The sequence below is a fragment of the Lacisediminihabitans changchengi genome, assembly GCF_016634425.1.
Classification (GTDB): domain Bacteria; phylum Actinomycetota; class Actinomycetes; order Actinomycetales; family Microbacteriaceae; genus Lacisediminihabitans; species Lacisediminihabitans changchengi.
Map to the genome: position 1 here is coordinate 519,045 of NZ_JAEPES010000003.1, position 57,671 is coordinate 576,715.

Here is a 57,671-nt window from a genome sequence, read left to right on the forward strand (position 1 = left end):
GTCGTAGTCGATACCGGCATCCTGCAGGGCGGTGCGCGCAGCGACCAGGTCCTGCGGCTCCGTGACGATCTCGAACCCGGCACCGCGGTCGTTGACCTCTTCCGCTCCCGCGTCGAGCACCGCGCCCAGGATGTCATCCTCGTCGGTGCCGTCGGTCTTCGTCACCGAGATGACGCCTTTGCGGCTGAAGTTGTACGCGACGCTGCCCGGGTCGCCCATAGTGCCGCCGTTGCGGGACATGATGGCACGCACGTTGGCGGCGGCACGGTTCTTGTTGTCGGTGAGACATTCGATCAGGAGTGCGACGCCACCGGCGGCGTAGCCCTCGTACATGATGGTCTGATAATCGACGGCCTCACCGAGTTGGCCGGAACCGCGCTTGATGGCATTGTCGATGTTGGAGTTGGGAACAGAGGTCTTCTTCGCCTTCTGAACCGCATCCACGAGGGTGGGGTTACCGGAGAGATCTGCACCGCCCATCTTGGCGGCGACCTCGATGTTCTTGATGAGCTTGGCGAACGACTTGGCACGGCGCGAGTCTTTGATCGCCTTCTGGTGCTTGGTGGTTGCCCATTTGGAGTGGCCTGACATGCTGAACATTCTACCCGGCGAGGGTCGCGACGCCTCCCCCGCAGCCCGGCCCGTCGCGCCCACGGGTCGCGGATGACGTCGGCCCCCCGCATCGACTATCTGCCGGCACCCGGCAGAAGGCGACACTCGATTGGCCTCCGGGGGCGGGCAGCGTCTATCTCTGTCCGAAATGACGGAGAAATTGCTTCCTCATCTAATCCCATCGGGCGAGATGGGTCACCCTGACAGAATCTCCGTCATTTCGGACGCCTCCGCCCCGATCGCGGCTGATCGGAGCCCGCGCGATTCCGTCGTGCAGGCGCCCCGGCAGAACGGCTGCTCTCCACATCGTGAGTCGTCACCAATGGCTCTTCGCGCGCGGACGAAGCGCCATTCATGAAGACTCACCGGGAGGGTGAGGTCATAGGGTGAGAGAAACACGACGGAGGCTCAGCATGGACGCGCAGTCACTGCTTGCGGGACCGCGTGGCCGGCGCCTCCTGTTCGCCATTGGTCACCGGCTGGACCAGCAGGTATGGAATCTCGGCCTTATTGCCGCCTGGGCTCCGGATGATGTCGCCGCTCGCTCCGCCTTCTGCGAGGCGATCGCGACTCTGGTGCCAGCCCCGGCCCGAGTGATCTCGAATGTGGTCGAGAGGTTCGAACTGGCATCCCTCCGAGAATCCGTCGATCGGGCGATGTACTGGCAGGCGCCCGACGACGAAGACGCGCTGCTCGCGAGGCCCGAATGCATCGAGGCTTTACGCACATTGGCAACGGCCGTCAGCGCCGCGCCCGGAGCCCAGTGGTGGGAGTCCCCCTGCGCAGCCGAGTCTCAACGGATCGTCGCCTTCGACAATCCGGGGCGGGATAAGCAAGAGTCGCGCTGGGACTTCTCCGAGCGACTCGCGAACTGGAGCATCCGGACGATCGACGACGAAGCCAGCGCACCTGAATTAGCCGTGCCGGTGACCGAGCGCATCAGCGGACCGTGGTGGTCCATCCCCAATTTCACCGGGCTTGCCGTGACCACCCGCGAGCTGACCCGGGGAGGGCCCATCGGCCTCACCCTTGTCGAGGACGGATTCGGATGGACCGACGCGGAGGCCACTCCCGTGTCGGTGGCACCCTCAGCGCGGGTGCTCGAGATCGAGGGTCCGGAAGCTTGGATTGGGCTGGTCGAACGGTTCCCGCTCGAAGTCACGCGATCCCGCCGGCACAACTGGTGGAGGGCGACCGGGGTCGACGGCCGATGGTTCATTCCGGACTGGCTCGCGGCATCCACTGTCTTTGACGGAGTGCACCTCACCGTCGCTGGATATCTCGCCACGGCCGGACGAGCGCTCCCGGTTGCCGGCGGTCACACCGTACTGGCGAACTTCAACCCCGACGAAACGTACTGGCTGGCTGACATGGTGCGGCCGAATGGTTCGAAAGAGGGCTGGCATCGCGACCGTGAAGAGGAACCGTGGGAGCACGCCGCCAACGTTCCGTAACTCGCCCCCACTGAGTTGCCCGAAAATGCAACGTTTCGGGCGCTCACACCTGCATATTCGGGCAACTCAGTGGTTGCCAGGCGCGCGAACTACTCCCGCGCGCGCACCTTCCGCAGGAAGTACTCATGAAACCGCGTGTCCCCGGTGATCTCCGGGTGGAATGAGGTGCCCAGCAGATTGCCCTGCTCGACGGCGACCACGCGGCCATCCGCCACGGTCGCGAGCGCGGTCGCGGCGGGCCCGGTCTCCTCGACGATGGGCGCGCGGATGAACACCGCGTGCATCGCGGGCTCCCCGAGCTCCGGGATGTCGAGGTCGGTCTCGAAGGAATCCAACTGAGAGCCGAACGCATTGCGCCGTACCGCCACATCCAGACCGCCCAGGCTCTGTTGCCCGGGGATACCGTCGAGGATGCGGTCGGCGAGCATGATGAGGCCCGCGCAGGTGCCGTAGACCGGCATACCCGAACGGATGGCGTCCTTCAGCGGATCCGCGAGCCCAAAAGCCCGCGACAGCTTGTCCATCACGCTCGACTCCCCACCCGGGATGACGAGGCCGCGCACCTCGGCAAGCTCGCTCTCCCGACGGATCGGCCGGGCATCCGCACCCAGCGAGGCGAGAACCGCGAGATGCTCGCGGAAGTCGCCCTGCAGGGCGAGAACCCCGACCGGAACGGCGTCGGAGGTCACCCGAATTACCAGCCGCGCTCGGCGAGACGGTGCGGCGCGGCGAGGTCGGCGACGTTGATGCCGACCATCGCCTCGCCCAGCCCGCGCGAGGTTTCGGCGATAACGGCCGGGTCGTCGAAGAAGGTGGTGGCCTTGACGATCGCGGCTGCACGCTTCGCCGGGTCGCCCGACTTGAAGATGCCGGAGCCGACGAACACGCCGTCAGCACCGAGTTGCATCATGAGTGCGGCGTCGGCCGGCGTGGCGACTCCGCCCGCGGTGAACAGCACGACGGGGAGCTTGCCGGTGCGCGCGATCTCGACGACGAGCTCGTACGGTGCCTGCAGTTCTTTCGCCGCGACGTACAGCTGGTCGTGCGACATCGCGGTCAGCGCGGCGATCTCGCCCTTGATGGTGCGGATGTGCTTAGTCGCCTCGGAGACGTCGCCGGTGCCGGCCTCGCCCTTCGAGCGGATCATGGCCGCGCCCTCGTTGATGCGACGCAGCGCCTCACCGAGGTTGGTCGCGCCACAGACGAACGGAACGGTGAAGGGCCACTTGTCGATGTGGTTGACGTAGTCGGCCGGCGACAGCACCTCGGACTCGTCGATGTAGTCCACCTTGAGGGCCTGCAGCACCTGTGCTTCGACGAAGTGGCCGATGCGCGCCTTGGCCATGACCGGAATCGAGACGGCGGCGATGATGCCGTCGATGAGGTCGGGGTCGCTCATGCGCGCGACGCCACCCTGCGAACGGATGTCTGCGGGCACGCGCTCCAGCGCCATGACGGCGACGGCGCCCGCCTCTTCGGCGATTTTGGCCTGCTCGGCGTTGACGACATCCATGATCACGCCGCCCTTGAGCATCTCGGCGAGCCCGCGCTTCACACGGCTCGAGCCGATTGTCTCGGAATTGTTGGTCTGGGTGTCGTCACTCACGATTGCCTCTCTTGTGCCTCGGTGGGTTTCGAGGCCATTTCATTGTATTGCGGGCGCGGGTGCCCGACGATTCCGGTGGTGCTGCATTACGCGGCCGGCCAGGCTCCCGCCACTTCCGCCCGCACCTCACCGAGCAGGCGCGGTACCGCCTTCGTTCCGGCAATGATGGGGAAGAAGTTCGAGTCGGTCGCCCACCGTGGCACGATGTGCTGGTGCAGGTGCCCGGCGATGCCGGCCCCGGCGATCTTTCCCTGGTTCATGCCGATGTTGAAGCCATCGCAGTGTGAGGTCGCGGTCAGCACCCGCATGGCGATCTGGGTCAGGCTGCCCATCTCGGCGACCTCGTCCGCATTCGCCTCGTCGTAGGTGGCGATGTGGCGGTACGGCACGATGAGCAGATGACCGGAGTTGTAGGGGAACAGATTGAGCAGCACGTAGCAATGCTCTCCCCGCGCCACGATCAACGCCTTCTCGTCGGACATCGATGGTGCGACGCAGAACGGGCACTCCTGTTCGTGCGGGGTGGGCCCTGCCTCGATGTAGACCATCCGGTGTGGGGTCCACAGGCGCTGGAAAGCATCCGGAACCGCGGCGAAGTCGGCGGATGACTCGATGCTCACCTCGCCGAAGCTGGCATCACCGATGACGGGATCGCTCCCGTAGGCGTCCGCCGCGCGGTCCCCCGTCGACTCCATGTCTAGACCTGCGCCTTGGTGGCGATAGCCGACGTGATCCTCTCGATCGCCTCGGCGATGGGGATGCCGTTCTCCTGGTGGCCGTCGCGGAAGCGGAAGCTGACCGCACCGTTCGCGCGGTCCTCTTCGCCTGCGATCAACTGGAACGGGATCTTCTGCAGCGTGTGCGTGCGGATCTTCTTCGGCATCCGGTCGCTGGAGGTGTCGAGCTCTGCGCGCACGCCCAGAACTTTCAGCTGGTCGATGATGCCGGCGAGGTACTCCTGGTACTCCTCCGCCACCGGGATGCCCATGACCTGCACCGGGGACAGCCAGACCGGGAAGGCTCCGGCATAGTGCTCGAGCAGGATGGCGAAGAACCGCTCGATCGAGCCGAGCAGCGCGCGGTGGATCATCACCGGCTGCTGATGACTGCCGTCGGCCGCGGTGTACTCGAGGTCGAAGCGATCCGGCTGGTTGAAGTCGAGCTGCACGGTCGACAGCTGCCAGGTGCGCCCGATGGCGTCCCGTGCCTGCACCGAGATCTTCGGACCGTAGAAGGCCGCTCCGCCCGGGTCGGGAACGAGATCAAGGCCGGATGCGACCGCCACTTCGCGCAGCGTCTCGGTCGCCTGCTCCCACAGTTCGTCAGCCCCGACGGACTTCTCCGGGTTGCGGGTGGAGAGCTCGAGATAGAAGTCGGTGAGACCGTAGCCGCGCAGAGTTTCGAGCACGAACTCGAGCTGGCTCGCAACCTCGTCCTTGACCTGCTCCGGTGTGACGTAGATGTGCGCGTCGTCCTGGGTGAGGCCGCGCACGCGGGTGAGACCCTGCAGGGTTCCGCTCTTCTCGTACCGATACACCGTGCCGAACTCGGCGAGGCGCAGGGGAAGCTCCCGATAGCTGCGTCCGCGCGCCCGGAAGATCAGGTTGTGGAACGGGCAGTTCATCGGCTTGAGGTAGTAGTCCTGGCCCTGCTTGGTGACGTGGCCGTCGGCATCGACCTCTTCGTCCAGGTGCATCGGGGGGAACATCCCCTCCCGGTACCACTGCAGGTGACCACTGGTCTCGAACAGCGCGCCCTTGGTGATGTGGGGCGAGTTGACGAGCTCATAGCCATTGGCGCGAAGCCGCTGGCGCATGTAGTCCTCGATCTCGGCACGGATGATGCCGCCCTTCGGGTGGAACACCGCGAGTCCGGAGCCGATCTCCTCCGGGAACGAGAACAGGTCGAGCTCTGCCCCGAGCTTGCGGTGGTCGCGCTTAGCAGCCTCCTCGAGACGGCTCTGGTAGGCGCGCAGCTCCTCCTTGGTCGGCCAGGCCGTGCCATAGACGCGTTGCAACTGCTTGTTCTTCTCCGAGCCGCGCCAGTAGGCGGCGGCGGAGCGGGTGAGCGCGTATCCGTTGCCGATCATGCGGGTGTTCGGCAGGTGCGGGCCGCGGCAGAGGTCTTTCCAGACCGTCTCCCCCGTCTTCGGGTCGACGTTGTCGTAGATTGTCAGCTCCGCGCCGCCTACCTCGACGGATTCGTTGTCGTCGGTGCTGCCGTCGCCCTCGCCGACATGACCCTTCAGGCCGATCAGCTCGAGCTTGTACGGCTCGTTCGACAGTTCGGCGCGCGCCTCGTCCTCGGTGACCACGCGACGCTGGAAACGCTGACCCTGCTTGATGATCGCCGCCATTGCCTTGTCGATGGCCTTCAGGTCTTCCGGGGTGAATGGGGTGTCGACATCGAAGTCGTAGTAGAAACCGTCGGTGATCGGCGGACCGATACCGAGCTTCGCCTCGGGGTTGATCGACTGCACGGCCTGGGCTGCGACGTGCGCGGCGGAATGGCGCAGGATGCTGAGTCCCGCTGGAGAAGAGATCAACACCGGTTCTGCGGTCTGGCCGGCCTCCACCGTCGCCGCGAGGTCGAGCAGGTCGCCGTTCACGTACATGGCGACGATCTTGCGGTCGGAGAAGAGCCCGAACCCGGTCGTGGTCTCCGTCGCCGTGATCGACTCGACTGCCCCATTCGGTACAGCGGTGGACTCGTTGCCGGCAGGCGATTCAGACACGACGAAGGTGCTCCTTACAGGGTGGAAATGTAGTTCCAACTGTAGCGGCGCGAGAAACACGTAAGGCCCCGGACCGAAGTCCGGGGCCTTACTCGTGTGAGCGATACTGGGATCGAACCAGCGACCTCTTCCGTGTCAGGGAAGCGCGCTACCGCTGCGCCAATCGCTCAAGCTATTTATATCTGTGGAGGTGACGACGGGATTTGAACCCGTGTGGACGGCTTTGCAGGCCGCTGCCTCGCCTCTCGGCCACGCCACCATGATCTGAACTTCAGTACTACCAGTGCTGACAACTACTTCAGCACACTTTATTCAGCTCTGTGTGTATAAGTCGTGAGACTCTTCCTTCGAGCGGATGACGAGATTCGAACTCGCGACCCTCACCTTGGCAAGGTGATGCGCTACCACTGCGCCACATCCGCATTTCGCTTTACATTTCTGCGTGCGGAAATGACTCTAGCCCAGCCGAGCGCAGAGAGCCAATTCGGGCGCGCACGCCGCGCGTGTCACGCGAGTCGCGCCGGTTATCGGCACGGACCACCGCTCGCGATATGGCAAGATTGTCGAGTCAGGGCGATTGGCGCAGTTGGTAGCGCGCTTCCTTCACACGGAAGAGGTCATCGGTTCGAGTCCGGTATCGCCCACCAGAATCACTTCTGAAGCCCCGGTTTTCCGGGGCTTTCGTCGTTTCAGATCGCGTCGATTCAGGATGTTTGCGCATCGAGCTGCGCGTACCCGCGGGCAAAGGCCGACTCGAGCATCCACGCTGGCCAGAGCTCGAGGCCGCCTTCGGCCACCGCGGCAGCCACGGACAATCCGGCGGCATGCCTCGAGCGGATGGCGTGAGCCACGGCTGCGAGCTGGTCAATCTGACGCTCGACAAAATCGCGATCGACCACCGTGCCATGCCCCGGGATGATGGGATCGCTCGACGAGATCGAGTCGAGCAGACGCGCCACGGCGTCCGGCCAGAGCAGCGGAAAGCTGCCAGACCCGAACATCGGCGGACCGGACTGTTCGATCACGTCGCCGAGCGCCCAGACCCGCACATCGGGGACGAAAACGGCGATATCCGTGTCGGTGTGGCCGGGGTCGATCGGGATCAGCTCGACCGCCCTCCCGCCGAGATCGACGGTGCTGGGCTCGGAAATGAGCACCGTCGGCGCCGTCAGCACGACATCCGCCCAACTCTGACCCGGCTCTCGTGCCGGATCGGCCTGCGCCGCGGCGACTCTCGGCGCCTCATAGTCAGCGTGGTGGGCGGCGATGCGGTAGTGCCCGTAGATCGGGATGCCTCGCGCCGCGAAGACCTGGTTGCCGAAGGTGTGGTCGTAGTGGGCGTGGGTGTTGATTACCGCAACGATCGGGAGGCCGAACTCGTGCTCGACATCGGCGATCATCTCCTCGCCCTCCGCCGGATTGTTACGGGTGTCGATGACCGAGACGCCCGAGGTCCCGACGATGGCCACAATCGACACATCCTCCGGGTCGTAACGGCGCTGGGACACGCCGTCGGCGATTTCGGTCCACGCTGAGCTCGACATCCGGCCATCATAGGGAGACCCCGCTACGAAGGAAGAGCATGCAGAGCCTCTCCAGCCGCCTGATGCCGCTCGTGATGACGCTGCGGGGTGCGAAGCGGCGCTATTCGTCGGCCGAGCTCACGCTGAAGCGGGTAGACGAACTGCGCGCACATCCCGCATCGTGGGCTCCCCCGCCCGCACTCGCGAAAAAGGTTCGCGTCGAGCAAACGACGGTGGGCGGCATGCCCGTGTACACGGTCGGCCCGCGTGACGGCACCGTAACCAGGGTTGCTCTCTACCTGCACGGCGGGTCGTACGTGTTCCAGATCCAACGACAGCACTGGACGCTGATTGCCGACCTCGCCGCGACCGCTGGCATCCGTTTCACCGTTCCGATCTTTCCGCTCGCGCCCGAGGCGACCGCGTCGACCATCGTGCCCACGATGACGGAGCTCGCGGCGTCCCTCATCACCGAACACGGCGCGCGCCATTTCGGTCTGTTCGGCGACTCGGCCGGTGGGGGGATGGCGCTGGCCGTCGCCCAGCAGCTGCGCGACCGCGGATTCCCCGCCCCGCGGGCGACCGTGCTTATCTCCCCGTGGCTGGACATCAGCGGCACCGACCCCCGCCTGGCGCAGATCGCGCCCAGCGACCCATGGCTGGCCGTCCCGGGTTCGCACGCCGCCGGGGAGCTCTATCGCGGTGACCTTCCCGAGCTCGATCCGCTGGTGAGTCCGATCTACGGCAACCTGCTGGGCCTCGGACCGATCACGATGTTCAGCGGCACCCGCGACATCCTGAATGCCGACGCTCACCGCCTGGTGGATGCCGCGGCTGTCGCCGGCGTCGACCTCGACTTCCATGAGGCGCCAGGCATGATTCACGTCTACCCGCTGCTGCCTATCGGCGAGGCGAAGGCTGCGCGCGAGGTCATGCGCCGCGCGATGCGCTGACCCCGGCTACCGCCGCGGCCTCAGGGCGAGCCAGAGCAGCGCGGCGACACCGAACCCGGCGATCCCGGCCAGAATGACGGCCAGCACCTGGCCGAACAGCACCTCGGGCTGGCCGGTGTAGATGAAGCTCACGTCTTTCGCGACCAGCCCCAGAAGCAGGATGCCCGAGCCCCCTGCCACGAGGAGCGTCGCGGCGATCCGGCGCGCCGCTCCGCCCTCGGGGAGGAAGGCGACCAGCATCCCCGCGAGTAGCCCGACGACGAGCGCAACCGGGGTGATCAGGTAGGCGGCGGTAGGCGCCGCGGCGGCGAGGCCTCCCAGCGCACCGAAGACCACCCCCGAGATGGTGTTCCGCCGTCGACGTAACCGCTCAACCAGCGCTGCGGTCGCCACGGCAGCGATCGGCATGACCACGGTGTTGATGACGATGAGCCCGGCAACCGGGTCGATGCCGAGCTGCAAACCGAGCAGCCAGGCCAGCCAGGCAAGCCAGATCGCCGCAACGAGTCCGAGCGAGCCCGTCCCGAGCCGCACGGGCTGCGGGCGGGCTCTGTCCACCACTCTGGCCACCACGAGGGTGCCTAGCGTCGCGCAGGCAGCCGCGATCACGATCGGCAGCGCCACCCCGAAGTCGAGGTAGCCGAGCCCCGTTGCGAACGGATCCCACCACAGCGTCAGCACGACGCTCACGATCGGCACGAACACCGCCGCGGTCAGCACCAGCGCGTAGATGAGCTGCCGCCCGAGTGGCGCGCCGGCGATCCCCAGCGTCGCCACGGTCGCGAACAGGGCTCCGAGAGCGATCGCCGGGGCGATGTACGCCGGGGCGATGCCGGTGATTCCGGTCAGCACCGCGATGCCGGTCATCACCGCACCGAGCGTCGCGACGAAAAACATCCGTCGCGCCCGGAGGGACTCCCCCGCCGACCGGGCCCGCAGCAGCGCGAACAGCGGCACCAGGGCCAGGATGCCAGCGGCACTCAATCCACTCAACGCCGCCGTAGCGACGGGCGCAGCATCCATCTCGGTCCTTCGAATCGGTCTGACACTCGCCAGCCAACAGTAAGGGGTGCCGTCCCGAAGGACGGCACCCCACTGGCTGTGTGCCGCTAGTGCCTAGACGGTTTCGAGTGCGTAGCCCTCTTCACCGTGGACGATGGTGTCGACCCCGGCGACCTCATCCTCGTTGGTGATACGGAATCCGATGGTCTTCTGGATGACGGTGCCGATGATCCAGGCGAGTCCGAACGAGTAGACGCCGATTCCGATTCCCGCCAACGCCTGCACACCGAGCTGCTTGAAGCTGCCGGTGTCGATGAGGCCGATGCCGGAGCCGAAGATACCGATGTAGAGCGTGCCGAGCAGGCCACCGACGAGGTGGATGCCGACGACATCGAGCGAGTCATCGAAGCCGAGCTTGAACTTCAGGTCGATAGCGAGGGCGCAGACCGCACCGGCCAGGATGCCCAGCACGATCGCCCACCCCGGGGTCAGGATGTTACAGGCCGGGGTGATCGCGACAAGACCGGCTACGGCGCCCGATGCTGCACCGATCGAGGTGGGCTTGCCGTCTTTGATCCGTTCGACGATCAGCCAGCCGAGGATGGCCGCGGCCGGGGCTGCAAGGGTGTTGATCCAGGCGATGGCGGCGACACCGTCGACAGCGGCCTCGGAGCCGGAGTTGAATCCGAACCAGCCGAACCAGAGCAGCGCCGCGCCGAGGAGCGTCAGCGGCACGTTGTGCGGCTTGGACATGCCCTTGCTGAAGCCGACGCGCTTGCCGAGCACCAGTGCCAGGGCCAGGCCCGCGGCACCGGCGTTGATGTGCACAGCGGTACCACCAGCGAAGTCATTGACCTTGAGCAGAGCCGGGGCCCACCCATCGGTCAGGTTGAAGACCCAGTAGGCGACGGGGAAGTAGACGATGGTGACCCAGATGCCCGCGAAGATCATCCAGGAGCCGAACTTGGCACGGTCGGCGATGGCGCCGGAGATCAGCGCGACGGTGATGATCGCGAACGTAGCCTGGAAACCGGCGAAAGCGAGACCGTTGAGGTCGGCATCCATGGCCCCGTCCTTGCCGATGTTGATCAGGCTGCCGAGACCGAGCGATCCGGCGAACGGGTTACCCAACCAGTGCGGGATGAGCGGCTTGCCGAAGGCGAGTCCGTAGCCGTAGAGAACCCACAGCACACCGACGAGTCCCATTGCGCCGAAGCTCATCATCATCATGCTGATGACGCTCTTGGCGCGGACCATACCGCCGTAGAAGAAGGCAACGCCGGGAGTCATGATGAGCACGAGGGCAGCAGCGACAAGAAGCCACAGCGAGTTCAGGTTTGAAGTAATGCCGTCTGTAGTGGCATTCGTTAAGACCGACAAGTCGACCATGTGGGGGTTGCCTCTCTCTGATTACAAGGGGTTACCCTCCGACTTCGTGCGCGTGGCGGGCAGCCTGCGCAAAAGACGTCGGGTGCACGCAAGTTTGCTGCGTCGATATTTCCGCACGGGTGTAGACGTGTTTCGAGTGGGTTACGCGATCATCGGGCGTGTAAACACTGTGTTTCGCCGGCGTCTGACACCGCCATCACTGCGCGCGGATGTTCACGGAGCCGAGAGCCGACGCTCCGCATCGTGCCGCAGCGCGGCCAATCGCCGGTAGTAGGCGGCCAACCGCGAGACAAGGATGCCCGCGAGCACTATCGAGATCGCCGAGCCGAGCAGCACGGCCAGGGTTCCTTCGTCGGCCACCTCCGGCCGTCGAGCAAAAGCCAACTCGTTCATGAGGAGCGAAACGGTGAACCCGACGCCGCCGAGCGCTCCGGCGGTGACCAGTCCCTGGAAAGTCAGCTGCGGTCGGTTGCCCTTGGCGCCGACGAAGCTGGAGAGCCAACCGCCGAGACCTATCCCGATCAGCTTGCCGACCGGGAGTGCGATCAGGATCCCCCAGAACGGAGCCTTCAGCTCGCCGATGGTTACCTGCGGAATCGCCACCAGCGCAGCAGAGAACGCGAATAGGGGAAGGATGCCGCCGTTCGTTATCGGCTCCAGTGCGTGCCGCACGCGCATGCCCGGCTTTCGCAGCATCGCGAGCCCCAGAGCGACTCCCGCGATGGTCGCATGCACGCCGGACTCGTAGACGAGGAACCAGGTGAGCAGCGCGACCGGCACCATCGCGATGGTTACCGGGACGCGCATCCGGGTGCCGAGCAACCGGCTGAGCAGGGCAAACACCGCGACTCCGACAACGGCGATCGCCAGGAAGAGCAGGTTCGGGTCTTTCGTGAAGAACAGCGCGATGATCAGGATCGCCACGATGTCATCGAGGATCGCCAACGCCAGAATGAAGATGCGCAGCCTCGACGGGATGCCCTTGCCGAAAACGGCGAGAACGCCGAGCGCAAAGGCGATGTCCGTCGCCGTGGGAATGGGCCACCCCCCGGAATAGCCCGAGCCCGCCGTCACCGCGAGGTAGATCAGGGCGGGAACGAGCACTCCCCCGATTGCGGCGATCGCCGGACGCACCGCCTTCGACACCGAGTTGAGTTGCCCGACGGTGAGCTCGTTCTTCAGCTCGATGGCAACGACGAAGAAGAAGACGGCGAGGAGGCCGTCGCTGATCCAGTGCCCGACGGAGAGGTCGACCGGCGTACCGGGAATCGACAGGTGCGCATGCTGAATGGCCATCAGCCCCGCACCGAGGGGACTGTTGGCGGCGATCAATCCCAGTACCGCTGCGATCAGCAGCAGCACGGCCGCCACCCGCTCCGACCTCATGATGCTCATTCGGTGTCCCCACTGCCGCATCGCGGCGCGCGTAATCTCGTGAAGCGATCTCTTCGATCACCTGCCGACCAGACTTCCCGGCGCACCAGGATCCAGCCTAGGCCAGCGGATCAGGACGAGGTCACCGGATCAGGACGAGGTCAGCGCGATCATGCGCGATACGGCACGCAGGTACTTCTTGCGATAGCCCCCGGCGAGCATGTCCTCCGCGAAGACCTGATCGAGCGAGAGGCCGGTGGCGATGATGCGCACCTGAGCGTCGTAGAGCCGGTCGACGAAGGCGACCAGGCGGAGGGCATCCGTCTGATTGTCAAGCAGGTGCACCCCCTCGAACCCGACCGCCTCCAGCCCATCGATGAGCTTCACATACCGGGACGGGTGAACGGATGCCAGGTGCGCGAGCACCCCATCGAACGAGTCGACCGTGACCCCGCCGACCTGGCCCGCGACTGCGGCGGCGAAGGATTCGTCATCCAGTGTCACCGCATGACCCTCGAGATCGCGCCGCCGGTAGTCCGTGCCGTCGATCCGCAGCGTGTCGAATCTGGCCGAGAGGGCGTCGATCTCGCGCAGGAAGTCCTGCGCGGCGAAGCGTCCCTCACCGAGCGCATTCGGCGGGGTATTGGAGGTCGCCGCGATCTTGGACCCGCTGGCGACGAGCTCAGACAGCAGCCGCGACATCAACCGGGTGTCACCGGGATCGTCGAGTTCGAACTCGTCGATGCAGACGAGCGAAGCTCCCTTCAGCAGCGCGACCGCCTGTTGGTAGCCGAGCGCGCCGACCAGCGCGGTGTACTCGATGAACGTGCCGAAGTACTTGCGCTCGGGCGCGAGGTGCCAGAGGGCGGCGAGCAGGTGGGTTTTTCCGACTCCGAAGCCACCGTCGAGATAGATGCCCGGGAGTGTCTGTGCGGCCTTCTTTCGGGTGAACAGCCCACCCTTCTTGCCTCCGTGCCAGCCGGTCGCGAAAGCGCGGATCGCGGCGATCGCAGCGCCCTGCGATGGGTAGTCACGGTCGGGACGATAGGTGTCGAGGGTGGCAGTGAGAAACTGCCGCGGCGGCACCAGATGAGCGGCGATCTCCTCGCCACTGAGCGTGGGCGAGCGGTCGACCAGGCGCTCGGGGGCGCCGGTCTGCTGCGATGTCACGAAAGGCACCTTACGGACGTGGATGGGCTATGTGTCGAAGTCTTGCGGCGACCTTCGGTGAGGCGGCCTCGACGACCGCATTCCCGCGTAGATTTGTTCGGCGGCCTGCTGTCCCAGACTAGCCCGCGCATCCCACACGATCGGTCGCCCACTCGGGCGCCAACTGGAGGTACCCATGGCCGTCGAGGTCGACTCTTCACCACGCTTCGCCGAGTTCGCTCACCCCGAACGTCTGGTCAGCACGCAGTGGCTGGCCGACCACCTCGGCACGCCGGGGCTCGTCGTCGTCGAGTCCGACGAAGACGTGCTGCTCTACGAGACGGGCCACATCCCCGGTGCCGTCAAGATCGATTGGCACACCGACCTCAACGACCCGGTCGAGCGCGACTACATCGACGGTGAGCAGTTCGCCGCGCTCCTGGGCTCCCGCGGCATCGGCCGCGACACGACCATCGTCGTCTACGGCGACAAGAACAACTGGTGGGCCGCGTACGCCCTCTGGGTCTTCACCCTGTTCGGCCACCAGGATGTCCGCATCCTCGACGGCGGCCGGGCCAAGTGGGAGGCCGAAGGCCGCGACTACACGACGGATGCCTCCACTCCCGTCGCCGTCGACTACCCGGTCGTCGAGCGCGACGACGCCGACATCCGTGCGTTCAAAGACGACGTGCTTGCCGCTCTCGGCACGGATCCCCTGATCGACGTCCGCTCACCCGAGGAATACAGCGGAGAGCGCACCACCGCCCCCGCCTACCCCGACGAGGGTGCGCTGCGCGCCGGCCATATCCCCAGCGCGCAGAACGTTCCGTGGGGCAAGGCTGCCGCCGAAGACGGCACCTTCCGCTCCCTCGACGAGTTGAACGCGCTCTACCGCGACCAGGCCGGTCTCCACGACGGCGACAGCGTGATCGCCTACTGCCGCATCGGCGAGCGGTCGAGTCACACCTGGTTTGTGCTCACGCATCTGCTCGGCTTCGACAGCGTGCGCAACTACGACGGCTCATGGACCGAGTGGGGCTCTGCAGTGCGCGTCCCGATCGTGCGCGGCACCGAGCCCGGCGTGGCCGTCGCTCGCTGACCACGGTTCTCGTGACCACGGTGCCGGGACGGGCAACTGCTCGTCCCGGCGCTGGGATACTGGAGAGACCATGACTGACGAGCTCCCCGAACCGCAGCTGCCTGAACAGCTCAGCGAGATCCGCACCGACTTCCTCGACCTTCCCGAGAAAGACAGGCTTCTGCTGTTGTTGGAGTTCGCCAACGAACTCCCCGAGCTGCCGGCGCGCTACTCCGAGCACCCCGATCTGCTCGAGCAGGTCGTCGAATGCCAGTCCCCCGTCTTCATCTTCGTCGAGGTCGATGATGACAACCGCGTGCATGTCTACGCCACCGCGCCCAAGGAGGCGCCGACCACCCGCGGTTTCGCGTCGATCATCGCGCAGGGCCTCGGCGGCCTCACCGTCGAGCAGGCTCTCGCCGTTCCCGACGACTTCCCCAACACCATCGGCCTGACCGCTGCCGTCAGCCCGCTGCGCATCCGGGGCATGACCGCTCTGCTCGCCCGGTCCAAGCGACAGATCCGCGAGAAGAGCGCTCCCTTAACCGAGTCCGGCGCGTGATCGTTCGGCCGGTCTTCCCCGAGGTCGGCCCGCCCATCGACCTGGCGACGGATGACGCCCGCTCGCGCCTCGACGCGCTCTACGCCACCCCGAGCACCGAGTGGCTCCGCATCAACCTGGTTCTGTCGGTCGACGGCAGCGCGGCCGGCAGCGACGGAACCTCCGCATCACTCACGGCGGGTGCCGACCGAAAGGTGCTCGGCGCGATCCGCCGTGCTGCCGATGTCGTTCTCGTCGGCGCAGAGTCGGTGCGCCGTGAAGGCTACGTGCTGCCGAAAACCGCTCCGCTCGCGATCGTCACCGGCAGCGGAGAGCTGAGCGGACATGCTCTCGCCGGCGTCGAGCCTGGTCGGCTGCTCGTGCTGTGCCCGGACTCCGCCCGCGATCGAGTCACCGCCGAACTGCCCGCCGCAACGGTGATCGTGCTGCCCGAGACGGAAGGGCGGATGGCCGCTGGTGAGATCATCGCCGCCCTGCGTGCCCGCGGGTTTGGATCCATCGTCTGCGAGGGTGGCCCAAGTCTCGCGGGCACCCTGGTCGACGCGGGACTGGTCGATGAGCTGTGTCTCAGCACGAGTCCGCGGATCGGCGGGCCACAGCATCCGCTGTCCGTCGCCGCCACGGAGTTGCGGCTCGAACGCCTCGCCGTCGACGATGCCGGCGTCGTGTTCGCGCGCTGGTCAGTCGCGCGGATCTCCCGTTAGGGGCAGCGCGGCAAGCCAGTCGCGAATCGCCATCGTCCAGCGCGGGCGGTCGTAGTTCCACAGTTTGCAGTGCGCAGCGCCCGTGAAGGCCTCGAAGTCGACGATGTCGGGCCGCTCCTCGGCGAGGGCGCGCGACGCGGTGACCGGTACGAAGCCGTCATCCACGCTGTGCATGAGCAGAATCGGCAGGTTCAGCTCCGGCGCGCGCGCGACGAAGTCGAGCCGTGGCAGGTCGATCGCCCTGCCCTGCCCGGTGAGTCGGCGGCCCCAGGGCTTGCCGATGAGGGCGAGCACCGCCGAACTGATCGGTGTCGGCAGCCGATTGAGAGTGCCCTGATAGCGCAGCGCGGTGACCCAGTCGATCACGGGAGAGTCCAGCGCGATTCCTCGCACGAGCTCTGCATGCTCGGAGCGCGTCAGGGCCTGCAGCACCGTCGCGCCGCCCATCGACCAGCCCATCAGCACCAGATCGGTCGCCCCGTGCTCTTTCGCATAGGCCATAGCCGCGTCGATATCACGCCATTCGGTATCGCCAAGCCCATAGCGGCGGTCGAGGCTGAAAGGAGCTTCGCCATCGTTGCGGTACGACACCATCAGGGTCGTATAGCCGGCCTCTCGGAAGATCGGGGTCGCCCGGATGGTCTCGGTGCGACGCACCGCGCGGCCATGCACCTGGATCACCCACGGCATCCGTCCGTCGGCCCGGGGTTCTGCCGGCGGCACCCGCCACGCGGGGGCCGGTCCGAGTTCGGTCTGCACGGCGACTTCCTCGGTGGGGACCCCCAGCTCGGACGGATGCAGGTAGTACCACCCGGACAGCCGAGCTCGCGTCGCCGCCTCCAGGTCGCCGAACGAAACATCGATGAGCGTGCGGGTGACCGCGGTCGGCGTCGCGGCAAGGATCTCGCCCACCCGCGCGTAGCCCGCATCCCCCGCGAACCACAGGCCGTAGTCGCCGGGCAGCCGCGAATCGACGGTGGACGACAGCACGATCGTCCCGTCGTCGGGGCGCACAGCGAGGATGCGGATGTTCTCCTCCCGCCGTTTCGGCGGAGTGACGATCGTGCGCGCCACGAAGAGGGTCAGAGCCGCCGCGCCAGCAGTGAGCAGGGTGGCAAGCGTGCCCGCGGCCACGAGCGAGACACCCCACCATGGGATTCGGCGGGCGGCGTGCCTGCGATGATCTGCCACGAGAGAACTTTAGTCTTCGTACCGTGCCCGAAAACCTGGATGGACCGGCGGTACCCGCGGCCTTCGCCGCCGCGTTGGCCGCGGTGCGCAGTGCGACACTGCGACCGGAACTGGTGCTGACGGAGATACCGGCCCCGGGGAGCCTCGCACCGTACTCGATCGCCCTGGCCGCGGATGTCACCCCGGCACGACATTCGGAAGACTCCGAGTTGGGCACCGGTCGCTTCATCCTGCTCTACGACCCTGCCGGTTCGGACGCGTGGGGCGGCCAATTCCGCGTGGTCTGCTTCGCCCAGGCGCCGCTCGAGACCGAGATGGGCCTCGACCCTTTTCTTGCCGATGTCACGTGGTCGTGGCTGGTCGATGCGCTCGATGCGCGAGGAGCGAAATACCGGGCTGCGTCGGGCACTGCCACCAAGATCTTGTCCACCGGATACGGCGAATTGGAGAGCCAGGGCGACGGCGCGCAGATCGAACTCCGGGCATCATGGACCCCGCTCGGCCACGAGGTGACCTCGCATGTGGAAAGCTGGGGCGAGTTGTTGTGCATGTTGGCGGGCCTTCCGCCGGCTGCTGAAGGAGTGAGTGTGTTGGCTGCCCGTCGAGCTGGACGTGAGTAATAGCGAAGAGACCGTGCCCGCGGTCGAACCGGAGGTGGATGTCGCACCGGTTCAGGAGCCGCACGCCGTCGTCTCCGTCATCGATACCCGTGAGGCGTATCTCGCCGCGGTAGAAGCGATCGCCGCGGGGCACGGGCCGATCGCTATCGACGCGGAGCGAGCATCCGGTTTTCGCTATTCGCAACGCGCGTACCTGATTCAGATCTTCCGTCGGGGCTCCGGCGTCTTTCTGTTCGACCCGCCAGCGATCGGTGACTTCAGCGACCTCAATGCGCTGATTTCCGACGAGGAGTGGGTGCTGCACGCCGCCAGCCAAGACCTCGCCTGCCTGCGCGAGGTCGGCCTCGATCCCGAGCGAATCTTCGACACCGAGCTCGGCGCGCGCCTCGCCGGGCTGCCCCGGGTCGGTCTTGGCACCGTGGTCGAAGAACTTCTCGGCATCCATCTGGCAAAGGAGCACTCCGCCGCCGACTGGTCGACCCGGCCGCTCCCCCAGTCCTGGCTGGTGTACGCCGCGCTCGATGTCGAGCTGCTCCCCGACCTGCGCGACGCCGTCGGCGCGCTCCTCACCGAGGCTGGCAAGGCCGACATCGCCGAGCAGGAGTTCTCGGAGGTGCTGCACCGCGAGGCGAAGCCGCCGAAGACGGATGCCTGGCGAAAGCTCTCCGGGCTCCATACGGTTCGTGGGGCGCGCAACCTCGCCGTCGCCCGCTCGCTCTGGCAGGCGCGCGACGACTACGCCCAAGAGATCGACACCGCGCCCGGTCGGCTCGTGCCTGACTCCTCGCTGGTCGCAGCGGCCAAGGCGATGCCCGACTCGAAGCATGCTCTCGCCGGCATGCGTGATTTCACCGGGCGGGCCAGCCGTTCAGAACTCAATCGCTGGTGGGCTGCCATCGAAGCCGGCATGAGCACCGACGACCTGCCCGCACTCCGCGGCCCCGGCGACGCGATGCCGCCACCGCGCGCCTGGTCGGACCGCAACCCGGCCGCCGATAAGCGCCTGAAGGCCGCTCGCGCCGCGATCACCGACCTGTCGACCGAGTTGACGATTCCGCTCGAGAACCTGTTGACACCGGAGTTGCTGCGTCGGCTGGCCTGGAGCCCGCCGTCAGATCTCGACGTGGACAGCATCCGTTCCGCCCTCACCGAGCTCGGTGCCCGTCCGTGGCAGGTTGACGCTACCTCACAGGTAATTCACGATGCCTTTGTCGATGCCAGCCAAATCGAGGAAGAGCCCGGCGAGCCCGTTTCGTAGGAACAAGCAAACGATTCTCAGGGTTTTTCGCCCAACCATAGGATCGTCTGCGGTACTCATCGAAAGTGGAGGCATTGTGGCCGAGAGACATGAAGTCGTGTTCGTCGACGGGGTACGCACCCCGTTTGGACGCGCCGGCGAAAAAGGGATGTACTGGAACACCAGGGCCGACGACCTCGTCGTCAAGGCAATGGTCGGACTCCTCGATCGTCACCCCGAACTTCCCCAGGACCGCATCGATGACGTGGCCATCGCCGCCACCACTCAGCAGGGCGACCAGGGTCTGACGCTCGGCCGCACCGCCGCTCTGCTCGCGGGGCTGCCGAAGTCGGTGCCCGGTTACGCAATCGACCGCATGTGTGCTGGCGCGATGACATCGGTCACCACCATCGCCGGGGCCATCGGCTTCGGCGCGTACGACCTCGCCCTCGCCGGCGGGGTCGAGCACATGGGCCGCCACCCCATGGGATTCGGCGCCGACCCGAACCCCCGTTTCCTGTCCGAGAAGCTGGTCGGCGAGGAGGCGCTCAACATGGGCTCCACCGCCGAGCGCATCCACGACCGCTTCCCGCACCTCACCAAGGAACGCGCGGATCACTACGCCCTGCGCAGCCAGCAGAAGGCCGCGGCTGCGTACGACAAGGGCAAGTTCCAGCCCGACCTCATCCCGGTCGCAACCCGCGGAGAGAACGGATGGGGGCTCGCCACGCGCGACGAAGCCCTCCGCCCCGAGACCACGCTGGAGGGTCTCGCCGGACTCCGCACGCCGTTTCGCCCGCACGGTCGCGTCACCGCCGGAAACTCGTCTGGGCTCAACGATGGCGCGACCATCAGCCTGCTCGCCAGTGAGGCGACCGCCAAGGAACTCGGTCTCCCCACCAAGATGAAGCTCGTCAGCTTTGCCTTCGCCGGCGTCGAGCCGGAGATCATGGGCATCGGACCGGTCCCCTCGACCGAGAAGGCGCTGAAGAAGGCAGGCCTGACGATCGACGACATCGGCCTGTTCGAGTTGAACGAGGCGTTCGCCATCCAGGTTCTGTCGCTGCTCGACCACTTTGGGATCGACGACGACGACCCCCGGGTCAACCAGTGGGGCGGCGCGATCGCGATCGGACATCCGCTCGCCTCGTCCGGCGTGCGCCTGATGATCCAGCTCGCCGCGCAGTTCGCCGAGCGCCCCGACGTGCGCTACGGCCTCACCGCCATGTGCATCGGTCTCGGCCAGGGCGGCTCGGTCATCTGGGAGAACCCGTACTTCGACGGAAAGAAGAAGAAGTAGATGACGATCGAACAGACCGCCGGCCCCTCGTCCAGCCCAGACCTGGACCAGTTCGCCGACCTCAAGAACATGTCGGATGACGAGGTCGTCACGCATTCCTACGTGCGAGACATCCCGATCTCGGGTGGCAAGACGCTTGCCCTCGTCACTCTGGACAACGGCCGCGACCACACCCGGCCATCCACCCTCGGCCCATTGACGTTGCTCGAGTTCGCCGAGACGCTCGACGGCCTGAAGGAGCGCGCGGCCAAGGGCGAGATCGCCGGCGTCGCCGTCACCGGTAAGCCGTTCATCCTCGCTGCCGGCGCCGACCTGTCGAAGGTCAGCGAGATCCCGAGCAAAGCGATCGGCAAGCAGATGGCACAGCTCGGCCACGCCGCCCTCGGCCGCCTGTCGGAGCTCGGTGTGCCGTCGTTCGTGTTCATCAACGGACTCGCGCTCGGCGGCGGCGTGGAGATCGGCCTCAACGCCGACTACCGCACCATCGACCGCAACATCCCGGCGCTAGCGTTGCCCGAGGTCTTCCTCGGCATCATCCCGGGCTGGGGTGGAGCGTGGTTGCTGCCGAACCTCATCGGTATTGAGAACGCCCTGAAGGTCATCGTCGAGAATCCGCTCAAGAACAACCGCACGCTCAAGGGTCAAGAAGCCTTCGACCTGGGGATCGCCGATGCGATCTTCGACTCGGTGAGCTTTCTCGAAGACTCGGTGCGCTGGGCCGACGGCGTGATCTCCGGCAGTATCAAGGTCAAGCGCCCGAACGTGCCCGGCAAGATCGAGCGGGCGGTGAAGTGGGACGTCGCGATCGGCATCGCCACCAAGATGCTGCAGAACCGCATCGGCACCGTCGCGAAGTCGCCGTACAAGGCACTGGAGCTGCTCAAGGCCGCGAAAAACACCGACAAGAAGACCGGTTTCGCTGCCGAGGACGAGGCGCTGTCTGAGCTGATCTCCGGGGACCAGTTCCAGGCCAGCATCTACGCCTTCAACCTGGTGCAGAAACGGGCGAAGAAGCCCGCTGGCGCCCCGGACAAGAAGCTCGCCAAGCCGGTAACCAAGGTCGGCGTGATCGGTGCGGGCCTCATGGCCAGCCAGTTCGCGCTTCTGTTCGTGCGCCGCCTCAAGGTGCCGGTGGTCATCACCGACCTCGACCAGGCACGCGTCGACAAGGGGCTCGACTACATCCGCGGCGAGATCGACGCGCTGCTCGGCAAGAAGCGCATCTCCCCCGACGAGGCCAACCGCCTGAAGGCTTTGGTCAGCGGTACGACGAACAAGGCTGACTTCGCCGACGCCGACTGGGTGATCGAGGCCGTGTTCGAGGAGCTAGGCGTCAAGCAGGACGTCTTCGCGGACGTCGAGCAGTACATCTCCGCCGAAGCCGTGCTCGCGACGAACACGTCCTCGCTGTCGGTGGAGCAGATCGGCGCGAAGCTCAAGCACCCCGAGCGTCTGGTCGGTTTCCACTTCTTCAACCCGGTGGCCGTCATGCCGCTGATCGAGGTAGTGAACACGCCGCAGACGGATGAGGCGACCCTCAGCACCGCGATGGTCGTTGCCGCAAAGCTCTACAAGAACGCGGTCATCACCCGAGATACTCCCGGTTTCGTGGTCAACCGTGTGTTGGCCAAGGTGCTCGGTGAAGCAATGCACGCGGTCGACACCGGCACGCCGTTCGAGGTGGTCGAGGAATCGACGAAGCCCTTCGGTCTGCCGATGACGCCGTTCGAACTGCTCGAACTGGTGGGGCTGAAGGTCGGCGCCCACGTACTCGACACGCATCACGCCGCCTTCCCCGAGCGCTTCTTCGAGAGCGAGAACCTGCACAAGCTGGCCGAGCTCGGTCACATCTTCGAGCGCGACTCGAAGGGCAAGGTCACCGGTATCGACAAGAAGGCGCGCAAGATCGTCGAGGGTGGCAAGGACCCGATGACGGCGGCCCAGCTGCAGACCCGCATCGAAGACGGTCTGGCCGACGAGGTGCACCGGATGCTCGAGGACAAGGTCGTCTCGGCCCCCGAAGACATCGACCTCTGCCTCATCCTCGGTGCCGGTTACCCGTTCCAGATGGGCGGCGTCACGCCGTACCTCGACCGCGTGGGAGCGTCAGAACGTGTCTTCCACGACACCTTCCACCACCCGGTCATCCGCGGCACCGACTAGGCACCGCGTACCACGCACGAACGCCCGCCCGGCACCGCTGGGCGGGCGTTCGTGCGTCTACGGGTTGACCTGCAACGCTGTCACCTCCCGGACGCCGCCACGCTGTCCCCTTCCCTGTTCCGACTTCCCTGTTCCGACTTCCGACTTCCGACTTCTCTCTTCCGAAATCCGACGTCTCTCTTCCGAAATGAAGGATCAATTGGCCGCCACGCCGCAACAGATGTCGAACACGCCGCGCATCCTCAACAATCGCCTTCATTTCGGAAATGACAGAAGGTAGCTTGAGGTACATCGAGGTGTTTTGGGGTACCTCGAGGTGCGTCGGGTGCCTCGAGGTGCCTCCGTGGTCGCTGAGAGTCAGCGGGAATGGAGATGGTCTCCGCGGTCCATTACGGCCTGAATCATGGCGAGAGTGGCGGGCCAGTCATCAATGACCATTCGATAACTGATGCGAATGACGTGATAACCCAACGCCTCGAGAAACGAATCCCGATCGCGGTCGCCGTGCACCTTTCGCGCAATCTCTGCATCGCTAAGGCCCTGGTACTTGCCAGCACCGTCGAGCTCCAGCGCTAAACAGTCTCCGATGAGGAGATCGATCCACCGCTCGCCGAGCACCGCCACCTGCAGCTCTGTACTGATGCCCGCCCTCGCGAGCTTCCGGCGTGCGACGCTCTCCAGATAGCTCTCGCTTCGACCGTCAACGATCTGAGGAAGATGTGAGAGCCGCGCGGGCAATCGTCGCGCAATCACTGCCGTTACAGACGGGGCAATCAGACCGACATGCAAGGCCGAGTCGATGCAGGCGACGGCATCATCCTCGTCCTCGCTTAGCGCGACCTGAGCCAAGCAATCCAACACACCGACCCGCAATCTCGTCGATTTCGTTGGCGGCCCCGCCGCTCCCCAATGCACCACGGTGGTGGCGCCCTCCGCATCGCGCAACCGCAGCACGGGGTCGTGTTCCGAGCGCAGCCGGGCAGCGTACGCCGGAACGTGCACGTGAAGCGCGACGTCTCGCGGCACAGCCAGACCGTAGGTCTCCGCGGCCGAGACACCGGCGAGTCGCCCGCCAACCCGGACAGCACGAACGTACGGCTCACCGGTCGTCGGGCCCATGTACCAACCCTGCCGAGGTCGCACTAGATCACCGGCCCTCACCGCCGCCGCGAGTTGATGGCTCGTTGCTCCCACTCGCAGCAGCTCATGAGTCGCTGCCACTCCGCCGCGATGGTGGATTTCGGCCAGCAGGGAGCGCAATGACGCACGAGCTGGATCCGTTCGCATGCGGCAAGGCTGACCGAGCTGCGGCGTCCGGTGGTCTCGCTGAGTAGTTCTGTGGAAGCGTCACCCACTCGCGCCCCTGTGGAGGAACGGTCACTCCGCAGCCATACTTCCGAAATGAAGGCTTTTTTCGCGACATGCCGTTTGATCGTGCTTGACGAACGGCGTGTCGGAAGTTTTGCCTTCATTTCGGAAGGGGACGGCATTCCGAAGGGGAATGCGCCGACTCGGTGCCGGCGGGCCCCCCGCTAGCGGTTGACCGTGGACATGTCGGCGTAGCGGTCGCCGACGGGCGCTGCGAGGGCGTCGAGGGCTGCCAGGTGCGCGGGTGACAGCACCACGTCATCCGCTGCCACATTTTCCTCGAGGTACGGGATGCGCTTGGTGCCCGGGATCGGCGAGATGTAGTCACCCTGCGCCAGCAGCCAGGCGAGGGCGACCTGGCCAGGCTTGACCGCCAACTCACGAGCGACGGCATCCACCTGCTCGACGATTCGGATGTTCGCGGCCAGGTTCTCTCCGGCAAAGCGCGGGTTGTCGCGGCGAAAGTCGGTCTCGTCCAGCTGGTCGATGCTGCGGATCGTGCCGGTGAGGAAGCCGCGGCCGAGCGGCGAGTACGCCACGAAACCGATGCCCAGCTCCTGAACGAGTGGCAGCAACTCCGCTTCGGGCTCTCGCGACCACAGCGAGTACTCCGTCTGCAGCGCAGTAACGGGATGCACCGCGTGCGCCCGACGGATGGTGGCCGGTGCCGCCTCCGACAGCCCGTAACTGCGGATCTTGCCCTCGGCGATGAGCTCGGCCAGCGTCCCGACGGTGTCTTCGATGGGCGTGTTCGGGTCCATGCGGTGCTGGTAGTACAGGTCGACGTAGTCGGTGCCCAGTCGAGTGAGGGTGCCCTCGATCGATAGCCGCACGTTCTTCGGGCTGCCGTCCAGTCCACGAGTATCGCCGTTCACGTGCGAGATGGTGCCGAACTTGCTGGCGAGGACAATCTGGTCACGCTTGCCGTCGAATGCCCGTGACAGCAGTTCCTCGTTGATGTACGGGCCGTACGTCTCCGCCGTGTCGAAGAAGGTGACGCCGAGGTCGATAGCACGGTGCAGGGTCTTGATCGACGCGATGTCGTCGACGCCGGCGCCGGTGTAGAACGCCGACATCCCCATCGCACCGAGACCGATGCGGGAGACCTCAAGTCCGTCGGTTCCGAGGGTGATTTTCTTCATAGCCGGGGGGCCTTTCCTTGATAGGTCGTGATCTTGTAGTCGATCGCGGCCAGGCTGGTGGTGATCTCATCGAGCTGCGCCTTCACTGCGATGCGGTGCCGCAGTAGCAGTTCGAGTCGCTCCGGGGTCGCGCCGTCTCCGGCCCGCACCAGGTCCACATACTCGCGCACCTGAGCGATCGGCATGGATGTCGCGCGCAGCATCGTGAGGAATCTCACGAAGCTCACATCGGCATCCGAGTATCGCCGCTGCCGGGACGGCGCCCGGTCGATCGGCGCGAGCATAAGCCCGGCGCGTTCGTAGTAGCGGAGGGTATGGGTGGAGAGTCCGGTGAGCTCGGCTACCTGGGAGATAGTCAGGACTGACGTGGTGCGCTCGATGGTCACACTACGAGGCTAAGACTTAGAGCGCGCTCTAAGTCAAATGCGGAGCGAGGACGACCGTGTGTCGTCAGTTCGAGCTTCGAGCGCAGCTGCCCGGACCAGCTACTGCCGGTCGATCCCCAGTGAACGCTCGTCAGCTTCCTCGGGGAGGGGCCGGGCGACCGGGATGCGGCTGCCGAGCACCTGCGCCACCACATCACGGGCGATGTGCTGCGGTGTCAGACCAACCTGCTCGAGAATTTCGGCGCGCGAGGCGTGATCGATGAACTCGTCGGGCAGCCCGAGTTCGGTGAGCGCCGTGTCGACCCCGGCCGCGCGAAGGTCTTGACGGATGCGCGTGCCGATACCACCGACCCTGATGCCGTCTTCGATGCTCACGACCAGTCGGTGATCCGCCGCCAGCCCGATGATGCTCTGCGGCACGGGGACTACCCAGCGCGGATCGACGACGGTCGCACCAATGCCCTGGGCGGCGAGGCGCTCGGCAACCTGCATGCCGAGTTCGGCCATCGGCCCGACCGCGACGATCAGCACGTCTTTGTGCGGTGCCTCGCGCAGCACGTCGACCCCGTCATCCGTTCGACGCACGGCGTCGATCTCCGCGCCGACGCTGCCCTTCGAGAACCGCAGCACGGTGGGCGCATCGCCGACGGCGACCGCCTCCCCCAGCTCTTCGCGTAGCCGCGTCGCGTCACGCGGCGCGGCGAGACGGATGCCCGGGACGACCTGCAGAATGGCCAAATCCCACATGCCGTGGTGGCTGGGCCCGTCCGGACCGGTGACACCGGCCCGGTCGAGCACGAAGGTGACGCCCGCCTTGTGCAGGGCGACATCCATCAGCACCTGGTCGAAGGCGCGGTTGATGAACGTGGCGTAGAGCGCGACTACGGGGTGAAGGCCGCCGAAGGCGAGCCCGGCGGCCGAGGTGACGGCGTGCTGTTCGGCAATTCCTACGTCGAACACCCGCTCGGGGTACTTCGCGGCGAGCTTGTGCAGTCCGGTGGGGATGAGCATGGCCGCCGTGATCCCGACGATCTTCGGGTCTTTGTCGGCGAGCTTCACAATCTCGTCAGAGAACACCGAGGTCCAGGACGGGCTGCCCGTTCCGCCGATCGGCTCGCCGGTTTCTGGGTCGATGTGACCAACCGCGTGGAACTGGTCGGCGGTGTCGAGCACAGCGGGCTCGAAGCCCTTGCCCTTCTGGGTGATCACATGCACGATCACCGGCGCTCCGTATGCCTTCGCCTGTCGGAGCGCCTCCTCCATCGCGGCCTCGTCGTGGCCATGGATCGGCCCGATGTACTTGATGTCGAGGTTCGAGTACAGCGCCTCGTTGTTGGAGAAGCGGGAGAGGAATCCGTGCATCCCGCCGCGCAGGCCGCGGTACATCGCTCGGCCGACGGAGCCGAAGTGGTCGGCGAACCGACGCGTGGTCATGTAGAGGTCGCGGTACTCGCGACGGGTGCGCACGCCGTTGAGGAAGCGGGCCATACCTCCGATGGTGGGGGCATACGACCGGCCGTTGTCGTTGACGATGATCACCAAGCCACGGCTGTTGTCGTCGCTGATGTTGTTCAGCGCCTCCCACGTCATCCCCCCGGTGAGCGCGCCGTCGCCGACGATCGCCACCACTGAACGGTCTTTCTGACCCGTCATCTGGAAGGCGCGGGAGATCCCATCCGCCCAGCTCAGCGAGCTGGAGGCGTGCGAACTCTCGACGATGTCGTGGATGGACTCGGATCGCTGCGGGTAGCCGGCCAGCCCACCCTTTTCGCGCAGGTGGCTGAAGTCCTGCCGCCCGGTGAGCAGCTTGTGCACATACGCCTGGTGGCCAGTATCGAAGACGATCGCGTCATTAGGCGAGTCGAAGACGCGATGTACGGCCATGGTCAGCTCGACGACACCGAGGTTCGGCCCCAGGTGACCACCGGTTTTGGAGACCTCGGCGATCAGAAAGGCACGAATCTCGGCCGCGAGCTGCGTCAGCTGCCCCTGGTCGAGCCCATCCAGGTCTCGTGGCCCATGGATGTTCTCAAGCAACGACATATCTCCACCATACCCACGTGACGCTCACGCACGGTGAGCGCCACGTGGGCCTTGACAGGGTCTGACCCCGTAGCGTCTAGACGAGCGAGCGCAATACGTACTGCAGGATGCCGCCGTTGCGGTAGTAGTCCGCCTCGCCGGGGGTGTCGATCCGCACGACCGCGTCGAACTCGATCGGCTGCTTACCCTCGGGCGAGTGCTCGCTCGGAACGGCGGTGACCCGCACCGTCTTCGGGGTCGTACCCGAGTTCAGCTCCTCGAGACCGGCGATCGAGACGATCTCCGTGCCATCAAGGCCAAGGGACGCCCAGCTCTCTCCGGCCGGAAACTGCAGCGGAACGACGCCCATACCGATCAGGTTGGAACGGTGGATGCGCTCGAAGCTCTCGGTGATGACCGCCTTGACGCCGAGAAGGCTGGTGCCCTTGGCTGCCCAGTCACGGGATGACCCGGAGCCGTACTCCTTGCCTCCGAAGATGACGAGCGGGGTGCCGGCTTCCTGGTAGTGCTGACTGGCGTCGTAGATGAACGACTGCTCACCATCGGCGGTGGTGAAGTCGCGGGTGTAGCCACCCTCGACTCCGTCCAACAGCTGGTTCTTGAGACGGATGTTCGCGAAGGTCCCGCGAATCATCACCTCATGGTTGCCGCGGCGCGAGCCGTACGAGTTGTAGTCGGCGCGGGCGATGCCGTGCTCGTCCAGGTAGCGACCAGCCGGGCTATCAGCCTTGATGTTGCCAGCCGGGCTGATGTGGTCGGTGGTGACCGAGTCGCCGAGCTTGGCGAGCACCCGGGCTCCGACGATGTCGCTGACCGGGGTGGTCTCCATCGTCATGCCGTCGAAGTACGGGGGCTTGCGCACGTACGTCGACTTCTCGTCCCACTCGAAGGTCGAGCCGGTAGGGGTGGGAAGCGAACGCCAGCGCTCGTCACCATCGAAGACGCCCGCGTACTCGTGCGTGAACATCTCGGTGTCGATAGAGGAGTCGATCGTGGCCTGCACCTCGGCCGCGTCGGGCCAGATGTCGGCGAGGAAGACGTCGTTGCCGTCCTGATCCTGGCCCAGGGCATCCGTCTCGAAGTCGAAGTTCATCGAGCCGGCCAGGGCGTAGGCGATCACCAGCGGCGGCGAGGCGAGATAGTTCATCTTCACGTCGGGGTTGATGCGACCCTCGAAGTTGCGGTTACCCGACAGCACCGCGGTGACGGCGAGGTCGTTGTCTTGAACAGCCTGCGAGATTTCGTCTTCGAGCGGGCCCGAGTTGCCGATGCAGGTGGTGCAGCCGTAGCCGACCAGGTAGAAGCCGAGGTCTTCGAGGTAGCCGTTGAGGCCGGCCTTCTCGTAGTAGTCGGTGACGACCTTCGATCCGGGGGCCAGGGTGGTCTTCACCCACGGCTTGGACTTCAGGCCCTTCTTGCTGGCGTTGCGGGCCAGCAAGCCAGCAGCGAGCATCACGCTCGGGTTCGACGTGTTGGTGCACGAAGTGATCGCGGCGATGGCGACGGCACCGTGGTCGATGGTGAAGGTCTCACCGTCGGCCGTCGTCACAGCGGCCGGGTTCGACGCGTGCGCTGGACTCGGGCTGGTGACGACCGGGGCATCCGACCAGTTCTCGTCCTGAGCGGTGGTGCCGACCGGGTCGGAGGCCGGGAAGGTACCTTCGAGCGCCTCATCGACGCGGGTGGTGGTTTCGGCGTATGCGCCGAGGTCGACCTCGAACTGCGACTTCGCCTTGCTGAGCTCGACCCGATCCTGCGGGCGCTTCGGGCCGGCGATCGACGGCACGACGGTGCCGAGGTCGAGCTCGAGGTATTCGCTGAACGAGGGCTCGACGGATGCATCGTGCCAGAGCTTCTGCAGCTTCGAGTAGCTCTCCACCAGGGCGACCTGCTCCTCGCTCCGCCCGGTAAGGCGCAGGTAGTCGAGGGTGACGTCGTCGATCGGGAACATGGCGGCGGTGGAGCCGAACTCGGGGCTCATGTTGCCGATGGTGGCGCGGTTGGCCAGCGGCACCGCCGCGACGCCTTCGCCGTAGAACTCGACGAACTTGCCGACGACCCCGTGCTTCCGCAGCATCTGCGTGATGGTGAGCACGACATCCGTCGCCGTGACGCCCATCGGGATCTCGCCGGACAGCTTGAAGCCGACGACCTTGGGGATGAGCATGGAGACCGGCTGGCCGAGCATGGCCGCCTCGGCCTCGATGCCGCCGACACCCCATCCCAGCACGCCGAGGCCATTGACCATGGTCGTGTGCGAGTCGGTGCCGACGCAGGTGTCTGGGTAGGCCTGAAGCACGCCGTCGACGGTGCGGGTCATGGTGGCGCGGGCCAGGTACTCGATGTTGACCTGGTGCACGATGCCGGTTCCCGGAGGCACCACCTTGAAGTCATCGAACGCCGTCTGGCCCCAGCGCAAGAACTGGTACCGCTCGCCGTTGCGCTCGTATTCGATCTCGACGTTGCGTTCGAAGGCATTCTCGGTGCCGAACAGATCGGCGATGACGGAGTGATCGATGACCATCTCGGCCGGAGCCAGCGGGTTGATTTTCTTCGGGTCGCCGCCGAGGTTCGCGACGGCCTCACGCATGGTGGCCAGGTCGACGATGCAGGGAACGCCGGTGAAGTCCTGCATTACGACGCGCGCCGGGGTGAACTGGATCTCGGTGTCGGGCTCCGCCGTGGGAACCCATGAGCCGAGCGCCTCGATCTGAGAGCGGGTGACGTTCTTGCCGTCCTCGGTGCGAAGGAGGTTCTCCAGCAGCACCTTGAGGCTGAACGGGAGCTTCTCGTACCCGGGGACCGAGTCGACCCGGAACACCTCGTAGTCGGTCCCGCCGACCGTCAGTGTGTCCTTCGACCCGAAGCTGTTGACCTGCGACATTCCGTCGTCTCCCTTGTACGAACCCTGCGATCTGGCGAAGCCATTCTCTCGCCGTGAGCGCCCGGTGACCAGCAAGGCGAACCTAAGTCTGGGCGGCGCAACTCCGGCCGATCGAGGATGAAACTATCTTGACATCAAGATAAATCATAGTCGCGGATGTCCTGGGCTCCGACACGAAGTCGAATGGACTCAGTCGCGCGCGACGACCGCCGCACGGCCGTACGCCGCGCGCACCAGCAACCACGTCACCCAGAGCAGCACCGCGTAGAGCGGCACACCGAGCACGAGCTTGGTGCCGGCCAGCCATTCGGTCTGGCGGGCGAGGTACAGCGGCACTTCGACGGCCAGGCGCAGGGCGAACAGGCCCAGCCACATCCAGGTGGCGATGTAGAGCACGCGGCGCTTGGCCGCATCCTTCTTCCACTCCACGCCCTCATTGGTGAGGAAGCCCACGATCAGTCCGATCAATGGCCAGCCAACGATGATACTGATCAGCAGCACGAGCACGCTGCTCGCGTTGATGACCATGCCGGGGATGAACGCCTGCTCTGCGCGCCCCGAGATGAGCGCGAGGACGGCCGAGACCGCGAGCAAGAGCAGTCCGATGACCGCCGACATCACGGGGCTGCGAGTCACTAGGCGCACCACGATGAAGGCAGCGCCGACAATCACGGGCACGAGCACCGCGAGCGGCACGCTCTTGGTGATCGTGTACAGCACCAGGAAGACGAGGCCGGGGAGGATCGATTCGATCAGGCCGCGCACCCCACCGACCGCGCTGAGCAGTGAGCCCGCGGTTGGCACCTCCCCGGGCGTCACCTGGCCGAAGCCGGTCTTGCGCATGGCCGCGGCCATGGAATCCCGGAAGCTGATCGGCTGCTCATCGTCTGGAGCGGGGTCCCTCGGAGTCGGGTCTGCCACGTGAATCAGAGCCCGTCGGTCTTCGGCATCTGCAGCGGGATGAGGTCACGCGGGGGCATCGGGGTCTTGCCCCGCACCACGACGACGCTGCGGAACAGGTCTTCGACCTCGGCAGCGGCGACCGGGTCGACGGCGCCTTCTCCCGCGATGACGCCGCGCAGGAACCAGCGCGGACCGTCGACGCCGATGAATCGCGCCAGACGGGTCGCCCGCGGCTGCTCCGCCGTCGCCGCCGGAATCTCGGCCAGGAGCTCCGGCCCGAACGGTCCGACGGACAGCGTGGTGGTTCCGCCCTGCTTCTCGATCTGCTCCGCGATCTGGTCACGGATCTCGTGCCACAGCCCCGAGGTGCGCGGCGCCGCGAACGGCTGCACCTGCAGGGTCGAGCCCGCGTAATCCAGTCCGACGGCCACGACGCGCTGGCTGCCCTCCTCGACCTCGAGGCGCAGGTGGAGTCCCTCGCGCGGAAGGATCTTCACGCCGCCGAGGTCGACGTAGGGACGAACCGCATTGGCCTCGCTCTCGTCTAGGGGGCCTTCCGTCGCGCGGTCAGCCGGGGCCGACTTGGCCTGGATCAGTTCGTCGTCGCCTTCGATTGACGTCGTGTCACTCACGGGTTGTCTCCGATATTCGGTGGTCGTTGGTGGGGCCGCTCGAGATTCGCGGTCCGGATACTGCCGGTCAGGGTGCTGTCGGTCAGGGTGCAGTGCTGTACCCGGTGGACCCGAAGCCCGCTTCTCCGCGATGGCTTCCGGGCAATCTCTCCACCGGCACGAACCGCGCCCGCGTCACCGGCATGATCACGAGCTGCGCGATCCGGTCTCCGACTGCGACAGGATACGACACCGAGGTGTCGGTGTTCAGGAGCGTCACCCGGATCTCGCCTCGGTAGCCGGCATCCACCGTCCCCGGACTGTTGACGATGGTGATCCCGTGCTTCGCGGCGAGGCCGCTGCGGGGAACCACGAAGGCGGCGTATCCGTCTGGCAGCGCGATGGAGACGCCAGTTCCCACGGTCGCGCGTTGTCCCGGCGCCAGCTCCACGGCATCCGCGGAGGTCAGGTCGGCGCCCGCGTCACCGGGATGCGCGTACGACGGAACAGACTCCGCCACGATCAGGACTTCCACGCTTTCAGGCACGTGATGAGGCTAGTGCAGAGCCCGACGGGGTCGCAGGAGGGTGATCGTGCAGGTTCGAGCAGTCAAAGTCTGATCGAATGGGGGCATGACGATTTACCGCGAACGCCTGTGGGCGTCGCCCCTGGTGTTCATCAGCACCGCGCTCATCATCCCGGCCAGCCTGCTGGTGTTCCTGCCGATCAACCCCACGGCGGGCGTGTTCGTGGCGATTCTGCTCTATCTGGCAATCGTCGCCGCCCTCATCCTCGGGTCGCCCGTGCTTCGGGTCACCGACGACGCACTCACCGCAGGTCGCGCCACGATCCCGCTGGTGTTCGTCGGGGAACTCACCGCGTACCGCGGAGAGGCTGCGACGCTCGCGCGGGGACGCAAGCTCGACGCCCGGGCGTGGCTCCTCATCCGCGGATGGGTATCGCCGGTGGCGAAGATCGACGTGCTCGACCCAGAAGACCCGACTCCGTACTGGCTCGTATCAACACGAAAGCCCGAGGCGCTGATCGAAGCGATCAGCAGCGCTCGGGCTCGCGTGGAAGGCTCAGCCGACCAGTCGTGACGCGGTTAGGCGGCGCACTCCTGGCAGATCGGGCCGAGCTTCTCCTCGTGGTCTAGCTGTGAGCGGTGCTTCACCAGGAAGCAGTTCACGCACGTGAACTCATCCGCCTGCGGAGGGAGCACCACGACGTCGAGGTCGAGGTCGGAGAGGTCGGCTCCAGGGAGCTCGAATCCACCGGGGTTGTCTGCGTCATCGACGTCAACGACGCCCGACATCTTGTCCGGAACGCGCTCCTTCAGAGCCTCGATCGACTCGGAGTCGTCGTCGGTCTTACGGGGTGCGTCGTAGTCGGTTGCCATGCCCATCCAGTTCTGAAAATCGTTGTTTGGCCCTAATCGGCGGCCATAGTTTGCATCAATAGTTTGCGAATAGCAAACCACTGCCACACGACCGTGAATCCGACGCTGATGGAACTCACGGCACGCCCGCGTTATTCCCGGAGGATCAGCGTTTTGCGTGTCACCCTAGAGATACCAACGGACCGCGAGAGGCGTTCAGTTATGCAAGACCTCAGAGTCATCGGAGTGGAGAGCGGAGCCCTCCTCGTCGCCACAGACGACGGCACGCGTTTTCGTGTACCCATCGACGAAGTGCTGCAGTCCCGATTGCGGCAAGCCATTCCCGATCCCGGCACCGGCCGCAAGCTCGCGCCACGCGAGATCCAGGCGCATATCCGCTCAGGAATGTCCGCTCAGGATGTCGCCGCCATCACCGGCGTTCCGCTCGAATACATCCAGAAGTTCGAGGGGCCGGTGCTGGCCGAACGCGAGTTCGTCGTAACCGCCGCCCTCGCCGTCCCGGTGCACACCGCCGCCGACACCGGCCCACTGTCCGGCTCCACCTTCGGCACGGTCATCCGCGAACGACTTCACGACCTCGGCGCGATCAACGAACGCTGGGCGAGCTGGAAAGAGGTCGGCGGCGGCTGGATCGTCAAGCTGTCTTTCACTTCCGAAGAGATCGACCACGACGCCCGCTGGCGCTTCGACCCTAAGAAGTCGGCACTCTCGCCGCTCAACAACGAGGCGATCACACTGTCACAGCAGGGCGAGATGACCGGTGCGCTCATCCCCCGGCTGCGTGCGGTCGGTGACGAGGAACGACTGCCCGACCAATCCCGCTTCGACAGCGGTGCCTTCACCGCCGACGAGCTCACCGAGCGCGTGACCGGTCCGTTATTGGAACCGGTGCCGTATGGTCGCCTCGCTGACGCCCCCCGCGGTGTCGCCGACGCGGTGATCAACCGGGCGCCGGCCGAGCAGGAAGCCGAGTCCAACCAGACCGCCGACCTGCTCGAGGCGCTGCGTCGTCGTCGGGGCGAACGCGAGGCCGCCAACTTCCACGATGAAGGCTCGATGGCCGCGCATCCGTCAACCGGGAGCATTCGTCTGGTCGACGTCCCGCTGCCCGCCGTGGATGTGGACCACGAGACCCCGGGCGATACGGCTCCCCAGCCGAGTGTCTTCGCTCCGCGTTCCACCGCTCGCGCGAAGAAGGGCCGCACCGCGATGCCCAGCTGGGATGACATCGTCTTCGGCGCCCGCTCGGAAGACGACTAGCTCGGCAACGACGCTCCGGTGTCATCCGCGCGCCCCGTTGTCATCCCCGCGCCGGTTACAGCACGCGCGTGGATAACAAACGGGCGCGCTGATGCCTCAGGCGAAGGCGCCGAACCGCAGGAGAGGCACGCTCGTCTCCTCCGCGGTCCACGAACCGTGCTGGCCGATCATCGAGTTCTTCGCGTGCGAGGCTTGCGTGTAGTAGGCGACCGCCTTGCGCGCGGCGATCACCAGGTCGCCGATGCGGGGTTCGACCTCAGGGGCGACGTGTCCGAACCAGCCGGAGTCGACTGCCTCGCGACGGGACACGATCCACGAGCGTGACCCCTCCTCGATCCGCCAGCGCTCGAGCACTGTTGCACGGTGCTGCTCGCTCGCGTCCGGCTCGAAGTGCAGCTGCAGGGCGCGTGGCTCCCCCGCCACGTGACGGATGCCGTCGAGTAGGCCCGGCTCCGCGTCGAAGAGAACGTGCGAGCTGACGGGAACGTCGAGCATTCCGTGATCGGCGGTGAGAAGCATCCCCTCCCGGCGACCCAGGGTGGAAGCGAAGCGCCCGACCTCGCCATCGAGGTCTTCGAGGGCGCGGGTCCACTCGGGCGATTCCCAGCCCTTCGCGTGCCCTGCTTGGTCGAGCTCGGGAACGTAGAGGTAGAGCAGCCCGGTTTCGATCTCGTCCAGCGTCTGCCGTGCAACCGCGAACCGGTCGGAGACGGATGCGCCCGCGCGGTATTCGGCGCCCCGCAAGACCGCGCGGGTGAAGCCGCTGTCGCGGTAGCGCTCAGGCCCGATGACGAAGCTTGCAACCGATGCCGTCTCGAACAGGGTGGGAACGCGCTGCCAGGTCGCCGGATCGAGGTACCCCGCCTTGTTGTCTCCCTCCCAGCCGCTCAACTGATTGACCACGCGATCGTGAGCGACGTCGAACACCGAATAGCCGACCAGGCCATGCGTTCCCGACGGCTCACCGGTGGTCAGCGTGGCCAGGGCGGCCGCCGTCGTGGTGGGGAACCGCGACCCGATCACCGCGCTCTTGGTGAGCAGCGGGGCGAGCGTTCGTGCGTGCCCGGCGCGTGCGGCGAGCTGGGCGCTTCCGAGCCCGTCGACGAGCAGCACGATCGCCTTATCGGCGGCGGCGAGGCCCAGCGGATTCTCTCGACCGGCAAGGGCGGAGAGCGAACTCGGGACGACATCCGCGAGGCTCAACCGGTGCGATTTCGTGGCCGGTAGCATGGTGGCAATCCTATGGCTACCTCAGATACACCCACCTCCGACGCCGCTCAGCAATCAACTGCACAGGCCTCGACCGGAGAACGCATCGACATCGTCGACGTTTCGGCCGAGATGGAGGGGTCCTTCCTCGAATACGCGTACTCCGTCATCTACTCGCGGGCACTCCCCGACGCGCGCGACGGTCTCAAGCCCGTTCAACGACGCATTCTTTACCAAATGACCGAGATGGGACTGCGGCCCGATCGCGGGCACGTCAAGTCCGCCCGCGTCACCGGCGAGGTGATGGGAAAGCTTCACCCGCACGGTGACAGCTCCATCTACGACGCCATGGTGCGCCTCGCTCAGCCCTTCATCATGCGCGTGCCGCTCATCGATGGGCACGGCAACTTCGGAACTCTGGACGACGGCCCCGCGGCAGCGCGATACACCGAGGCGAGGCTGACCGCAGCGGCTCTGGCAATGACCCAAGATCTCGACGAGGACGTCGTCGACTTCGTGCCCAACTACGACGCCCAGCTTCAGCAGCCCGAGGTGCTGCCCGCCGCCTTCCCGAACCTGCTGGTCAACGGTGCCTCCGGCATCGCGGTCGGCATGGCGACCAACATGGCGCCGCACAATCTCATCGAGGTCGTGGGCGCAGCTCGGCACCTCATCGACAACCCGAACGCCACCCTCGATGACCTCATGTCGTATGTGCCTGGCCCGGATCTGCCTACCGGTGGCACGATCATCGGCCTCGCGGGCATCCGTGATGCATACGAGACAGGCCGTGGCGCGTTCAAGACCCGCGCCCGGGTGTCGGTCGAAAACATCACGGCTCGCAAGGCGGGGCTCGTGATCACCGAGCTGCCCTTCATGGTCGGCGCCGAGAAGGTCATTGAGAAGATCAAAGACGGCGTCAACTCGAAGAAGCTCTCGGGCATCTCCGACGTCACCGACCTCACCGACCGCGCACACGGCACGCGTCTGGTGGTCGGCATCAAGACCGGTTTTAGTCCGGACGCCGTGCTCGAGCAGCTCTACCGCTTCACCCCGCTCGAAGACAGCTTCAATATCAACAACGTCGCCCTCGTCGACGGCGGCCCCAAGACGCTGGGCCTGAAGGAACTTCTGCAGGTCTACATCGACCACCGCATCTCGGTGGTCACTCGACGCAGCCGCTTCCGGCTCGCCCGCAAGCTCGACCGCCTGCACCTGGTTGAGGGCCTCCTCATCGCGATCCTCGACATCGACGAGGTCATTCAGGTCATCCGGTCGAGCGACGATACCGAGGCTGCGCGCGCTCGGCTGATCGAGGTCTTCGACCTCAGCCAGATCCAGGCCGAGTACATCCTCGAGCTGCGCCTGCGTCGGCTGACCAAGTTCTCGCGCATCGAGCTCGAGACCGAACGCGACCAGTTGCGTGCCGAGATCGCTCAGTTGCAGGAGCTGCTGGCCGTGCCCCAACGCATCCGCAGCCTGGTCTCCGACGAGCTGGAGGAGATCGCCGAGAAGTTCGGCACCCCGCGCCGCACCCTGCTCACCGAGGCGCGTCCCAGCATCGCCACGTCGTCCCGCAAATCCGCTCCGATTCTCGAGATCGCGGATGCCCCGTGCCGCGTGCTCCTCTCTACGACGGGTCGCGCCATCCGCATCGACCTCGCCGAGGAGATCGCGGACGAGGCCGCGCTACCCGCCCGGATCGCGCGCCGAAGCAAGCACGACGCCATCCTGTCCGCCCTGGTCACGACGAGCCGCGCCGAGATCGGTGCGATCACCAATCTCGGGCGCCTGATCAAGCTGACCCCGGTCGATCTGCCGGTGGTGCCAGAGAACTCGATCCAGCTCGCCGCGGGGGTGCGGATCACCGACTACCTCGGGTTGGACTCCACGCGCGAGCGGGTGCTCGCTCTGGTCTCCCTGACCTCCGACGACCCGATCGCCCTCGGCACTCGGCAGGGGGTGGTCAAGCGGCTCGCGCCAGGCGACTACCCGAACAAGCCCGACTTCGAGGTCATCGCGCTGAAGCCCGGCGACGAGGTGGTCGGTGCTCGGCAGGGCGGCGACGGCGACACGCTCTTGTTCATGACCTCCGACGCGCAGGTGCTGCACTACGCGGCATCCGCGGTCCGCCCCCAGGGGCGCACCGCAGGCGGCATGGCTGGCATCAATCTGGGCGCAACGGCAGAGGTGATCTTCTTTGGTGTGATCGACCCGACCACAGAGCCGGTGGTGGTGACCGTATCGTCCAGCAGCTCGGCCCTCGTGGGCGTCGATGCCGGGCGGGCGAAGGTCTCGTATCTCACGGAGTTCCCCAGTAAAGGCCGCGCCACCGGCGGCGTGCGGGCTCACACCTTCCTGAAGGGAGAAGATGTGCTCGCGCTCGGCTGGGCGGGGGCCGCCCCCGCGATTCCGGTCGCCCCGGATGGCGCCGTGCGCGCCCTCCCCGAGGCCGGAGCCAAGCGCGACGCGTCAGGAACGCCGCTCGAGGGCGTCATCGGCAGCGTGGGCGAGAGCATCGCCAGCGCGAACGCCTGGTCCAGCTAGCCGGCACGAGGGCAGCGTTCAGCTGCCGACGACCAGCACGCCGTCGACGATGTGTGCCGGCTCGGCGCGCACCACCCACTCCGGTCGCAGCGGCGCGTAGACGTGTGGGTAGCGGTCGCTGCGCCCCTCCCAGCGGACCTCGACACCGGATGACTCCACCAGCGCCTCGTCGATGGTGAGCAGCATCAGCGCTCCCGTCTCATCGCGGTAGAACCGTTCGACGACGCCCGGGAGTTGCTCGGCGGTGGAGGCGTGGACGAACCCGACGTCAGCGAACAGCTCTTCACGGCTCGATCGGGGGTACGGCGTGCCGGTCAGCGCGGCCGCCCAGTCGGCGGCCGGGGCGAGGTGGAAGATCACGGTGTTCAGCGTACGGGTGATGGGTCTCGATACGGCTGCTCCTCCGTCGCGGCGCGACGGGTCACACGTGCGGCACGAACTCCTGCCAGGCGCGACGCTTGTCGCCCCGCGGGTCTTGCTCCACGCGATCGGTCTCGTCGATGATCAGGGTGTTGCGCTTGCGAGAGGTGTAGGTCGGCCACGAGGGGTCAACTCGCCCGGTGTGGGCGAAGCGCAGCCAGTTCGCGCGCATCCGTCGTCCGGTCGCCTGGAAGGCGTTGTAGCCGCCGAGCACGCCGATCGCCCTCCCCCGCAAGCCAGAGCCCTTATCGAAGACGGCGAACATCTCGATGCCGTGGGTGGCATCGAGCCCCATCAACCGGATCAGCCGGGGCGCGAGATCGAATCGGTAGAAGTGCACTGGCGCGACATCGGCATGCCGTTCGGCGACGCGGATCGACGGGTACCAGAACGAGTAGTCACCGCCGAAGTCGGCGGCCGCACGCTTATCGGGGAGGCCGGGATACAGGGCCTTCAGCCGCTTGCGCGCCTTCTTCTTGGTCTTGGCGAAGATGGCGCGGATGCGCGGTGGCGTCGTCGCGAGAATGTCCAGCCGCCCGCGGAAAAGCGAGCCCTCGCGGTCGTTGGTGCCGATGATGAGCGGTACAGGATGCGCGTGGCCGTTGTCGATCGCATCGATCGGCCGTTCGGGAAGGAAGTCGCCGTCGATCACCGGACAAAAGCTGATCGTGCCCGGGTTGACGTCGGGCGTGAGCAGCTGCATCCTGGTCGCCGCCCGCACCAGCGCGTCGAGTGGCGCGGCGTCGAGAAGTGCAGCGGCGTCCTCATGCGAGGTGCTGTCTGTGCTGTGGTCGTCGACGATCTCGGTCAGCAGTTCGAGGAACTCCCCTGCCCAGACCGCGGTCGTCTCGCTGCCGTAGACCGCGTCGGCCGGCGGACTCTCGGCGATCGCCCGGGCGAACAGCCCCCGGGCGCGGGGCACGGCGAGCAGCGTGGTCACCGCATTCGCGCCGGCGGATTCGCCGAACAGCGTGACGTTGCCGGGGTCTCCCCCGAACATGGCGATGTTGTCACGCACCCATTCCAGCGCCGCGACCTGATCGCGCAGCCCGAGATTGCTCTCGAAGGTGCGTTCCGGGGTGGAGAAGCTGCTGAAGTCGAGGTAGCCGAGGGCGCCAAGACGATAGTTGAAATTGACGAAGATCACGCCGCCCTCGCGCACCAGCACCTCGCCTTGCCGGTCCATCTCCTGTGAGGAGCCGACCGTGTATGCGCCGCCGTGAATCCAGACCATCACCGGCAACGGCACGACGGATGCCTCCCCCGGGGCGATCACGTTGAGGCTCAGGCACTCCTCCGACATGACGACCGTGCGCGAGGCGCCGACGAACGGCCCCTTGCGATCCTGAACGGCGACGGGACCGAAGTGCGTCGCGTCGCGCACACCGTCCCACGGCCGCGGCGGCTGGGGAGCACGGAACCGGAGTGCGCCGACGGGAGCCGTCGCATACGGGAGGCCGCGCCACATCCGTAGTCCACGCCTGACCACGCCGCGAACCGCGCCGCTCGCCGTGTCGACCGTCAGGAGGTCGGTGCTCACGCCGTCTGCGGTAGCGGTTCGGGTGGGCATGATCGCATCCTATGCCGACGGGGTGAACGGCGTAATCCGCCGATTGACCGAAACTCAGACGTCGATGCGCTCGCGTGACAACCCTTCCGAGCCGGCGATGATGAAGTCCTTGCGCGGTGCGACGTCGTTTCCCATCAGCAGCTCGAAGACCCTCTCGGCGTTGGCGGCATCGCCGATCTGCACCCGACGCAGGGTGCGGTGAGCTCGGTCCATGGTCGTGGTGGCCAGCTGGTCTGCGTCCATCTCGCCGAGCCCCTTGTACCGCTGGATCGGATCCTGATACCGCTTGTTCGACTTCTTCAGCCCGGCGAGCACGCCATTCAGCTCTGCCTCGGAATAGGTGTAGATCGTCTCGTTCGGCTTCGACCCCGGGTTCATCACGATCACCCGATGCAGCGGCGGCACCGCGGCGTAGACCCGTCCGTCACGGATCATGTCGGGCATGTAGCGCATGAACAGGGTGAGCAGCAGCGTACGGATGTGGGCGCCGTCGACATCTGCGTCACTCATGATGATCACCTTGCCGTAGCGAGCTGTGGCGAGGTCGAAGCTGCGTCCCGAGCCAGCGCCGATCACTTGGATAATCGAGGCGCACTCCGAGTTCGACAGCATGTCGGCCACGGAGGCCTTCTGCACGTTGAGGATCTTGCCGCGGATAGGCAGCAGAGCCTGGTACTCGCTGTCACGGGCGAGCTTCGCGGTGCCGAGGGCGGAATCACCCTCCACGATGAACAGCTCGCTGTTGGCCACGTCGCTGGAGCGGCAGTCGACCAGCTTGGCCGGAAGCGAGGAACTCTCCAAGGCGTTCTTTCGGCGCTGGGTCTCCTTGTGGGCGCGGGCGGAAACGCGGGACTTCATCTCGGCGACGATCTTGTCGAGCACGAGCGATGCCTGGGTCTTGTCGTCGCGTTTCGACGAGCCGAACCGTTCGGCCATGGCCTTGGCGACCACCGCGGACACGATGTTGCGCACGGCGGGCGTGCCCAGGATCTCCTTCGTCTGACCCTCGAACTGCGGCTCCGGGAGGCGCACCGTGAGCACAGCGGTGAGGCCGGCGAGGATGTCATCCTTCTCCAGCTTGTCGTTGCCGACCTTGAGCCGGCGCGAGTTCTGCTCGACCTGGGCGCGCAGGAACTTGAGCATCCCGGCTTCGAACCCGGTCTGGTGCGTTCCGCCCTTCGGCGTCGCGATGATGTTGACGTAGCTGCGGAACACCGTGTCGTAGCCGGTGCCCCAGCGCAGGGCGATGTCGACGGTGCACTCGCGCTGCAACTCGGTCGCGACCATGTGGCCCTTGTCGTCGAGCACGGGGACCGTCTCGGCGAACGTGCCGGAGCCGGTCATCCGCCAGGTCTCGGTGATCGGGGAGTCTGGTGCCAGGAAGTCGACGTATTCGGCGATGCCGCCGTCGAACTTGAACAGCTCGCGGGTGGGCCCCTCGCCGCTCTCGCTCCCCCGTGCATCGACGATGTCGATGCCGAGGCCGCGCACCAGGAATGCGGTCTGGCGGGCGCGGGCCAGCAGTTCTTCGGTCTGGAAGGTGGCGCCCCTGGTGAAGATCTGCGGGTCGGCCCAGTAACGCACGCGGGTGCCGGTGACGTCTTTCTTCACCTTGCCGACGACGGTGAGTTCGCTCCCGGAGATGAAGGGACTGAACGGCGAATCGGGCTTCGGATCTTTCGGGTCGACATCCGCGAATCGCCCGGGCTCGCCACGATGGAATGACATTGCCCAGGTCTTGCCGTCGCGGTCGACCTCGACGTCGAGCCGCTCGGAGAGCGCGTTGACGACCGACGCGCCGACGCCGTGCAGTCCGCCTGATGCCGCGTACGAACCGCTGCCGAACTTTCCGCCGGCGTGCAACTTGGTGAACACGACCTCGACGCCGGAGAGCCCCGTTTTCGGCTCGATGTCCACCGGGATGCCGCGAGCATGGTCGCGCACCTCCACGCTGGCGTCGGGGTGCAGGATGACCTCGATGTCCTCGCCATTGCCGCCGAGGGCCTCATCGACCGAGTTGTCGATGATCTCCCACAGGCAGTGCATCAGTCCACGGGAGTCGGTCGAGCCGATGTACATGCCGGGCCGCTTGCGCACGGCCTCCAGCCCCTCGAGCACCGAAAGATGCCGTGCGGAGTAGTCGGAACTCGCCACGTGTGTTCTCCTTTACGCGGGCCGAGCCTCCCGACCGATCGAAAAGCCGGTCATGAGGAATGACGGGGAGGCGGACCGCGTTCAAGACTAATGAAGCAAGGGGCATCTCTCGGCACCCGACACCCCCCGACCCCAGTGGTACCGGTCGGGCTACGCGTTCAGCGAAATAGTGGACGTTTGTCCCACCGGCGAAACATCCGCGTGCTTGTATAGAACAACGTCACACCGACCCGTACGAAAGTGGAGGAGCATCTCATGTCACAGATCGCACCCGAAACGACTGCAGTTGACCTCGGCTCCAGCCACGAACTCACCGCCGCCGACCGTTGCGACAGCTGCGGCGCCCAGGCCTACATCCGTGTTGCCATCGGTGAGAGCGAACTCCTGTTCTGCGCCCACCACGGCAAGAAGTACCAGGAGAAGCTGTCGACGATCGCCAGCGACTGGCACGACGAGTCGGCTCGCCTGCTCGAGAACAAGTAGCGCTCACCCACGATCTTCACGAAACGCCTCGGCTTCGGCCGGGGCGTTTCGTCGTTAACCCTTCGGATACGACCGAGGGATGTCTGCGCTCAGGCGAGTGACGATCTCCTCGCCGATCGTGCCGGTCGCGTCCGCCCACTCCTGAAGCGTCGCCTCGCCCCGGGTCCCAGGACCGAACAGCACCGCCTCGTCGCCACGCTGCAGCTCACCATTGGGGTCCGCGAGTCCGATCCAGTCCAGCCCGACATCGGCCACCGGAAATCGCCGACCGTTTACCGCGACGGAGACCCGCCCCGCAGCCGCGCTCGAGATACCGTCGCCCGACCCGATCGCCAGTCGGGCCGTGCCGTCGTCACTCGCGTATACGGTCGCCGTCAGTGTCATCACCGGGGTGAGGCCGAGTTCTCCCGGGGTGATCCCGCCGCCGGGCGAGATGCCGTACCCGAAGGCTCCGACCCGCACCAGGTCGAGCCGCGAGTCCGCCCGGAAGTACGACGCCGCACTGGCCGCGAGGTGCCGCAGTTGCGGTTCGGCGCCGACCGCCTGGGCCACCGCCACGGCCGCGTGGAAGCGGCTGATGGCATCCGTGTCTTCTTCGTCGGAGGCCTCGGCGATATGGGTCCAGATGCCTACGAGGTCGACGCTCTCGCGCACCAGCACGGCGCGCTCGACGACGGCCGGCCAGTGCTCCGGGCTGACACCGTTGCGGTGCAACCCGGTGTCGATCTTGAGGTGCACGCGGGCGCGGCGACCATCGGACCGAGCGGATGCCGCTGCCGCGATGCGGTTCAGCTCGTCCAGAGACGAGACACCGAGATCGATCCCCGCGGCGACCGCCGCCGTGAGGTCGTCATCTGGCGCGAGCAACCAGGCGAAGATCAGCACCTCCTCGCCGATGCCGGAGTCGCGCAGCCGCAACGACGTGTCGATGTCGAGAGCGCCGAGGGCGGTGATCCCGGCATCGAGTGCGGCGTGAGCGATCGGCAGCAGGCCGTGACCGTATCCGTCGCTCTTCAGCACCGCCATCACCTCGGCCGGCGCGACGCGGGTGCGGATGGCGTCGAGGTTCTGCGCGTACGCGGACAGGTCGACGGTGATGCGCGGGGGCATCACCTGGGAGATGCCGAGCTCGTCGTTCATGCGTAACTCCTCGGCAAATGAAGCCCGATGACCGCGGTGACCTCGGCAGGAGGGCGCCCGATCGATGCGGCCCACTCCCGGACGTGCGGGTCTCCAGCGGCCGGGTCACCGAACACGACCGCCTCGTCGCCGACCTGGGCGGTGTCGTCGCCTAGTTCCAGCACGAGCGCGTTCATGGCCACGCGTCCGACGATGCGGCGCTGCGTGCCGTTCAACAGCAGGCTCGCAGTGTTGCTGGCCGAGCGGTCCAACCCGTCCGCGTAGCCAATGCCGACCAGGGCGAGGTTCGTTCGAGCGGTGGCGCGGTATGTGAGGCCGTAGGAGACACCCTCCCCTGCATCGATGGTCTTGGTGGCGACGACCACGGCAGACACGCGCATCGCCGGGCGGAGGGCCGGGTCATCCGTCATTCCATACAGGGCCAGGTTGGACTCGCCACGCTCACCATCGATGGAAGTCGCACCGGCTTCCGTGGCGACGCGGGCGACCTCGGCAGCGCCGTGGCCGTAGCCATCTGCCGAAACGTCGGCGAGCACCGGTCGCCCGCGGGAGAGCAACACCGCGGTGTTGTGGCGAATTGCCTCCAAATCGACGCGCAGCCGATGCCGGCCGACGGGCGCGGGTTCGACACCGAGCGCGTGGCGGTGGGAGGACTGCATGCCTCGAGAATACGGTGTCGGCCATTCGCCGTGCCGAAGCCGGGCGGGAGGAGCCCAGCGCCCGAACGGTAGAATCGTCTGGCACACGCCGGCCACCGACGGGAGAACGACCACCGTGACAGCACAGGGCCTCGGCCTCAAGAACCGCCTCAGCTACCTGGGGCGTCGCGCCCGAGGCTTCGATGCGGCCTCCGTACTGCAGCGTTCCCGCGAGGTCGGCGCACGGTTCGGCAAGCCGACCCCGGTCGTCTTCGCCGACATGCTCTGGTCGGCGGCGTTCAAGAACACGGCGTTCCAGGACTACGTCGATTACGACTTCGCGATGCTCACCGCCACCGAGCGCGAGACCTTCATGACGCACTCGCTGTCGAACCACATCGCCATGAAGTACGACCAGCCCGAATTCCGCTCGCTGTTCCACGACAAGCTGGAGTTCAACCACAAGTTCGCCGACCTGCTCGGTCGCGGCTGGATCGATGTGCGAGAGTCGTCAGTCGATCAGATCCGCGACTTCGTGCTCGCCCACGAGAAGGTCATGGGCAAGGTACCGTTCAGCGACTCCGGCCACGGCGTCGAGCGCTACGAAGCAACGGATGTCGTCGACTGGCAGAAGTTCCGCGCCCAGCTGCTCGCCAAGGGCCAGACCCTGCTCGAGGAGTACATCACCCAGCACCCCACGCTGGCCGCGATCTGCCCCGGCACCGCCAACACCACGCGGGTCACCACGTTCTTCGACGGCACCGACACCCACGTGCTCTCGATGGCGCAGAAGTTCGGGCGGGGCGCTGCGAGCGACCAACAGACCTTCGGCGGCTTCTACACGATGCTCGACCTGCAGGGTCACTCGCGCGGCGCCGGCTATGACTCGCACGACAACGTGTACAAGACCCACCCGGAGTCCGGCGTCTCGATCGTCGACTTCCAGCTCCCGATGGTCGACGAACTGTTCGCCTTCATCGACAAGGCCGCCCGGGTGGTGCCGCAGATCCAATACGTCGGCTGGGACATCGTCATCGGCGAGACCGGTCCGGTGCTGGTAGAGGGCAACTGGGCGGCTGGGGTCTACGAGAACAAGCCAAGCGTCACCGGTATCCGCACCGGCAGCCGCCCGCGCTTCCGCGAGTTCGTCGGCTTCTAGCCGAGAGAGTCATCCGGGCGTCCGCGCCGCCACCGATCAGCGTGCCCGGCGGATCACGCCTAGCGGCGTGCTCTCGTGCCCCTGACCGAGTGGGTTGTCGCCCAACACCTTCTCCATCGCGCGATCGGTGGCCCGATCCACGGTGGAGCCCAGGATGTTGCCACCGAAGTCATTGATGTCGACGATGAGCACCTCCACCGGGGTCGCCAGCGCGCTCTGCAGCCGCTTCGCCACCTCCGCCGGACGTGACGGCGCGAGCACCACCTGAGAGTTGTACGGCGGGATGGTGCCGCTGGTCGGGCCGTCGATGCCGCGGGCCTTCGGCCCGGCCACGCGGTAGAAGTCGCCGGAACGACCGAGCTTCTTCGTCACGGCGGCAACCGCTGCGGCGAAGAGAATGCGCGGCACTCCACATTCACGCAGCGCCATCTCCATGGTCTGCGGCAGGCCTAGGCCGATGCCGGACGGGGTCTTGGTGACGTAGCGCGACAGACGCACGGCCAGCGGTCGCGCCTGGATCGAGTCGACCGGATAGGCCCGGCCCTGGGTGATGGCCACGATCTTCTCGGTGACGAAGAGGAGGTCGCCTGCCTCGATCACGGGGTCGGCAAAGGAGGTGACGACCTCGACAATGTCATCGTCAGGGCCGACCAGGCGGGTCTTGATCGGGATCCGCGAATAGCGCACGCCATCCACGATGGTCTCGAGCTTCTTGCCGTCGTTCGCGGCGGGCTGGGAGGCTGCGGGAGTGTTGTCGGCGACCATTGAGTCACATCCGTTTCAGTGGTTCTGCGTGTGTGGAGTCCAGCGGAGCACGTTCCCCCGTGGCCGACTATCGAGCCTACAGAGCGGTGCATGCAGAAACGCGCCGACGGTGATGCCCGTCGGCGCGTCTCTAGGTATAGCTGAGTGTCGATTTACTCGAGGTAGTCGCGCAGCGACTGCGACCGCGAGGGGTGGCGCAACTTCGCCATGGTCTTCGACTCGATCTGGCGGATGCGCTCGCGCGTCACACCGAACGTGTCGCCGATCTGGTCGAGAGTCTTCGGCATGCCGTCACCCAGACCGAAGCGCATGCGGATGACGCCCGCCTCGCGCTCGGAGAGGGAGTCGAGCAGCGACTCCAGCTGCTTCTGCAACATGGTGAAGCCCACGGCATCCGCGGGCACGACTGCCTCGGTGTCCTCGATCAGGTCGCCGAACTCGCTGTCGCCGTCCTCACCGAGCGGGGTGTGCAGCGAGATCGGCTCGCGACCGTACTTCTGCACCTCGATGACCTTCTCCGGGGTCATGTCGAGCTCACGGCTCAACTCTTCCGGGGTGGGCTCGCGACCGAGGTCCTGCAGCATCTGGCGCTGAACGCGGGCCAGCTTGTTGATGACCTCGACCATGTGCACAGGGATGCGGATGGTGCGGGCCTGGTCGGCCATGGCGCGGGTGATCGCCTGGCGGATCCACCAGGTCGCATAGGTGGAGAACTTGAAGCCCTTGGTGTAGTCGAACTTCTCGACGGCACGGATGAGGCCCAGGTTGCCCTCCTGGATCAGGTCGAGGAACTGCATACCGCGACCGGTGTAACGCTTGGCCAGGGAGACCACGAGACGGAGGTTGGCGCCGAGCAGGTGGCTCTTGGCACGCTGGCCGTCTTTGGCGACCCAGGACAACTCGCGACCGAGCGAGGACTTCAGCTCGGCCGGCGCCATCTGGGAGAGCTTGTCTTCGGCGAACAGACCGGCCTCGATGCGCATCGCGAGCTCGACCTCTTCGGCCGCGTTCAACAGGGCGACCTTACCGATCTGCTTCAGGTAGTCCTTGACCGGGTCGGCCGTAGCTCCCGTGATGGCGGACGAATAGACGGGAACCTCGTCTTCATCGTCCACAAGGGAGAGCACGAGCGCGCCACTGGGAAGGACCTCGGGGGCCTTCTCCGTCTTACTCTCGGTCTCTTCCGTTTCTTCGGCGTCTTCCGCGCTGTCGTCCTTCACGTCGTCGACGACGACAACCACCTCGACGTCGTCATCGATCTCTTCGCCGTCGGGCCCGTCATCCGTGGCCTTCGCCTTGGTGGCGCGCTTGGCCGGAGCCTTCGCGGGTGCCTTGGCCTTCGCGGCCGCGGTCTTGGGCGCCGCCTTCGCGCGGGCGGTGGTCTTCTTGGGGGCAGCGGCCGTGGGGTCGACGCTGACCTCTTCGACCGCCTCGGACTCTACGAGAGCCGCGGACTTTGCTGTGGTAGCCATGTGGGCACCTTCCGATCGGGGTGTTGCTGCATGCGGGGCAGCGGGTGAAGCAAGTGGAACTAGAGCAGTTTTTGGACAGCAGTTTTTGGACAGCAGTTTTTGGACAGCATTAAGACCCATGTCAAGTCCTGGGCGCGAGCACCATGAAGGTACGAACGATCCCCGAGGTCAAGAACGGGTCTTAATCCAATTATTGCATGGTTTTCCCGTGCCCCTTGCCAACTTCGGGCGATGTGGCTATAAGTCAGTCGCTCAGTGAGTCGCTGGAGCCATTCACTGGCCGCGCCGCCCTACGTCTGCGCCATCGTCCTACGAGTACAACCCAAAGAGGGCCGACCTGTATTCCTTCCTCCTCTTGCATGCGACGGCGCGTGCGACGACGCGCGTGCAGCAGGAAGACGACTCCCGCACCGACGATGAGGTACTGCACACAGAGGGCGACGCGAAATGAGTCCCAAGCGAATATGTCGCTCGGCACGCCCGAAGCGATCCGTCGCTGATTGAGCAGGTCGAGCACCACCCCGATCAGGTACATCATGACGAAACTGGCCAGAAAGCCTCCGACGTTCACCACACCGTTCGCCGACCCGAGGCTCCGCAGCGGATTGAAGCTGCGCGCGAAGTCGAAGCCGATGAGGGAACCAGGGCCGCCGATCCCCAGCACCACCACGAGCACGATGATCAACCAGGGCGGCGGGCTGCCCGGCCACACCAGAACCGCGGTCCAGACCACGCCCAGCGCGGTGACGATGCCCAAAACCAGGTTCGAACGTCGCAGCGGAAAGCGAGCGGTGAGGATGCCCAGCACCGGACCGCTGACGAATCCCGTGATCACGATCAGGGTGAGCAGCTCCGACGCCTCCGTAGTCGAGTAGTGCAGCCCCGCGGTGAGAAGCGGAAAACCCCAGAGCAGCGTGAACACGGTGCCGGATGACTGGGTGACGAAGTGCGACCAGAATCCGAGCTGGGTCCCCGGCCGCGCGAGCGCGTCACGCAGTCTGCGCAACGCGCCGGGCGCGACGACCGGCGGTTCGACATCCGTATGACGATCCGCGAGCAACAGGATGACGAGTACCAGGGCTATCGCCGAAAGCGACGCCGCACCGAGGAAGGCCTGGGTCCACCCGGCGCCGTGCAGCACCAACGACAGCGGAATCGCGGAGAGCACCTGTCCGAGCTGGCCGATGTTGCCGGTCCATTGCGACAACTGCGGCAGAATCGGGCCCTGGAACCACGATGACAGCAGACGCACCACGGAGATGAAGGTCATCGCGTCGCCTGCCCCCACCAGGATTCGACCGCCGATGGCGATGCCGATCGAGGGGGCGAAGGCGAGCACGATCTGACCGAGGAACATGAGCGCCGCGCCGATGGTGATCAGGCGCTTGGGTCCGAAGCGGTCGAGCAGGATGCCGACCGGGATCTGCAGCGCTGCGTACACGACGAGTTGAACAACCGCGAGACTCGAGAGGACAGAAGCCGTCACGCCGAAACGTTCGCTTGCGGCGACGCCGGATACCCCCAGAGACGTGCGCTGAAGCACGGCGATCATATAGGCGAAGACCGCGACGCCCCAGATGAGCCAGGAGCGTCGGGAGTTCACCCGGCAAGCCTAATCGCGGCCGCGGATCGGCCCGAATGGGACCCGACTACACCAGGCCTGGCTGGTCGTCTTCGCCGTTGCGCCGAATCGCCAAGAAATTCTCCAGCTCGGCGGCGATCTCGTCGGCGGTCGGGAGCTCGCCGTCCTCGTCGGTGAGGGGGGACCGCAGCGGGTTGCCCTCCATGTAGGAGTCGTGCCGCTCCTCGAGGGTTCCGACCAGACGCGCGAGCTCCTGGTTCGTCTCGAGCTGCGCGTCGATCTTGGCGAGGAACTCGCGCCCCTCCTCGCGGAGCCGATCGGTCGGGAAGATCAGCCCGGTCGCGGCGCTGATCGACTCGATCGCCGTCACCGCGGCATCCGGGTACTCGGTGTCGGCGAGGTAGTGCGGGATGAGCAGGACGAATCCGACGGTCGGGTGCCCCATCTCCTGCAGACGGTATTCCACCAGGTGCAGCGCGGTGGCCGGAGCCTGAGTGTTGGGCTTCCAGATCGACATCGAATCGATCAGCTCTACGCGGTTTCCGCTCACCGTGACCCCGATGGGTCGGGTGTGCGGCGTTGGTATGGGTATTGCATGCACCCAGGTGGTGGTCTTCACGTGGAAATGGGCGATCAGGCCGAGCAAGGCCGCCGAGAACCGTTCCCACTGGAAGTCCGGTTCGAACCCGGTGAGAAAGAGGAACTGCTGACCTATCTCGTCCGTGCCGAGGTACAGCGCCAGCATCGGCGGGCGGTAGTCGGTGACATGATCCTCGTCGAAATGGATGGTGGGGCGGCGTGCCCGGTAATCCAGCAGTTCATCGGCGTGGAAAGTAGCGATCAGGCGGTGGTCGACGCTCTCGGTCAGGTACTCGCTGAGCTGAGTTACTCCCCCGCCAGCGTCGGCGAAACCGGTGAGGCCGGCGACCAGGTGGAGTCCAGCGGGCACACCGGCGGCATCCGGGGTGAGCTCGAAAAGGGCGTCTGGATCTCGCATATGTCCACTGTAATCGGGGCCCGGCGACGCGGACGCGCGCAGCGGCACCCGCAGTGATGCCCTCAGCGAACAGGCCACCCCACCTAATTTCGGCGAGGTCCGGGGCGCCGCTGAGTGCCGGTTAGCATGGCGGGATGACCGTGCCTCGCCTCATCCTTTCCGCTGCACCCGCCCCCACCATCGCCGCCGACGTGCTCGTGCTCGGCGTCTCTGCAACGGATGACGGCCCCCGCCTGCACGCGGATGGTGAGGCCTTCGCAGGCCCCGAGTTCGATTCGTTGCGCGAGTCGCTCTCTGCGATCGGCATCACGGGTGCTGCGGACTCCATTCGCCGCCTGCAGGGAATCGGCGCAGCATCCAGCTTGGCGCTGATCGGCCTCGGTTCTGCCGAGACAGACGGGTCGATCTCAGCGGACGCCCTACGCTCCGCCGCCGGTGCCGCGTCGCGCCAGCTGGTCGGCGTCGAATCGCTCGTGCTCGCGCTACCGGTCGCCGACGATGCGCAGACGCTCGCGGTTCTCGAGGGCTCGGCGATCGGCGCGTACGCGTTCACGGAGTTCCGCCAGGCGAGCCTCGCGGCGACGAAGCTGCCGGCGTCGGAGATCACCGTGGTCACGACACTCGGCGCAACCGACACGAATCAGAAGCTTCTCGACCGCGCCGTTGTGGTCGCCACCGCGATGGAAAGCGTGCGCAACCTGGTCAACGCCCCCGCGGATGTGCTCTACCCGGAGACCTTCGCCGCGGCGACGGTGGACCTGGTGGGCGAGTTGCCGATCGAGATCGACATCCTTCGCGAGCCGGAGCTCGCCGCCGGCGGTTTCGGCGGCATCCTCGGTGTCGGCCAGGGGTCTAGCCGGGGGCCGCGCCTGATCAAGCTCAGCTACTCCCCGTCGGACGCGACGACGCATCTGGCTCTGGTGGGCAAGGGAATCACCTTCGACACCGGCGGCCTCTCGCTCAAGCCCGCGGCCGGAATGGTGGGGATGAAAGACGATATGGCCGGCGCTGCAACCGTCATGGCCGTCGTCGTGGCCGCCGCGAAGCTCGCGCTTCCTGTGCGCCTCACGGCATGGCTGTGCATGGCGGAGAACATGCCGTCCGGCTCCGCGATCCGCCCGAACGATGTGCTGCGGATGCGCGGCGGGCGCACGGTCGAGGTTCTCAACACCGATGCGGAGGGCCGCCTGGTCATGGCCGACGGCATCGTGGCCGCCGGTGAAGAACAGCCAGACGCCATCATCGACGTCGCCACGCTCACTGGCGCGCAACGCGTGGCCCTGGGCGATCGCTACTCGGGGGTGATGGGAGACGACACGCTCGTGGACTCGATCCTCGCCGCTGGTGCGTCAACGGGCGAGCAGCTCTGGCCGATGCCGCTTCCCGGCGAGCTGCGGGCGCTGCTCAATTCCGACGTCGCGGACATCGCGAACGCGAAGATCGGCAACACCGCTGCCGGGATGCTCGTCGCCGGCGTATTTCTCCAGGAGTTCGTCGGAACGCGCGAAGACGGCAGCCGAATCCCCTGGGCCCACATCGACATCGCCGGTCCGGCGGTCAACAACGCCGGCCCGTGGGGGTTCACCGGCAAGGGGGCCACGGCGGTCACTGTGCGCGCCCTTCTCGCGCTCGCCGAGGCATCCGGTGCCCCGAGCGCGGAGGTCAAGCCCTCCGAGTAGCGCCGCGACCCGGGATGGTCAATCCCGCGGGAGCCCAGTCAACAAGTAGTAGGGTCTTTGAGGCGCGAAAAACTCTCGCCATGACGACCGACGCCACCACAATGGCGAGGTCGACGCGCAGATCTGATACCTCAAGGAGCCGCTGGGTTGTCCGAGCAGAATTTTGACATCGTCGTACTCGGAGCAGGAAGCGGTGGCTATGCCGCTGCCCTGCGCGCAAGCCAGTTGGGCTTCTCGGTAGCCCTGGTGGAGAAGGGCAAGCTCGGCGGCACCTGCCTGCACGTCGGCTGCATCCCCACCAAGGCGCTGCTGCACTCCGCCGAGGTGGCGGATGTCACGCGCGAGTCCGCCAAATACGGCGTCACGTCCACTTTCGAGGGCATCGACATCTCCGCCGTGACCAGCTACCGCGAAGGCATCGTCGCCAGCAAGTGGAAGGGCCTGCAGGGTCTGATCAAGGCCCGCGGCATCACCGTGATCGAGGGCTTCGGCAAGCTCACCTCGCCGACCACCGTTCAGGTGGGTGACATCACCCTGACCGGCAAGAACATCGTGCTCGCGACCGGGTCGTACTCGCGTTCGCTCCCCGGCCTCGAGATCGGTGGCCGCGTCATCACGTCCGAGCAGGCACTCGAGCTCGACTTCGTGCCCAAGAAGGTGCTGGTCCTCGGCGGCGGAGTCATCGGCGTCGAGTTCTCGAGCGTGTGGAAGTCGTGGGGCGCCGATGTGCAGATCATCGAAGCGCTCCCCCACCTGGTTCCCAACGAGGACGAGGCCATCAGCAAGCAGTTCGAGCGCGCCTTCCGTAAGCGCGGCATCAACTTCAGCCTCGGCAAGCGCTTCCAGAGCGTGACGCAGAACGACCAGGGGGTCGTCGTCACTCTCGAAGACGGCCAGACCTTCGAGGCGGAGCTGCTGCTCGTCGCCGTCGGCCGCGGCCCCATGACCAGCAATGTCGGCTATGAGGAAGTCGGGATCGGCATGGATCGCGGGTTCGTGCTCACCAATGAGCGCCTGCAGACCAACATCCCCGGCGTCTACGCGGTCGGCGACATCGTCCCCGGCCTGCAGCTCGCACACCGTGGCTTCCAGCACGGCATTTTCGTGGCCGAGGAGATCGCGGGCCTCAACCCGATCGTCATCGAAGACACGAACATCCCGAAGGTCACCTACTCCGACCCCGAGGTCGCGTCGGTTGGCCTCTCCGAGGCCAAGGCGCAGGAGAAATACGGCGCCGACAAGGTCGCCAGCTACGACTACAACCTGGCCGGCAACGGCAAGAGCCACATCATCGGCACGTCGGGTTCGGTCAAGGTCGTCCGCGTCGTCGACGGCCCCGTCATCGGCGTCCACATGATCGGCGCCCGCGTGGGCGAACTCATCGGCGAAGCTCAGCTCGCCGTGAACTGGGAGGCGTACCCCGAGGACGTCGCCCCGCTCATCCACGCGCACCCGACCCAGAACGAAGCTCTCGGCGAGGCATTCCTCGCCATCGCGGGCAAGCCGCTGCACGCGCTGTAAGCGCCGCAGTCTCTAAACTAAAAATCACAAGAACCGCATAAGGAGCATCACTGATGAGCGAATCCGTCAACCTCCCGGCACTCGGCGAGAGTGTCACCGAGGGTACGGTCACCCGCTGGTTGAAGAACGTCGGCGACCGGGTGGAGGTCGACGAGCCTCTGCTCGAGGTCTCGACCGACAAGGTCGACACCGAAATCCCTTCGCCGATCGCCGGAGTCATCGAGGCCATTCTGGTCGCCGAGGACGAGACCGTCGAGGTCGGCACCCCGCTCGTCACCATCGGCGACGGCTCGGCACCGGCGGCAGCAGAACCTGCTGCTCCGGAGGCCGCTCCGGCAGAGGCCGCGGCACCTGCCGAGCCCGCCGCTGCTCCAGCCGCATCGGTCGAACCGACCCCGGCGCCGGCAGCAGAGCCCGTCTCTGCCCCGGTTCCCGAGGACGCGCAGCCCGCTGCCGAGGCGCCTGCTGCTGCCCCGGCTCCGGCCGCAACTCCGGCTCCGGCCGCAACTCCGGCTCCGGCCGCAACTCCGGCTCCGGCCGCCGCAGCACCGGCTCCGGCCGCCGCAGCACCGGCTCCGGCCGCTGCAGCACCGGCCAGTTCGGCGCCCGCCGCTGACGCGACCTCGGTCGACGCCAACGCCGGCTACGTGACCCCGCTCGTTCGCAAGCTCGCGAACGAAAAGGGCATCGATCTCGCGGCGGTCATCGGCACCGGTGTCGGCGGCCGCATCCGCAAGGAGGACGTGCTCGCTGCGGTCCCGACCGCGAGCAACGAGGTGCTGGTCACCGCACCCGTCGCTCCGGTTTCGCTCGAGACCTCGCCCCTGCGCGGAAGCAGCGTTCCGATGTCTCGTCTGCGCAAGGTCGTCGCCGAGCGCGCGGTCATCTCTATGCAGACCTCGGCGCAGCTCACCTCCGTGGTCGAGGTGGACGTCACCCTGGTGGCCAAGTACCGCGACCAGGTCAAGGCGGACTTCCAGGCCAAGACCGGCCTCAAGCTCTCCTTCCTGCCGTTCTTTGCCCTCGCCGCGGCGGAGGCACTCAAGGCCTACCCGATCATCAACGCGACGATCGACGGCGAGACCATCGTCTACCCGGCACAGGAGAACATCTCCATCGCCGTCGACACCGAGCGCGGTCTGCTCACCCCGGTGATCCGGGACGCCGGCTCGCTCGACCTCGCCGGTCTCGCGGCCCAGATCGCCGATCTCGCCGCCCGCACCCGCGACAACAAGCTGAAGCCCGATGAGCTCGCCGGCGGCACCTTCACGCTGACCAACACCGGGTCGCGCGGGGCACTGTTCGACACCCCGATCGTGTTCCTGCCACAGTCGGCCATTCTCGGCACGGGCATCGTGGCCAAGAAGCCCGTCGTGGTGACCGTCGACGGCTCAGACGCTATCGCGATCCGCTCCACGGTATATCTCGCGCTGTCGTACGACCACCGCATCGTTGACGGTGCAGACGCCGCACGCTTCCTGGTGGCGGTGAAGAACCGCCTCGAGGGCGGCAACTTCGCCGGCAATCTCGGCATATAACGACGCGGCGGCCACTTCCCACAACGGGTAAACGGCACGCCGTCGACTCGGCTCTGAACGGCTGGTTGATCACGGACTCACCCCGGTGGTGAGATCCCGGATCCGCCAGCCGTTCGTCGTTTTCACGATGAGCAGCGACGCCGGATAGGTCTGGGGCGGCGCGTCAGCCGCGCCATCCGTCGCCGTCGGTTGTCCCAGCCCGATGATCGCTGACTCTCCGAGCAACTGCACCAGCGCGATGGGCGCGCTCGGGAGTGGGCGCGCACCGCGCGCTGCAGCACCGGTCTTGGTCCGAACGGCATAGCGATCGGATTCGAGCGCGGCCGACACCGGCTGATCGATGCCGTCGAAGCAGGCGACCTTTCGCGCCGCCAAACACAGCGCGCGACCGGCGACGAGAGCGGATGCCGCCGCCACGGGGTCGTCCCCCGCGAGAGCTGCCGTGGCATCGGGCGGGACCGCTCCCTCTGACGTACTGGCGGGTGGCGCGCTGGCGGGTGGCGTGCGTGCAGGACTCACACTCGCGGGCGGCGTGGCGTGTGCCCTCTCGCTGGATGTGCCGCGCCCATCGCCCTCGTCACCCAGCGCCGGCACCACCATCACCCCCACCAGCAACGCGATGAGTCCAACGCCGCCGGCGATCCACACTGGGGTGCGAACGGGAGCAAGGGCTGAACGAATCCGCGAGCCGAGCGCCGCCCGGAGCGCGTCGACTGAGCTGACGTCAACGCGGTCCCTCAGCCGATCAGCTGCGCGGTCGGGCGCGGCGGCCGGCGTGGCGAGGTCGCGGGCGCCAGGGGTATGGGCAACAGGGACATCGGCAACAGGGACATGGGCAACAGGCACGTGGGTAACAGGCATCTGGGCAACCGGGATGTGCCGCGAGACCACGGCTGGTGCCGCCGGCGCGCTGTCGGTGGCGATCGGAGCGGCCGGAGCCAGATCGAACAGGCGACCGCCGAGCTCGTCGAGAAACGCGTCACCGTCTCCACCCTCGCCACCGGAGATCGTGCCGAGCCAGCCGATCAGATCGTCAACGGCGGGCGGCCTCAGTCCTCGTCGGTCGGCCGCCCGTACCGCCAGCGATTCGACGTAGCCGCAGAGCCGTGTCAGATCGATGCGGAGTTCTGGTTCGGCATGCCGCTCGGCCGGGGTGAGGCTCGAGGCGTCCAGTGCCTCCGGCGCAGGGCCGACCACGCGGGCGTAACCGAACGCGGCGACGACCGGAGCGCCGAGATCATCCAGAAGCACGGTCGATGGCCCGATGGCGCCGTGGACGACACCGACCCGCCGGAGTTCTTGAACGGCGGCGACCACGGGCGCAGCGGCGGTCACCAGCTCCCCCATCCCGATGGCGGCTCGCGCGCCGAGAAGCCGAGCGATGCTGGTGCCGAGGCGCGGAAGGATCAGGCACGGCCTTCCGTCTGGAGCCGAACCGACATCGTCGAGACGAAGCAGGTGCCGCGATGTGCAGCGAGCAATCGCGTCGAGTTCGATATCGATCTGCTCGTCGAGCGTCGTTTCTCGGAAGAGCTTGATCGCCGCCACCCGATCGTCATGGCGCGTGGCGTGCCCCAACCAGACCTCGGCACGGGCGCCCTCGCCCAATCTCCGCACGAGTCGATAGCCGCCCACGGTTTCCATACGATTCATGGTGCTCCGAGCCCACACCGCGCAGCAGATCACGGTGCGGCCCGGTGGAGAGCTCGTCACCACAGCCGCCGGTGGAGGAGCGGAGATTGTCGTCCGCTCGCCGCGGAACCGTGCGGCCACGACCGTCACCAGGCCGTATCCTTGACTCCATGGCACGCACTCAGAGTTCGTCGGCGAAACCGGCGAAAGAGCCCGGTCGTCTCAAGCAGATGTTCCAGGTCTTCCAGATGACCCGTCGGTACGACTCGACCGCGGTGTGGTGGATGATTCTCGCGTTCGTCGCGCCGATCGCGGTCGCACTCATCGTGGGGTTCATCCTCACCCGCGACAACCCCTTCGGACTCGTGCTCTGGATCGTCGCCGGCGTGCTCGGTGGAGTGCTGCTCTTTCTCGTGGTGCTCGGCCGCAAGGCCGAGCGTGCCGCCTACAGTCAGATCGAGGGTCAGCCCGGTGCGGTCGGCGCGGTGCTCAAGAGTTCTCTGCGTCGCGGCTGGACC

General features: G+C 66.4%; 49 protein-coding genes and 4 tRNA genes (2 of these 53 cut by a window edge). 19 read left to right on the forward strand and 34 right to left on the reverse strand.

Features of this window, described 5'->3' with window-relative positions; translation table 11 throughout:
* Nucleotides 1-591 carry the 5' portion of a YebC/PmpR family DNA-binding transcriptional regulator gene (locus IV501_RS10775; protein WP_200555057.1) on the reverse strand. The gene continues 168 nt to the left of window position 1, outside the view, so only the first 591 of its 759 coding nucleotides appear in the window; the start codon lies at nucleotides 589-591; its stop codon lies beyond the left edge, outside the window.
* Nucleotides 592-1,025: 434 nt separating this feature from the next.
* Between IV501_RS10775 and IV501_RS10780 the strand changes: the two genes are divergently transcribed.
* Nucleotides 1,026-2,066, forward strand: a complete 1,041-nt coding sequence (locus tag IV501_RS10780; RefSeq protein WP_200555056.1) for a hypothetical protein — start codon at nucleotides 1,026-1,028, stop codon at nucleotides 2,064-2,066.
* A gap of 89 nt (nucleotides 2,067-2,155) precedes the next feature.
* Here the strand turns inward: IV501_RS10780 and pdxT are convergent, their stop codons facing one another.
* From pdxT to IV501_RS10815, 7 genes are all read right to left on the reverse strand, one after another.
* The gene (gene pdxT, locus IV501_RS10785) at nucleotides 2,156-2,755 is read right to left on the reverse strand and encodes a pyridoxal 5'-phosphate synthase glutaminase subunit PdxT (RefSeq protein ID WP_200555055.1); all 600 of its coding nucleotides are present in this window, start codon (nucleotides 2,753-2,755) and stop codon (nucleotides 2,156-2,158) included.
* A 5-nt stretch (nucleotides 2,756-2,760) separates the two neighbouring features.
* Nucleotides 2,761-3,672 (reverse strand): pyridoxal 5'-phosphate synthase lyase subunit PdxS, encoded by a 912-nt coding sequence (gene pdxS, locus IV501_RS10790; RefSeq protein ID WP_307812165.1) that lies wholly within the window; start codon nucleotides 3,670-3,672, stop codon nucleotides 2,761-2,763.
* Between the two features lie 86 nt (nucleotides 3,673-3,758).
* Nucleotides 3,759-4,367, reverse strand: a complete 609-nt coding sequence (locus IV501_RS10795; protein ID WP_200555054.1) for an HIT family protein — start codon at nucleotides 4,365-4,367, stop codon at nucleotides 3,759-3,761.
* 2 nt (nucleotides 4,368-4,369) lie between these two features.
* The gene (gene thrS / locus IV501_RS10800) at nucleotides 4,370-6,286 is read right to left on the reverse strand and encodes a threonine--tRNA ligase (protein WP_234698268.1); all 1,917 of its coding nucleotides are present in this window, start codon (nucleotides 6,284-6,286) and stop codon (nucleotides 4,370-4,372) included.
* A gap of 217 nt (nucleotides 6,287-6,503) precedes the next feature.
* Nucleotides 6,504-6,575, reverse strand: a tRNA-Val gene (locus tag IV501_RS10805).
* Between the two features lie 16 nt (nucleotides 6,576-6,591).
* Nucleotides 6,592-6,665 (reverse strand) — tRNA-Cys (locus IV501_RS10810).
* A gap of 91 nt (nucleotides 6,666-6,756) precedes the next feature.
* A tRNA-Gly gene (locus tag IV501_RS10815) sits at nucleotides 6,757-6,828 on the reverse strand.
* A 149-nt stretch (nucleotides 6,829-6,977) separates the two neighbouring features.
* Here IV501_RS10815 and IV501_RS10820 point away from each other — a divergent pair.
* Nucleotides 6,978-7,053 (forward strand) — tRNA-Val (locus IV501_RS10820).
* A 57-nt stretch (nucleotides 7,054-7,110) separates the two neighbouring features.
* On the opposite strand, the gene IV501_RS10825 is transcribed toward IV501_RS10820, so the two are convergent.
* Nucleotides 7,111-7,950, reverse strand: coding sequence for an MBL fold metallo-hydrolase (locus IV501_RS10825; RefSeq protein ID WP_200555053.1), 840 nt, complete (start codon nucleotides 7,948-7,950; stop codon nucleotides 7,111-7,113).
* Between the two features lie 38 nt (nucleotides 7,951-7,988).
* On the opposite strand from IV501_RS10825, the gene IV501_RS10830 reads away from it, so the two are divergent.
* Nucleotides 7,989-8,882 (forward strand): alpha/beta hydrolase fold domain-containing protein, encoded by an 894-nt coding sequence (locus IV501_RS10830; protein WP_200555052.1) that lies wholly within the window; start codon nucleotides 7,989-7,991, stop codon nucleotides 8,880-8,882.
* A gap of 6 nt (nucleotides 8,883-8,888) precedes the next feature.
* On the opposite strand, the gene IV501_RS10835 is transcribed toward IV501_RS10830, so the two are convergent.
* From IV501_RS10835 to zapE, 4 genes are all read right to left on the reverse strand, one after another.
* Entirely contained in the window at nucleotides 8,889-9,905 is a 1,017-nt protein-coding gene (locus IV501_RS10835; protein WP_200555051.1) for a hypothetical protein, read from the reverse strand.
* Between the two features lie 93 nt (nucleotides 9,906-9,998).
* Nucleotides 9,999-11,273: an ammonium transporter gene (locus tag IV501_RS10840; protein ID WP_200555050.1), complete on the reverse strand. Its 1,275-nt coding sequence runs from the start codon at nucleotides 11,271-11,273 to the stop codon at nucleotides 9,999-10,001.
* Nucleotides 11,274-11,486: 213 nt separating this feature from the next.
* Entirely contained in the window at nucleotides 11,487-12,668 is a 1,182-nt protein-coding gene (gene nhaA, locus IV501_RS10845) for a Na+/H+ antiporter NhaA (protein WP_200555049.1), read from the reverse strand.
* Nucleotides 12,669-12,797: 129 nt separating this feature from the next.
* A complete protein-coding gene (gene zapE, locus IV501_RS10850) occupies nucleotides 12,798-13,817 on the reverse strand; it encodes a cell division protein ZapE (RefSeq protein WP_200555048.1) in 1,020 nt (339 codons plus the stop codon).
* A gap of 175 nt (nucleotides 13,818-13,992) precedes the next feature.
* Between zapE and IV501_RS10855 the strand changes: the two genes are divergently transcribed.
* The 3 genes from IV501_RS10855 (at nucleotide 13,993) to IV501_RS10865 (ending at nucleotide 16,140) form a co-directional block, all read left to right on the forward strand.
* Entirely contained in the window at nucleotides 13,993-14,895 is a 903-nt protein-coding gene (locus IV501_RS10855) for a sulfurtransferase (RefSeq protein WP_200555047.1), read from the forward strand.
* 70 nt (nucleotides 14,896-14,965) lie between these two features.
* The gene (locus IV501_RS10860) at nucleotides 14,966-15,436 is read left to right on the forward strand and encodes a SufE family protein (protein ID WP_200555046.1); all 471 of its coding nucleotides are present in this window, start codon (nucleotides 14,966-14,968) and stop codon (nucleotides 15,434-15,436) included.
* Nucleotides 15,433-16,140 (forward strand): dihydrofolate reductase family protein, encoded by a 708-nt coding sequence (locus IV501_RS10865; protein ID WP_200555045.1) that lies wholly within the window; start codon nucleotides 15,433-15,435, stop codon nucleotides 16,138-16,140. Before IV501_RS10860 ends, IV501_RS10865 begins: the two co-directional genes overlap by 4 nt.
* On the opposite strand, the gene IV501_RS16580 is transcribed toward IV501_RS10865, so the two are convergent.
* Nucleotides 16,117-17,331, reverse strand: coding sequence for an alpha/beta hydrolase family protein (locus tag IV501_RS16580; RefSeq protein WP_307812164.1), 1,215 nt, complete (start codon nucleotides 17,329-17,331; stop codon nucleotides 16,117-16,119). The genes IV501_RS10865 and IV501_RS16580 overlap by 24 nt on opposite strands.
* Nucleotides 17,332-17,354: 23 nt before the next feature.
* Here IV501_RS16580 and IV501_RS10875 point away from each other — a divergent pair, with 23 nt between their 5' ends.
* The 4 genes from IV501_RS10875 (at nucleotide 17,355) to IV501_RS10890 (ending at nucleotide 22,651) form a co-directional block, all read left to right on the forward strand.
* Nucleotides 17,355-17,951: a DUF3000 domain-containing protein gene (locus IV501_RS10875; protein ID WP_307812163.1), complete on the forward strand. Its 597-nt coding sequence runs from the start codon at nucleotides 17,355-17,357 to the stop codon at nucleotides 17,949-17,951.
* A 34-nt stretch (nucleotides 17,952-17,985) separates the two neighbouring features.
* Nucleotides 17,986-19,209, forward strand: coding sequence for a ribonuclease D (locus IV501_RS10880; RefSeq protein ID WP_200555429.1), 1,224 nt, complete (start codon nucleotides 17,986-17,988; stop codon nucleotides 19,207-19,209).
* Between the two features lie 76 nt (nucleotides 19,210-19,285).
* Nucleotides 19,286-20,488, forward strand: a complete 1,203-nt coding sequence (locus tag IV501_RS10885; RefSeq protein WP_200555043.1) for a thiolase family protein — start codon at nucleotides 19,286-19,288, stop codon at nucleotides 20,486-20,488.
* Nucleotides 20,489-20,557: 69 nt separating this feature from the next.
* A complete protein-coding gene (locus tag IV501_RS10890) occupies nucleotides 20,558-22,651 on the forward strand; it encodes a 3-hydroxyacyl-CoA dehydrogenase NAD-binding domain-containing protein (RefSeq protein ID WP_372430738.1) in 2,094 nt (697 codons plus the stop codon).
* Nucleotides 22,652-23,008: 357 nt separating this feature from the next.
* Here IV501_RS10890 and IV501_RS10895 read toward each other — a convergent pair whose 3' ends face one another.
* The 8 genes from IV501_RS10895 to dut form a co-directional block, all read right to left on the reverse strand.
* A complete protein-coding gene (locus IV501_RS10895) occupies nucleotides 23,009-23,605 on the reverse strand; it encodes an endonuclease domain-containing protein (protein ID WP_200555041.1) in 597 nt (198 codons plus the stop codon).
* Nucleotides 23,606-24,183: 578 nt separating this feature from the next.
* Nucleotides 24,184-25,161 carry an aldo/keto reductase gene (locus IV501_RS10900; RefSeq protein ID WP_200555040.1) on the reverse strand — a complete coding sequence of 326 codons (978 nt, stop codon included), beginning with the start codon at nucleotides 25,159-25,161 and terminating at the stop codon, nucleotides 24,184-24,186.
* On the reverse strand, nucleotides 25,158-25,547 hold the full coding sequence (locus IV501_RS10905; protein ID WP_307812162.1) for a MerR family transcriptional regulator: 390 nt from the start codon (nucleotides 25,545-25,547) through the stop codon (nucleotides 25,158-25,160). The genes IV501_RS10900 and IV501_RS10905 overlap by 4 nt, the downstream gene beginning before the upstream one ends.
* A 99-nt stretch (nucleotides 25,548-25,646) precedes the next feature.
* Nucleotides 25,647-27,590, reverse strand: coding sequence for a 1-deoxy-D-xylulose-5-phosphate synthase (dxs, locus tag IV501_RS10910; protein WP_200555039.1), 1,944 nt, complete (start codon nucleotides 27,588-27,590; stop codon nucleotides 25,647-25,649).
* A gap of 76 nt (nucleotides 27,591-27,666) precedes the next feature.
* Nucleotides 27,667-30,474 (reverse strand): aconitate hydratase AcnA, encoded by a 2,808-nt coding sequence (acnA, locus tag IV501_RS10915; RefSeq protein ID WP_200555038.1) that lies wholly within the window; start codon nucleotides 30,472-30,474, stop codon nucleotides 27,667-27,669.
* A gap of 189 nt (nucleotides 30,475-30,663) precedes the next feature.
* Nucleotides 30,664-31,395 (reverse strand): DUF3159 domain-containing protein, encoded by a 732-nt coding sequence (locus IV501_RS10920; RefSeq protein ID WP_307812161.1) that lies wholly within the window; start codon nucleotides 31,393-31,395, stop codon nucleotides 30,664-30,666.
* 5 nt (nucleotides 31,396-31,400) lie between these two features.
* Nucleotides 31,401-32,009 carry a DUF3710 domain-containing protein gene (locus tag IV501_RS10925; RefSeq protein WP_200555037.1) on the reverse strand — a complete coding sequence of 203 codons (609 nt, stop codon included), beginning with the start codon at nucleotides 32,007-32,009 and terminating at the stop codon, nucleotides 31,401-31,403.
* Between the two features lie 82 nt (nucleotides 32,010-32,091).
* Nucleotides 32,092-32,535 (reverse strand): dUTP diphosphatase, encoded by a 444-nt coding sequence (gene dut, locus IV501_RS10930; RefSeq protein WP_200555036.1) that lies wholly within the window; start codon nucleotides 32,533-32,535, stop codon nucleotides 32,092-32,094.
* An 85-nt stretch (nucleotides 32,536-32,620) separates the two neighbouring features.
* Between dut and IV501_RS10935 the strand changes: the two genes are divergently transcribed.
* Nucleotides 32,621-33,088 carry a DUF3093 domain-containing protein gene (locus tag IV501_RS10935; RefSeq protein ID WP_200555035.1) on the forward strand — a complete coding sequence of 156 codons (468 nt, stop codon included), beginning with the start codon at nucleotides 32,621-32,623 and terminating at the stop codon, nucleotides 33,086-33,088.
* A gap of 5 nt (nucleotides 33,089-33,093) precedes the next feature.
* Here IV501_RS10935 and IV501_RS10940 read toward each other — a convergent pair whose 3' ends face one another.
* A complete protein-coding gene (locus IV501_RS10940; protein WP_147782392.1) occupies nucleotides 33,094-33,387 on the reverse strand; it encodes a DUF4193 domain-containing protein in 294 nt (97 codons plus the stop codon).
* 201 nt (nucleotides 33,388-33,588) lie between these two features.
* Between IV501_RS10940 and sepH the strand changes: the two genes are divergently transcribed.
* Entirely contained in the window at nucleotides 33,589-34,647 is a 1,059-nt protein-coding gene (sepH, locus tag IV501_RS10945) for a septation protein SepH (RefSeq protein WP_200555034.1), read from the forward strand.
* A gap of 96 nt (nucleotides 34,648-34,743) precedes the next feature.
* Here sepH and IV501_RS10950 read toward each other — a convergent pair whose 3' ends face one another.
* Nucleotides 34,744-35,877 carry an alkaline phosphatase family protein gene (locus IV501_RS10950; protein WP_200555033.1) on the reverse strand — a complete coding sequence of 378 codons (1,134 nt, stop codon included), beginning with the start codon at nucleotides 35,875-35,877 and terminating at the stop codon, nucleotides 34,744-34,746.
* 12 nt (nucleotides 35,878-35,889) lie between these two features.
* Between IV501_RS10950 and IV501_RS10955 the strand changes: the two genes are divergently transcribed.
* Nucleotides 35,890-38,403, forward strand: coding sequence for a DNA gyrase/topoisomerase IV subunit A (locus IV501_RS10955; RefSeq protein ID WP_200555032.1), 2,514 nt, complete (start codon nucleotides 35,890-35,892; stop codon nucleotides 38,401-38,403).
* A gap of 18 nt (nucleotides 38,404-38,421) precedes the next feature.
* On the opposite strand, the gene IV501_RS10960 is transcribed toward IV501_RS10955, so the two are convergent.
* From IV501_RS10960 to IV501_RS10970, 3 genes are all read right to left on the reverse strand, one after another.
* On the reverse strand, nucleotides 38,422-38,763 hold the full coding sequence (locus IV501_RS10960; RefSeq protein ID WP_200555031.1) for a DUF952 domain-containing protein: 342 nt from the start codon (nucleotides 38,761-38,763) through the stop codon (nucleotides 38,422-38,424).
* Between the two features lie 61 nt (nucleotides 38,764-38,824).
* Nucleotides 38,825-40,393 (reverse strand): carboxylesterase/lipase family protein, encoded by a 1,569-nt coding sequence (locus IV501_RS10965; protein WP_200555030.1) that lies wholly within the window; start codon nucleotides 40,391-40,393, stop codon nucleotides 38,825-38,827.
* A 54-nt stretch (nucleotides 40,394-40,447) separates the two neighbouring features.
* A complete protein-coding gene (locus tag IV501_RS10970) occupies nucleotides 40,448-42,547 on the reverse strand; it encodes a DNA gyrase/topoisomerase IV subunit B (RefSeq protein WP_200555029.1) in 2,100 nt (699 codons plus the stop codon).
* A gap of 255 nt (nucleotides 42,548-42,802) precedes the next feature.
* Between IV501_RS10970 and IV501_RS10975 the strand changes: the two genes are divergently transcribed.
* Nucleotides 42,803-43,030, forward strand: a complete 228-nt coding sequence (locus tag IV501_RS10975; protein ID WP_200555028.1) for a DUF7455 domain-containing protein — start codon at nucleotides 42,803-42,805, stop codon at nucleotides 43,028-43,030.
* 54 nt (nucleotides 43,031-43,084) lie between these two features.
* Here the strand turns inward: IV501_RS10975 and IV501_RS10980 are convergent, their stop codons facing one another.
* Together IV501_RS10980 and IV501_RS10985 are read right to left on the reverse strand one after the other, a co-directional pair.
* Nucleotides 43,085-44,170, reverse strand: coding sequence for an alanine racemase (locus IV501_RS10980; RefSeq protein WP_200555027.1), 1,086 nt, complete (start codon nucleotides 44,168-44,170; stop codon nucleotides 43,085-43,087).
* Nucleotides 44,167-44,829 carry an alanine racemase C-terminal domain-containing protein gene (locus tag IV501_RS10985; protein WP_200555026.1) on the reverse strand — a complete coding sequence of 221 codons (663 nt, stop codon included), beginning with the start codon at nucleotides 44,827-44,829 and terminating at the stop codon, nucleotides 44,167-44,169. The genes IV501_RS10980 and IV501_RS10985 overlap by 4 nt, the downstream gene beginning before the upstream one ends.
* A gap of 115 nt (nucleotides 44,830-44,944) precedes the next feature.
* Between IV501_RS10985 and IV501_RS10990 the strand changes: the two genes are divergently transcribed.
* Nucleotides 44,945-45,967 (forward strand): sugar-transfer associated ATP-grasp domain-containing protein, encoded by a 1,023-nt coding sequence (locus tag IV501_RS10990; protein ID WP_307812160.1) that lies wholly within the window; start codon nucleotides 44,945-44,947, stop codon nucleotides 45,965-45,967.
* A 36-nt stretch (nucleotides 45,968-46,003) separates the two neighbouring features.
* Here IV501_RS10990 and IV501_RS10995 read toward each other — a convergent pair whose 3' ends face one another.
* The 4 genes from IV501_RS10995 to IV501_RS11010 form a co-directional block, all read right to left on the reverse strand.
* Entirely contained in the window at nucleotides 46,004-46,732 is a 729-nt protein-coding gene (locus IV501_RS10995) for a coenzyme F420-0:L-glutamate ligase (RefSeq protein ID WP_200555024.1), read from the reverse strand.
* Nucleotides 46,733-46,884: 152 nt separating this feature from the next.
* Entirely contained in the window at nucleotides 46,885-48,204 is a 1,320-nt protein-coding gene (locus IV501_RS11000; RefSeq protein ID WP_200555023.1) for an RNA polymerase sigma factor, read from the reverse strand.
* 244 nt (nucleotides 48,205-48,448) lie between these two features.
* Nucleotides 48,449-49,807 (reverse strand): MFS transporter, encoded by a 1,359-nt coding sequence (locus tag IV501_RS11005; protein WP_200555022.1) that lies wholly within the window; start codon nucleotides 49,805-49,807, stop codon nucleotides 48,449-48,451.
* 46 nt (nucleotides 49,808-49,853) lie between these two features.
* Nucleotides 49,854-50,783 carry a proteasome assembly chaperone family protein gene (locus IV501_RS11010; RefSeq protein ID WP_200555021.1) on the reverse strand — a complete coding sequence of 310 codons (930 nt, stop codon included), beginning with the start codon at nucleotides 50,781-50,783 and terminating at the stop codon, nucleotides 49,854-49,856.
* A gap of 134 nt (nucleotides 50,784-50,917) precedes the next feature.
* On the opposite strand from IV501_RS11010, the gene IV501_RS11015 reads away from it, so the two are divergent.
* From IV501_RS11015 to sucB, 3 genes are all read left to right on the forward strand, one after another.
* Nucleotides 50,918-52,462 carry a leucyl aminopeptidase gene (locus tag IV501_RS11015; protein ID WP_200555020.1) on the forward strand — a complete coding sequence of 515 codons (1,545 nt, stop codon included), beginning with the start codon at nucleotides 50,918-50,920 and terminating at the stop codon, nucleotides 52,460-52,462.
* 147 nt (nucleotides 52,463-52,609) lie between these two features.
* On the forward strand, nucleotides 52,610-53,983 hold the full coding sequence (lpdA, locus tag IV501_RS11020) for a dihydrolipoyl dehydrogenase (RefSeq protein WP_200555019.1): 1,374 nt from the start codon (nucleotides 52,610-52,612) through the stop codon (nucleotides 53,981-53,983).
* 53 nt (nucleotides 53,984-54,036) lie between these two features.
* Nucleotides 54,037-55,521 (forward strand): 2-oxoglutarate dehydrogenase, E2 component, dihydrolipoamide succinyltransferase, encoded by a 1,485-nt coding sequence (gene sucB, locus IV501_RS11025; RefSeq protein ID WP_200555018.1) that lies wholly within the window; start codon nucleotides 54,037-54,039, stop codon nucleotides 55,519-55,521.
* A gap of 69 nt (nucleotides 55,522-55,590) precedes the next feature.
* On the opposite strand, the gene IV501_RS11030 is transcribed toward sucB, so the two are convergent.
* Nucleotides 55,591-57,174, reverse strand: a complete 1,584-nt coding sequence (locus IV501_RS11030) for a protein kinase (RefSeq protein WP_200555017.1) — start codon at nucleotides 57,172-57,174, stop codon at nucleotides 55,591-55,593.
* A gap of 149 nt (nucleotides 57,175-57,323) precedes the next feature.
* Between IV501_RS11030 and IV501_RS11035 the strand changes: the two genes are divergently transcribed.
* Nucleotides 57,324-57,671 carry the 5' end (the start) of a DUF4191 domain-containing protein gene (locus IV501_RS11035; protein WP_200555016.1) on the forward strand. The gene runs 366 nt beyond the window's last position, so the window shows 348 of its 714 coding nt (coding positions 1-348); the start codon lies at nucleotides 57,324-57,326; its stop codon lies off the right edge, out of view.

Excerpts from the sequence above, each read along its gene's own strand:
- IV501_RS10780 (WP_200555056.1), top strand. The coding sequence starts at position 1,026 with ATGGACGCGCAGTCACTGCTTGCGGGACCGCGTGGCCGGCGCCTCCTG.
- IV501_RS10795 (WP_200555054.1), bottom strand. The coding sequence starts at position 4,367 with ATGGAGTCGACGGGGGACCGCGCGGCGGACGCCTACGGGAGCGATCCC.
- thrS (WP_234698268.1), bottom strand. The coding sequence starts at position 6,286 with ATGTACGTGAACGGCGACCTGCTCGACCTCGCGGCGACGGTGGAGGCC.
- IV501_RS10825 (WP_200555053.1), bottom strand. The coding sequence starts at position 7,950 with ATGTCGAGCTCAGCGTGGACCGAAATCGCCGACGGCGTGTCCCAGCGC.
- IV501_RS10830 (WP_200555052.1), top strand. The coding sequence starts at position 7,989 with ATGCAGAGCCTCTCCAGCCGCCTGATGCCGCTCGTGATGACGCTGCGG.
- IV501_RS10835 (WP_200555051.1), bottom strand. The coding sequence starts at position 9,905 with ATGGATGCTGCGCCCGTCGCTACGGCGGCGTTGAGTGGATTGAGTGCC.
- IV501_RS10840 (WP_200555050.1), bottom strand. The coding sequence starts at position 11,273 with ATGGTCGACTTGTCGGTCTTAACGAATGCCACTACAGACGGCATTACT.
- nhaA (WP_200555049.1), bottom strand. The coding sequence starts at position 12,668 with ATGAGCATCATGAGGTCGGAGCGGGTGGCGGCCGTGCTGCTGCTGATC.
- IV501_RS10855 (WP_200555047.1), top strand. The coding sequence starts at position 13,993 with ATGGCCGTCGAGGTCGACTCTTCACCACGCTTCGCCGAGTTCGCTCAC.
- IV501_RS10860 (WP_200555046.1), top strand. The coding sequence starts at position 14,966 with ATGACTGACGAGCTCCCCGAACCGCAGCTGCCTGAACAGCTCAGCGAG.
- IV501_RS10890 (WP_372430738.1), top strand. The coding sequence starts at position 20,558 with ATGTCGGATGACGAGGTCGTCACGCATTCCTACGTGCGAGACATCCCG.
- IV501_RS10900 (WP_200555040.1), bottom strand. The coding sequence starts at position 25,161 with ATGAAGAAAATCACCCTCGGAACCGACGGACTTGAGGTCTCCCGCATC.
- dxs (WP_200555039.1), bottom strand. The coding sequence starts at position 27,590 with ATGTCGTTGCTTGAGAACATCCATGGGCCACGAGACCTGGATGGGCTC.
- acnA (WP_200555038.1), bottom strand. The coding sequence starts at position 30,474 with ATGTCGCAGGTCAACAGCTTCGGGTCGAAGGACACACTGACGGTCGGC.
- IV501_RS10935 (WP_200555035.1), top strand. The coding sequence starts at position 32,621 with ATGACGATTTACCGCGAACGCCTGTGGGCGTCGCCCCTGGTGTTCATC.
- IV501_RS10940 (WP_147782392.1), bottom strand. The coding sequence starts at position 33,387 with ATGGCAACCGACTACGACGCACCCCGTAAGACCGACGACGACTCCGAG.
- sepH (WP_200555034.1), top strand. The coding sequence starts at position 33,589 with ATGCAAGACCTCAGAGTCATCGGAGTGGAGAGCGGAGCCCTCCTCGTC.
- IV501_RS10950 (WP_200555033.1), bottom strand. The coding sequence starts at position 35,877 with ATGCTACCGGCCACGAAATCGCACCGGTTGAGCCTCGCGGATGTCGTC.
- IV501_RS10955 (WP_200555032.1), top strand. The coding sequence starts at position 35,890 with ATGGCTACCTCAGATACACCCACCTCCGACGCCGCTCAGCAATCAACT.
- IV501_RS10965 (WP_200555030.1), bottom strand. The coding sequence starts at position 40,393 with ATGCCCACCCGAACCGCTACCGCAGACGGCGTGAGCACCGACCTCCTG.
- IV501_RS10975 (WP_200555028.1), top strand. The coding sequence starts at position 42,803 with ATGTCACAGATCGCACCCGAAACGACTGCAGTTGACCTCGGCTCCAGC.
- IV501_RS10980 (WP_200555027.1), bottom strand. The coding sequence starts at position 44,170 with ATGAACGACGAGCTCGGCATCTCCCAGGTGATGCCCCCGCGCATCACC.
- IV501_RS10985 (WP_200555026.1), bottom strand. The coding sequence starts at position 44,829 with ATGCAGTCCTCCCACCGCCACGCGCTCGGTGTCGAACCCGCGCCCGTC.
- IV501_RS10995 (WP_200555024.1), bottom strand. The coding sequence starts at position 46,732 with ATGGTCGCCGACAACACTCCCGCAGCCTCCCAGCCCGCCGCGAACGAC.
- IV501_RS11000 (WP_200555023.1), bottom strand. The coding sequence starts at position 48,204 with ATGGCTACCACAGCAAAGTCCGCGGCTCTCGTAGAGTCCGAGGCGGTC.
- IV501_RS11010 (WP_200555021.1), bottom strand. The coding sequence starts at position 50,783 with ATGCGAGATCCAGACGCCCTTTTCGAGCTCACCCCGGATGCCGCCGGT.
- IV501_RS11015 (WP_200555020.1), top strand. The coding sequence starts at position 50,918 with ATGACCGTGCCTCGCCTCATCCTTTCCGCTGCACCCGCCCCCACCATC.
- sucB (WP_200555018.1), top strand. The coding sequence starts at position 54,037 with ATGAGCGAATCCGTCAACCTCCCGGCACTCGGCGAGAGTGTCACCGAG.
- IV501_RS11030 (WP_200555017.1), bottom strand. The coding sequence starts at position 57,174 with ATGAATCGTATGGAAACCGTGGGCGGCTATCGACTCGTGCGGAGATTG.